The organism is Rhodococcus sp. NPDC057135 (genome assembly GCF_042670865.1).
Taxonomy (GTDB): Bacteria; Actinomycetota; Actinomycetes; order Mycobacteriales; family Mycobacteriaceae; genus Rhodococcus_F.
The window spans coordinates 57,672-113,266 of record NZ_JBHUUU010000003.1 but is presented as its reverse complement, the minus strand read 5'-3'; the positions used below and the strand labels follow the sequence as shown (position 1 = coordinate 113,266).

Annotated in this window: 59 protein-coding genes and 1 riboswitch (2 of these 60 cut by a window edge); of the genes, 36 read left to right on the top strand and 23 right to left on the bottom strand. The window is 62.3% G+C overall.

Annotated features, from left to right (window positions below):
* Positions 1–184 carry the 3' end of an acyl-CoA dehydrogenase family protein gene (locus tag ACFT1A_RS05965; protein WP_378446535.1) on the top strand. It extends 944 nt beyond the left edge of the window, so only the last 184 of its 1,128 coding nucleotides appear in the window; its start codon lies beyond the left edge, outside the window; it ends in the stop codon at positions 182–184.
* A 4-nt stretch (positions 185–188) separates the two neighbouring features.
* On the opposite strand, the gene ACFT1A_RS05960 is transcribed toward ACFT1A_RS05965, so the two are convergent.
* Both ACFT1A_RS05960 and ACFT1A_RS05955 read right to left on the bottom strand, forming a co-directional pair.
* Positions 189–815, bottom strand: a complete 627-nt coding sequence (locus tag ACFT1A_RS05960) for a TetR/AcrR family transcriptional regulator (RefSeq protein WP_378446219.1) — start codon at positions 813–815, stop codon at positions 189–191.
* Positions 812–1,468 carry a TetR/AcrR family transcriptional regulator gene (locus ACFT1A_RS05955; protein ID WP_378446218.1) on the bottom strand — a complete coding sequence of 219 codons (657 nt, stop codon included), beginning with the start codon at positions 1,466–1,468 and terminating at the stop codon, positions 812–814. Before ACFT1A_RS05955 ends, ACFT1A_RS05960 begins: the two co-directional genes overlap by 4 nt.
* Positions 1,469–1,651: 183 nt before the next feature.
* Between ACFT1A_RS05955 and ACFT1A_RS05950 the strand changes: the two genes are divergently transcribed.
* From ACFT1A_RS05950 to fadD11, 7 genes are read left to right on the top strand one after another with little or no spacing between them, the layout of a single operon-like run.
* Positions 1,652–3,208 carry a flavin-containing monooxygenase gene (locus tag ACFT1A_RS05950; protein WP_378446217.1) on the top strand — a complete coding sequence of 519 codons (1,557 nt, stop codon included), beginning with the start codon at positions 1,652–1,654 and terminating at the stop codon, positions 3,206–3,208.
* Positions 3,208–4,140, top strand: coding sequence for a metal-dependent hydrolase (locus ACFT1A_RS05945; protein WP_378446216.1), 933 nt, complete (start codon positions 3,208–3,210; stop codon positions 4,138–4,140). Before ACFT1A_RS05950 ends, ACFT1A_RS05945 begins: the two co-directional genes overlap by 1 nt.
* Positions 4,137–5,228, top strand: a complete 1,092-nt coding sequence (locus tag ACFT1A_RS05940; protein ID WP_378446215.1) for a PDR/VanB family oxidoreductase — start codon at positions 4,137–4,139, stop codon at positions 5,226–5,228. Before ACFT1A_RS05945 ends, ACFT1A_RS05940 begins: the two co-directional genes overlap by 4 nt.
* Complete coding sequence (locus ACFT1A_RS05935) at positions 5,225–5,725, top strand: SRPBCC family protein (RefSeq protein WP_378446214.1); 501 nt, start codon at positions 5,225–5,227, stop codon at positions 5,723–5,725. The genes ACFT1A_RS05940 and ACFT1A_RS05935 overlap by 4 nt, the downstream gene beginning before the upstream one ends.
* Positions 5,722–7,155 (top strand): aldehyde dehydrogenase family protein, encoded by a 1,434-nt coding sequence (locus tag ACFT1A_RS05930; RefSeq protein WP_378446213.1) that lies wholly within the window; start codon positions 5,722–5,724, stop codon positions 7,153–7,155. The genes ACFT1A_RS05935 and ACFT1A_RS05930 overlap by 4 nt, the downstream gene beginning before the upstream one ends.
* A 4-nt stretch (positions 7,156–7,159) precedes the next feature.
* A complete protein-coding gene (locus ACFT1A_RS05925; protein WP_378446212.1) occupies positions 7,160–8,140 on the top strand; it encodes an SDR family oxidoreductase in 981 nt (326 codons plus the stop codon).
* Positions 8,137–9,933: a fatty acid--CoA ligase FadD11 gene (gene fadD11 / locus ACFT1A_RS05920; RefSeq protein WP_378446211.1), complete on the top strand. Its 1,797-nt coding sequence runs from the start codon at positions 8,137–8,139 to the stop codon at positions 9,931–9,933. Before ACFT1A_RS05925 ends, fadD11 begins: the two co-directional genes overlap by 4 nt.
* On the opposite strand, the gene ACFT1A_RS05915 is transcribed toward fadD11, so the two are convergent.
* From ACFT1A_RS05915 to ACFT1A_RS05895, 5 genes are all read right to left on the bottom strand, one after another.
* The gene (locus ACFT1A_RS05915; RefSeq protein WP_378446210.1) at positions 9,915–11,000 is read right to left on the bottom strand and encodes a sulfate/molybdate ABC transporter ATP-binding protein; all 1,086 of its coding nucleotides are present in this window, start codon (positions 10,998–11,000) and stop codon (positions 9,915–9,917) included. The genes fadD11 and ACFT1A_RS05915 overlap by 19 nt on opposite strands.
* Complete coding sequence (locus tag ACFT1A_RS05910) at positions 10,997–11,806, bottom strand: ABC transporter permease (protein ID WP_378446209.1); 810 nt, start codon at positions 11,804–11,806, stop codon at positions 10,997–10,999. Before ACFT1A_RS05910 ends, ACFT1A_RS05915 begins: the two co-directional genes overlap by 4 nt.
* Entirely contained in the window at positions 11,803–12,612 is an 810-nt protein-coding gene (gene modA, locus ACFT1A_RS05905; RefSeq protein WP_378446208.1) for a molybdate ABC transporter substrate-binding protein, read from the bottom strand. Before modA ends, ACFT1A_RS05910 begins: the two co-directional genes overlap by 4 nt.
* 41 nt (positions 12,613–12,653) lie before the next feature.
* Positions 12,654–13,049: a molybdopterin-binding protein gene (locus ACFT1A_RS05900; protein ID WP_378446207.1), complete on the bottom strand. Its 396-nt coding sequence runs from the start codon at positions 13,047–13,049 to the stop codon at positions 12,654–12,656.
* 125 nt (positions 13,050–13,174) lie between these two features.
* Complete coding sequence (locus tag ACFT1A_RS05895; protein WP_317556229.1) at positions 13,175–13,753, bottom strand: carboxymuconolactone decarboxylase family protein; 579 nt, start codon at positions 13,751–13,753, stop codon at positions 13,175–13,177.
* A gap of 135 nt (positions 13,754–13,888) precedes the next feature.
* Between ACFT1A_RS05895 and ACFT1A_RS05890 the strand changes: the two genes are divergently transcribed.
* Together ACFT1A_RS05890 and ACFT1A_RS05885 are read left to right on the top strand one after the other, a co-directional pair.
* Positions 13,889–15,079 carry a pyridoxal phosphate-dependent aminotransferase gene (locus tag ACFT1A_RS05890; RefSeq protein ID WP_378446206.1) on the top strand — a complete coding sequence of 397 codons (1,191 nt, stop codon included), beginning with the start codon at positions 13,889–13,891 and terminating at the stop codon, positions 15,077–15,079.
* On the top strand, positions 15,076–16,086 hold the full coding sequence (locus ACFT1A_RS05885) for an AraC family transcriptional regulator (protein ID WP_378446205.1): 1,011 nt from the start codon (positions 15,076–15,078) through the stop codon (positions 16,084–16,086). The genes ACFT1A_RS05890 and ACFT1A_RS05885 overlap by 4 nt, the downstream gene beginning before the upstream one ends.
* On the opposite strand, the gene ACFT1A_RS05880 is transcribed toward ACFT1A_RS05885, so the two are convergent.
* Together ACFT1A_RS05880 and ACFT1A_RS05875 are read right to left on the bottom strand one after the other, a co-directional pair.
* Positions 16,083–16,508: a VOC family protein gene (locus ACFT1A_RS05880; protein WP_095968800.1), complete on the bottom strand. Its 426-nt coding sequence runs from the start codon at positions 16,506–16,508 to the stop codon at positions 16,083–16,085. The genes ACFT1A_RS05885 and ACFT1A_RS05880 overlap by 4 nt on opposite strands.
* Before the next feature lie 59 nt (positions 16,509–16,567).
* Positions 16,568–17,008, bottom strand: a complete 441-nt coding sequence (locus tag ACFT1A_RS05875) for an Lrp/AsnC family transcriptional regulator (RefSeq protein ID WP_020970517.1) — start codon at positions 17,006–17,008, stop codon at positions 16,568–16,570.
* A 79-nt stretch (positions 17,009–17,087) separates the two neighbouring features.
* Between ACFT1A_RS05875 and ACFT1A_RS05870 the strand changes: the two genes are divergently transcribed.
* The 3 genes from ACFT1A_RS05870 (at position 17,088) to ACFT1A_RS05860 (ending at position 19,436) form a co-directional block, all read left to right on the top strand.
* Positions 17,088–17,825, top strand: coding sequence for an AzlC family ABC transporter permease (locus tag ACFT1A_RS05870; RefSeq protein WP_378446204.1), 738 nt, complete (start codon positions 17,088–17,090; stop codon positions 17,823–17,825).
* Positions 17,818–18,147, top strand: coding sequence for a branched-chain amino acid transporter permease (locus tag ACFT1A_RS05865; protein ID WP_378446203.1), 330 nt, complete (start codon positions 17,818–17,820; stop codon positions 18,145–18,147). Before ACFT1A_RS05870 ends, ACFT1A_RS05865 begins: the two co-directional genes overlap by 8 nt.
* 140 nt (positions 18,148–18,287) lie before the next feature.
* Complete coding sequence (locus tag ACFT1A_RS05860; RefSeq protein WP_378446202.1) at positions 18,288–19,436, top strand: HoxN/HupN/NixA family nickel/cobalt transporter; 1,149 nt, start codon at positions 18,288–18,290, stop codon at positions 19,434–19,436.
* Between the two features lie 22 nt (positions 19,437–19,458).
* On the opposite strand, the gene ACFT1A_RS05855 is transcribed toward ACFT1A_RS05860, so the two are convergent.
* The 4 genes from ACFT1A_RS05855 to ACFT1A_RS05840 all read right to left on the bottom strand — a co-directional run bounded on the left by ACFT1A_RS05855 (position 19,459) and on the right by ACFT1A_RS05840 (position 22,822).
* Positions 19,459–19,827 (bottom strand): hypothetical protein, encoded by a 369-nt coding sequence (locus ACFT1A_RS05855; RefSeq protein WP_378446201.1) that lies wholly within the window; start codon positions 19,825–19,827, stop codon positions 19,459–19,461.
* A 255-nt stretch (positions 19,828–20,082) separates the two neighbouring features.
* Entirely contained in the window at positions 20,083–20,925 is an 843-nt protein-coding gene (locus ACFT1A_RS05850; RefSeq protein WP_378446200.1) for an MBL fold metallo-hydrolase, read from the bottom strand.
* A gap of 300 nt (positions 20,926–21,225) precedes the next feature.
* The gene (gene gap / locus ACFT1A_RS05845; protein WP_378446199.1) at positions 21,226–22,221 is read right to left on the bottom strand and encodes a type I glyceraldehyde-3-phosphate dehydrogenase; all 996 of its coding nucleotides are present in this window, start codon (positions 22,219–22,221) and stop codon (positions 21,226–21,228) included.
* Positions 22,222–22,243: 22 nt separating this feature from the next.
* Complete coding sequence (locus tag ACFT1A_RS05840; protein ID WP_378446198.1) at positions 22,244–22,822, bottom strand: TetR/AcrR family transcriptional regulator; 579 nt, start codon at positions 22,820–22,822, stop codon at positions 22,244–22,246.
* 129 nt (positions 22,823–22,951) lie between these two features.
* On the opposite strand from ACFT1A_RS05840, the gene ACFT1A_RS05835 reads away from it, so the two are divergent.
* Both ACFT1A_RS05835 and ACFT1A_RS05830 read left to right on the top strand, forming a co-directional pair.
* Positions 22,952–23,536 (top strand): hypothetical protein, encoded by a 585-nt coding sequence (locus ACFT1A_RS05835; protein WP_378446197.1) that lies wholly within the window; start codon positions 22,952–22,954, stop codon positions 23,534–23,536.
* Between the two features lie 191 nt (positions 23,537–23,727).
* On the top strand, positions 23,728–23,955 hold the full coding sequence (locus tag ACFT1A_RS05830; RefSeq protein WP_378446196.1) for a hypothetical protein: 228 nt from the start codon (positions 23,728–23,730) through the stop codon (positions 23,953–23,955).
* 94 nt (positions 23,956–24,049) lie between these two features.
* Here the strand turns inward: ACFT1A_RS05830 and ACFT1A_RS05825 are convergent, their stop codons facing one another.
* Entirely contained in the window at positions 24,050–24,466 is a 417-nt protein-coding gene (locus tag ACFT1A_RS05825; RefSeq protein WP_317556243.1) for a hypothetical protein, read from the bottom strand.
* A 147-nt stretch (positions 24,467–24,613) separates the two neighbouring features.
* On the opposite strand from ACFT1A_RS05825, the gene ACFT1A_RS05820 reads away from it, so the two are divergent.
* On the top strand, positions 24,614–25,246 hold the full coding sequence (locus ACFT1A_RS05820) for an alpha-ketoglutarate-dependent dioxygenase AlkB (RefSeq protein WP_378446195.1): 633 nt from the start codon (positions 24,614–24,616) through the stop codon (positions 25,244–25,246).
* On the opposite strand, the gene ACFT1A_RS05815 is transcribed toward ACFT1A_RS05820, so the two are convergent.
* Positions 25,239–26,777, bottom strand: coding sequence for an AMP-binding protein (locus ACFT1A_RS05815; RefSeq protein ID WP_378446194.1), 1,539 nt, complete (start codon positions 26,775–26,777; stop codon positions 25,239–25,241). The two genes, ACFT1A_RS05820 and ACFT1A_RS05815, sit on opposite strands and share 8 nt — an antisense overlap.
* Positions 26,774–27,598: a crotonase/enoyl-CoA hydratase family protein gene (locus ACFT1A_RS05810; protein WP_378446193.1), complete on the bottom strand. Its 825-nt coding sequence runs from the start codon at positions 27,596–27,598 to the stop codon at positions 26,774–26,776. Before ACFT1A_RS05810 ends, ACFT1A_RS05815 begins: the two co-directional genes overlap by 4 nt.
* 105 nt (positions 27,599–27,703) lie before the next feature.
* Between ACFT1A_RS05810 and ACFT1A_RS05805 the strand changes: the two genes are divergently transcribed.
* On the top strand, positions 27,704–28,477 hold the full coding sequence (locus ACFT1A_RS05805) for a hypothetical protein (RefSeq protein ID WP_378446192.1): 774 nt from the start codon (positions 27,704–27,706) through the stop codon (positions 28,475–28,477).
* Positions 28,478–28,499: 22 nt separating this feature from the next.
* On the opposite strand, the gene ACFT1A_RS05800 is transcribed toward ACFT1A_RS05805, so the two are convergent.
* Positions 28,500–29,192, bottom strand: coding sequence for an SDR family NAD(P)-dependent oxidoreductase (locus ACFT1A_RS05800; RefSeq protein ID WP_378446191.1), 693 nt, complete (start codon positions 29,190–29,192; stop codon positions 28,500–28,502).
* Positions 29,193–29,326: 134 nt separating this feature from the next.
* On the opposite strand from ACFT1A_RS05800, the gene ACFT1A_RS05795 reads away from it, so the two are divergent.
* From ACFT1A_RS05795 to ACFT1A_RS05760, 8 genes are all read left to right on the top strand, one after another.
* Positions 29,327–30,244, top strand: coding sequence for a LysR substrate-binding domain-containing protein (locus tag ACFT1A_RS05795; RefSeq protein ID WP_378446534.1), 918 nt, complete (start codon positions 29,327–29,329; stop codon positions 30,242–30,244).
* Between the two features lie 139 nt (positions 30,245–30,383).
* Positions 30,384–31,760, top strand: a complete 1,377-nt coding sequence (locus ACFT1A_RS05790) for an MFS transporter (protein WP_378446190.1) — start codon at positions 30,384–30,386, stop codon at positions 31,758–31,760.
* 63 nt (positions 31,761–31,823) lie between these two features.
* Positions 31,824–32,705 (top strand): shikimate dehydrogenase, encoded by an 882-nt coding sequence (locus ACFT1A_RS05785; RefSeq protein WP_378446189.1) that lies wholly within the window; start codon positions 31,824–31,826, stop codon positions 32,703–32,705.
* Between the two features lie 44 nt (positions 32,706–32,749).
* Complete coding sequence (locus ACFT1A_RS05780; protein ID WP_378446533.1) at positions 32,750–34,702, top strand: FAD-dependent oxidoreductase; 1,953 nt, start codon at positions 32,750–32,752, stop codon at positions 34,700–34,702.
* Positions 34,699–35,523 carry an aldo/keto reductase gene (locus tag ACFT1A_RS05775; RefSeq protein WP_378446188.1) on the top strand — a complete coding sequence of 275 codons (825 nt, stop codon included), beginning with the start codon at positions 34,699–34,701 and terminating at the stop codon, positions 35,521–35,523. Before ACFT1A_RS05780 ends, ACFT1A_RS05775 begins: the two co-directional genes overlap by 4 nt.
* On the top strand, positions 35,523–36,617 hold the full coding sequence (locus ACFT1A_RS05770) for a Gfo/Idh/MocA family protein (RefSeq protein WP_378446187.1): 1,095 nt from the start codon (positions 35,523–35,525) through the stop codon (positions 36,615–36,617). Before ACFT1A_RS05775 ends, ACFT1A_RS05770 begins: the two co-directional genes overlap by 1 nt.
* Positions 36,614–38,341, top strand: a complete 1,728-nt coding sequence (locus ACFT1A_RS05765) for an FAD-dependent oxidoreductase (RefSeq protein WP_378446186.1) — start codon at positions 36,614–36,616, stop codon at positions 38,339–38,341. Before ACFT1A_RS05770 ends, ACFT1A_RS05765 begins: the two co-directional genes overlap by 4 nt.
* Positions 38,338–39,141, top strand: coding sequence for a sugar phosphate isomerase/epimerase family protein (locus ACFT1A_RS05760; protein ID WP_378446185.1), 804 nt, complete (start codon positions 38,338–38,340; stop codon positions 39,139–39,141). The genes ACFT1A_RS05765 and ACFT1A_RS05760 overlap by 4 nt, the downstream gene beginning before the upstream one ends.
* A gap of 54 nt (positions 39,142–39,195) precedes the next feature.
* Here the strand turns inward: ACFT1A_RS05760 and ACFT1A_RS05755 are convergent, their stop codons facing one another.
* Positions 39,196–40,284 carry a 3-deoxy-7-phosphoheptulonate synthase gene (locus ACFT1A_RS05755; RefSeq protein ID WP_378446184.1) on the bottom strand — a complete coding sequence of 363 codons (1,089 nt, stop codon included), beginning with the start codon at positions 40,282–40,284 and terminating at the stop codon, positions 39,196–39,198.
* A gap of 587 nt (positions 40,285–40,871) precedes the next feature.
* On the opposite strand from ACFT1A_RS05755, the gene ACFT1A_RS05750 reads away from it, so the two are divergent.
* A complete protein-coding gene (locus ACFT1A_RS05750) occupies positions 40,872–41,162 on the top strand; it encodes a CD225/dispanin family protein (RefSeq protein WP_378446183.1) in 291 nt (96 codons plus the stop codon).
* 50 nt (positions 41,163–41,212) lie between these two features.
* Complete coding sequence (locus ACFT1A_RS05745; protein WP_378446532.1) at positions 41,213–41,659, top strand: DUF2752 domain-containing protein; 447 nt, start codon at positions 41,213–41,215, stop codon at positions 41,657–41,659.
* A gap of 11 nt (positions 41,660–41,670) precedes the next feature.
* Here the strand turns inward: ACFT1A_RS05745 and ACFT1A_RS05740 are convergent, their stop codons facing one another.
* From ACFT1A_RS05740 to ACFT1A_RS05730, 3 genes are read right to left on the bottom strand one after another with little or no spacing between them, the layout of a single operon-like run.
* On the bottom strand, positions 41,671–42,771 hold the full coding sequence (locus ACFT1A_RS05740; protein ID WP_378446182.1) for a DNA alkylation repair protein: 1,101 nt from the start codon (positions 42,769–42,771) through the stop codon (positions 41,671–41,673).
* Positions 42,771–43,088, bottom strand: coding sequence for a nuclear transport factor 2 family protein (locus ACFT1A_RS05735; RefSeq protein ID WP_378446181.1), 318 nt, complete (start codon positions 43,086–43,088; stop codon positions 42,771–42,773). The genes ACFT1A_RS05740 and ACFT1A_RS05735 overlap by 1 nt, the downstream gene beginning before the upstream one ends.
* Complete coding sequence (locus ACFT1A_RS05730; protein WP_378446180.1) at positions 43,085–44,755, bottom strand: PucR family transcriptional regulator; 1,671 nt, start codon at positions 44,753–44,755, stop codon at positions 43,085–43,087. Before ACFT1A_RS05730 ends, ACFT1A_RS05735 begins: the two co-directional genes overlap by 4 nt.
* A gap of 195 nt (positions 44,756–44,950) precedes the next feature.
* On the opposite strand from ACFT1A_RS05730, the gene pruA reads away from it, so the two are divergent.
* Both pruA and ACFT1A_RS05720 read left to right on the top strand, forming a co-directional pair.
* Complete coding sequence (pruA, locus tag ACFT1A_RS05725) at positions 44,951–46,612, top strand: L-glutamate gamma-semialdehyde dehydrogenase (RefSeq protein WP_378446179.1); 1,662 nt, start codon at positions 44,951–44,953, stop codon at positions 46,610–46,612.
* Positions 46,612–47,577: a proline dehydrogenase family protein gene (locus ACFT1A_RS05720; RefSeq protein ID WP_378446178.1), complete on the top strand. Its 966-nt coding sequence runs from the start codon at positions 46,612–46,614 to the stop codon at positions 47,575–47,577. The genes pruA and ACFT1A_RS05720 overlap by 1 nt, the downstream gene beginning before the upstream one ends.
* Here the strand turns inward: ACFT1A_RS05720 and ACFT1A_RS05715 are convergent.
* Positions 47,574–48,872 (bottom strand): NtaA/DmoA family FMN-dependent monooxygenase, encoded by a 1,299-nt coding sequence (locus ACFT1A_RS05715; protein WP_378446177.1) that lies wholly within the window; start codon positions 48,870–48,872, stop codon positions 47,574–47,576. The genes ACFT1A_RS05720 and ACFT1A_RS05715 overlap by 4 nt on opposite strands.
* A gap of 109 nt (positions 48,873–48,981) precedes the next feature.
* Positions 48,982–49,527 (bottom strand): CGNR zinc finger domain-containing protein, encoded by a 546-nt coding sequence (locus tag ACFT1A_RS05710; protein WP_378446176.1) that lies wholly within the window; start codon positions 49,525–49,527, stop codon positions 48,982–48,984.
* 68 nt (positions 49,528–49,595) lie between these two features.
* On the opposite strand from ACFT1A_RS05710, the gene ACFT1A_RS05705 reads away from it, so the two are divergent.
* The 7 genes from ACFT1A_RS05705 to metE all read left to right on the top strand — a co-directional run.
* Complete coding sequence (locus ACFT1A_RS05705) at positions 49,596–50,543, top strand: DMT family transporter (protein WP_378446175.1); 948 nt, start codon at positions 49,596–49,598, stop codon at positions 50,541–50,543.
* Between the two features lie 45 nt (positions 50,544–50,588).
* Positions 50,589–51,527: an ABC transporter ATP-binding protein gene (locus ACFT1A_RS05700; protein ID WP_378446174.1), complete on the top strand. Its 939-nt coding sequence runs from the start codon at positions 50,589–50,591 to the stop codon at positions 51,525–51,527.
* Positions 51,527–52,321, top strand: a complete 795-nt coding sequence (locus tag ACFT1A_RS05695; RefSeq protein WP_378446173.1) for an ABC transporter permease — start codon at positions 51,527–51,529, stop codon at positions 52,319–52,321. The genes ACFT1A_RS05700 and ACFT1A_RS05695 overlap by 1 nt, the downstream gene beginning before the upstream one ends.
* Positions 52,322–53,446, top strand: coding sequence for a sensor histidine kinase (locus tag ACFT1A_RS05690; RefSeq protein WP_378446172.1), 1,125 nt, complete (start codon positions 52,322–52,324; stop codon positions 53,444–53,446).
* Positions 53,443–54,072 carry a response regulator gene (locus tag ACFT1A_RS05685; RefSeq protein ID WP_378446171.1) on the top strand — a complete coding sequence of 210 codons (630 nt, stop codon included), beginning with the start codon at positions 53,443–53,445 and terminating at the stop codon, positions 54,070–54,072. Before ACFT1A_RS05690 ends, ACFT1A_RS05685 begins: the two co-directional genes overlap by 4 nt.
* A 218-nt stretch (positions 54,073–54,290) precedes the next feature.
* The gene (locus tag ACFT1A_RS05680) at positions 54,291–54,728 is read left to right on the top strand and encodes a helix-turn-helix domain-containing protein (RefSeq protein ID WP_030535308.1); all 438 of its coding nucleotides are present in this window, start codon (positions 54,291–54,293) and stop codon (positions 54,726–54,728) included.
* 103 nt (positions 54,729–54,831) lie between these two features.
* Positions 54,832–55,033, top strand: a riboswitch (cobalamin riboswitch).
* 158 nt (positions 55,034–55,191) lie between these two features.
* Positions 55,192–55,595, top strand: partial view of a 5-methyltetrahydropteroyltriglutamate--homocysteine S-methyltransferase gene (gene metE / locus ACFT1A_RS05675; protein ID WP_378446170.1) — the 5' portion only. 1,861 nt of this gene lie beyond the right edge of the window; the window shows 404 of its 2,265 coding nt (coding positions 1–404); its start codon is at positions 55,192–55,194; the stop codon falls past the right edge of the window.

Here is a 55,595-nt window from a genome sequence, read left to right as displayed (position 1 = left end):
GATGGCCAAGTACTGGCTCACCGATCAGCAGTGCGCCGTGATCGACCGTTGCGTACAACTGCACGGCGGTTACGGCTACATCCTCGAATATCCCATCGCCCAGATGTACGCCGACGCTCGTATTCAGCGAATCTACGCCGGTTCGAACGAAGTCATGAAAGACCTCGTGGCGAGATCACTCTGAGCAATCAGGAGCCCGCCTCGCAAGCCGGCAACACTTCACGCACGATTGCCAGCAAGCTGCGGACCAGCAGAAGGTGCACCTGTTCGCGGTCGAGCGAACCGGTCACCAACCACTGCTTACTGGCAGCCTTCGCCAATCCTCCGTACGCCACGATCATCGAATGAACAGCAGTCTCGCTGCCTTCGCTCGGTCGAATCTCGAGCGCATCCATCATGCGTCGCGCGGCAACGTCGTCCGCGTCCTGCAGGATCCGATCCATCTCGGGATCACGGCGGAGGTCGTCGGACATGACTGTCGAGATCCACATGTCGCGATGACGCCAGGCGACGTCGAGCCACCGATCGATCACGGCGTCGATTCGCTTCTCCTGGCTCGCCGATCGCGGAATGCGGTCCACCGCCACTTCGGGGATGAAGACGAATCGCCGCACGACGTCGAGATACAACTCCCGCTTGGAGCCGAAGTAATGATTGAGCAGCGGACGACCGACGCCTGCAGCCTTGGCCAACTCGGTCATCGAGACGTCGGCATAAGACCTCTCCTCGAAAACTTTTGCCGCGCTGACAATGATCTGTTCACGTCGGTCCTCGGGTCCGAGGCGTTTTCCGCCCGTGGCAGGAGCCGACGTCATTCTTTCCTCGCGGGCGTGCTGTTGACCGTCGCCTGCGCCTCGACCATGAGCGAAATGTGCTCCACCAAGCGCTTTCGAGAGATTTTGGAGGACGGGGTGTGCGCCTGATAGATGAACGCGAGTGCACCGAACAGCCCCACCGAGTTGAGTTCGGAGTTGGTGGAGTCGGCCGCCTCGCCGCCGTACATCAGCTCGAGCGACGCGGAGATCGGATTGGTGAACTCCGCCATCAGTTCTCGTCCTCGGTCCCACAGTGCAGGTTCCGCCTGGGATTCGACGAACATGATGCGTCCACGTCGGGGATCCTTGAAGACATAGCTGGTGAAGGCCTTCACCACGTGGCGAATCAGAGCCGACGGTTCGGAAGGTGCGGCCTCGAGAGCGTCCAGAATGGTGTCACGCGCACCGAGAACGACCTCGTCGAGAACGGCGACCAACAGTTCGTCACGAATGGCGAAGCTCTCGTAGAAGTACCGTTCGGTCAGCCCAGCCTCGCGGCACGTCGCCCGCATGGTCGCGGCCGCCGCACCCTCGGTGCCCATGATCTGCAGCCCGGCTTCGATCAACTGTGCCCGGCGCGCGGCGCGGCGATCTTCCGGTTCCTGTCCACGCCACCTGCGCGGGCCGGTGCGCCGAGCCTCGGTATCCGTCATGTCCCCATCGTCTCACTGGCCGGCAGTGCTCTCGACCTCAGGTTATCGCGAAGACCTTCGAGGGTGAACTGACATCGCCCGATATCAGTCAAGCCAATTCTGACATCAACCGCTGTTGACATCACCTGATGTCAGACTTACTCTTCGTTCAGTTGTTCACGCACCAATCAGGAGGCGTCACACATGGTCGACATCGACCCAATCTCGGGGCCATCGGCCGGTGAAGAGGAAACTCGAACCCGCCGAACACGAGTCGTCGTCATCGGAGCCGGCTTCGGCGGCATCGGAACTGCTGTCCGCTTGAAGCAATCCGGGATCGACGACTTCGTCGTTCTCGAACGCGCCGCGGAGCCCGGGGGTACCTGGCAGGTCAACACCTACCCCGGTGCACAGTGCGACATCCCGTCGATTCTGTATTCGTTCTCATTTGCGCCCAATCCGAACTGGACGCGGCTGTACCCGTTGCAGCCGGAGATCTACGACTATCTCCGGGACTGTGTCCACCGCTTCGGACTCGCCGGTCATTTCCACTGCAACCAGGACGTGACAGAAGCGTCGTGGGACGAGCAGGCCCAGATCTGGCGGGTACACACCGCGGAAACCGTGTGGGAGGCACAGTTTCTGGTCGCGGCCACCGGCCCGTTCAGTGCCCCCGCCACCCCCGACCTCCCCGGACTCGAATCGTTTCGTGGTCAGATGTTCCACACCGCGGATTGGAACCACGACCACGACCTTCGCGGCGAACGCATAGCCGTGGTCGGCACCGGCGCCTCCGCAGTGCAGATCATCCCCAGACTGCAACCGCTCGCGAACTCGCTGACCGTATTCCAGCGGACACCGACGTGGATCCTGCCGCACCCGGATCAGCCGATGACGGGCTGGCCCAGCGCGCTGTTCGAGCGGGTACCGCTCACCCAGCGACTCGCACGCAAGGGACTCGACCTACTTCAAGAAGCCCTGGTACCCGGATTCGTGTACAAGCCGTCACTGCTCGCAGGGTTGGCCGCACTCGGCCGGGCGCATCTTCGTCGGCAGGTGCGCGACCGGGAGCTTCGCGCAAAGCTACTCCCTCACTACGCATTCGGATGCAAGCGTCCGACGTTCTCGAATACCTACTATCCCGCGCTGGCGTCACCCAACGTGGAGGTGGTGACGGACGGAATCGTCGAGGTACAGGAGCGCGGCGTACTCACCGCGGACGGCACTTTCCGCGAAGTCGACACCATCGTCATGGGTACCGGTTTTCGCATGGGAGACAACCCGTCCTTCGACATCATCCGAGGTACGGACGGCCGCAGCCTCGCGCAGGCGTGGAACGGCAGTGCCGAAGCCTTCCTCGGCACCACCATCAGCGGGTTTCCGAACTTCTTCATGATCCTCGGCCCCAACTCGGTGGTCTACACCTCGCAGGTCGTCACGATCGAAGCGCAGGTCGAGTACATCGTGAGCTGCATTCTTCAGATGGACGAGCGCGGCATCGGCAGCATCGACGTCCGCGCCGACGTGCAGCGCGAATTCGTGCGTGCGACCGACCGCCGACTCGCCACCAGCGTGTGGAACGCGGGCGGGTGCAGTAGCTACTACCTCGTCGACGGCGGCCGCAATTACACCTTCTATCCCGGATTCAACCGATCCTTCCGCGCCAGGACCAAACAGGCCGACCTCACTCACTACACGCAGGTACAACCCGTCTCGTCCACACCACTCACCACTGCTCGAGAAACCGTGAGGAGCCGATAATGCTCGGCATCAACGCCTTCCGAGGCACGCCCGTCATCGCACCGTCCGGCGCTCGCCGCTACACCGACGAAGCACATGCGATCGCCGCCCGTGACGTCGAATTCGACTGGGACGGTGTACCACTGCACTACGTGCCGAACGAACCGATGGTCACCCACGTCATCAACTTCATGCATCTCGTGTTACCCGAGGGAGAGCGAGCCATGTCTGCGACGCTCGCTGAAGCGCTCCCTCTCATCGAGGACACCCGACTGCACGAAGAGGTGGTGGGATTCGTCGGCCAGGAAGCAACACACGCGTCGTCGCACAAAGGTGCACGCGAACATCTTGCGGACCTCGGCATGGACATGAAACCGATGGCACGCCGCATGGACTGGCTCGTGGACAAGATATTGGGCGACAAAGGATTGACCGGAAAAGCCAAGCACGCCTGGCTCTGTGAACGTCTCGGCTTGTTTGCTGCCATGGAGCACTACACGGCAGTGGTCGGGGAATGGCTGCTCACCGATCCCGCTCTCGAAGATGCCGGCATGCACCCGATGATGCTCGACATGGTCAAGTGGCACGGCGCCGAGGAAGTCGAGCACCGCAACGTCGCTTTCGACGCCTACATGTACGTCGACGGTAGCTACGCCCGACGCGTTCGCACCGCGCTGCTCGCCAGCTTCACGTTGTTCGTACTGTTCATCGCCTCGATGAATTACCTTTTCCGGCAGGACCCGTCGAAGGCGAAGGGTCGACTGTGGCCTCTGCAACTGATCAGTGCCACTCGTCGTGGACTGGTACCGAACATGAAATTCCTGATCACCGAGATTCCTCCGTATCTGCGGCCGAGTTTCCACCCTTCCCAGATCGGGGACATGGACGTCGCGATGCGCTACCTCGCTCGCTCGCCTGCCGCCAATCGTTCCTCCGAAGTGAGTGAAAGATGAGCAAGACGACTGCCGACAGCCCCCACGACGCACCCGCCTTCACGCCGACTCGGTCGTTGAGGTTTGCCGCGCAGGCCACGGGCGCATACCGTCGGATCTTTGCAACCAGTCCTGCAGCGCAGATACTTTCGCGTCCCAACCCGGTCCGCTACAGCGGGTTCGACATGACACTGGACGTGAAGTCCGTCCGGTTGGAGTGTGACGACGTCCTGAGTGTCACCTTGACTCCGAGGGAAGGCATCGCCCTCCCGTCGTGGATTCCCGGCGCCCACCTCGACGTCTTTCTCCCCTCGGGAAGGCAACGACTGTATTCGCTGTGCGGCGACCCCGAGGATTTGACCTCGTATCGGATCGCCGTCCGAAGGATAGACGAGGGCGGTGGCGGCTCACGCGAGATCCATGAGTCGCTGAAACCTGGAATGGTCGTGGACGTCAGAGGACCGCGGAATGCGTTTCCGTTTGTCGCGGCTCCGTCGTATCTCTTTGTTGCGGGCGGAATCGGAATCACTCCGCTCCTTCCCATGGTGCAGCGTTGTCACCGTCGGGGAATCCCCTGGCGATTGGACTATCTCGGACGAACTCGCGCAACCATGCCATTTCTGAACGAGATCGAGGAGTATTCCAGCGGGCAGGTAACCATCCGACCGGACGACGAGTTGGGCTCGCCGGATGTCGAAAAACTGCTCTCCGCTGCGGATCCCGGCGCCGCGGTGTACACGTGCGGACCGGCGCCGCTGATGAACATGGTGCGCGCAGCAGCCTTCACGAGCAACCCGACCGGATCGGTGCACAGTGAGCGCTTCTCGCCGCTACCGGTAGTCGACGGCAACGAATTCACTGTGCACCTGGCGCGCACCGGCCTCACCGTCGATGTCGGCGAGTCCGAAAGTGCCTTGGCGGCAATACGACGCGCACTTCCCGGCGTCGCGTATTCCTGCCAACAGGGCTTCTGCGGTACGTGCAAGGTCCGGGTGCTCGCCGGGACCGTCGATCATCGGGACACCCTTCTCACCGAATCGGAACGCACCGATTCGATGTTGACCTGTCGATCACGTTCCACGGGTAAATCTTTGGTGGTGGACCTGTGAAGCGAAAATTCCCGCTCGCGGCGGCCGACGCAGACTTCATCCGATCCGCGCCGCTGGTGATCACTCACCGGATCGAGTCCGAAGCGACGTGCGAAAGCTTGTGGCGGACGTTGACCTCGGACGGTGCGCTCGCGTCGTGGGCGCGCGGCATCACCGGATCCGACTGGACCTCGGCCAGACCATTCGGCATCGGGACGACGCGAACTGTGCGGGCCGGCGCCTTCGCCGCACTGGACGAGAGGTTCTTTCGCTGGGACGAGGGCAACCGGATGTCGTTCTACGTGGAGTCGGCGTCACTTCCGGGATTCAAGCGTTTCGCCGAAGATCTGGTGCTGGAACCGACTTCGACTGGAAGCCTTCTCACCTGGACGTTCGCTGTGCAGGCGCAGCCGTGGTTCGCCCCGATTCTGTCTCCGGCCAGACCGATCCTCGACCGCGTGACCCGCAACTGGGCCGACGGCGCCGTCCACCACACACTTCAGGGGACTCCGCGATGACAACAACCGAGATCGACACGACCGCGCAGGCGACCGACGTCACGGTGACGCAGGCAGTGCGCGAAGCTCGAGTCGCCGCCGCGTGGTGGGCGGAACTGACATTCGAGCAACGCGCCCGCCGACTGGATCGGTGGCGAGGAATCATCGCTCGTCGAGCATCCGAACTCGCCGACGTCGTTCACCGGGACATGGGCAAGCCTCACCCCGACGCAATGCTCGAAATTGCCATGGCGCTCGAACACCTCGCGTGGGCGTCGAAGAATGCTCGAAAGGTGTTGGGCAGGCGCACCGTCGGTTCCAGTCTGTTGACGATCAATCAGGCCGCCTCGGTGGAGTATCGGCCTCTCGGAGTGGTCGGCGTGATCGGTCCGTGGAACTATCCGGTCTTCACCCCACTCGGTTCGCTCTCGTTTGCCCTGGCTGCCGGCAACGCTGTTGTCTACAAGCCGAGTGAGTTCGCACCAGGTGTCGGTGAATGGTTGGGCCGAGCATTTGCCGAGGTCGTCCCTGAACATCCTGTGCTGCAAGTTGTCACAGGTGACGGTGCGGTCGGCGCGGCGCTGTGCCTGGCCGGCGTCGACAAGATCGGGTTCACCGGGTCCACTGCTACTGGCAAGAAGGTCATGGCAGCCTGCGCCGAGACCCTCACACCGGTGTTGATGGAATGCGGCGGCAAGGACGCACTCGTCCTCGATGCCGACGGAGATGTCGGCGCCGCCGCGGATGCTGCGGTGTGGGGAGCGTTGTCCAACTCCGGTCAGACCTGTCTGGGCGTCGAGCGTGTGTACGTGCACGAACACGTCTACGACGAGTTCCTCGACAAGACAACCACTCTGGCCGCTCGAATTCATGCAGGTTCTGATGCCGACGCCAAGATCGGTCCGATCACCATGCCCTCGCAAGTCGCCATCATCCGGCGTCACATAGACGACGCGGTATCGCGGGGTGGATGTGTCGTTCTCGGCGGGCTCGGCACGATCTCCGGTCAGTACGTGCAACCGACCATCATGGTCGACGTGCCCGAAGACAGCCTCGCCGTCACGGAGGAGACCTTCGGCCCGACGATGACCATCACCAAAGTCAGCTCGATGGACGAGGCGGTGGAGTTGGTCAATGCGTCGCCATACGCCTTGGGAGCAAGCGTGTTCGGCAAGGACGGAGTATCAATTGCAGGTCGACTCCGATCGGGAGGAGCGTCGGTGAACTCCTACGTGATGTATGCCGCAGTTCCCAACCTGCCGCTGGGTGGGGTCGGAGCATCCGGTTTCGGACGCGTTCACGGCCCCGACGGACTGAAAGAGTTCACCTATGCCCGTTCGATGACCAGGCAACGGTTCCGTTCGCCATTACCGCTGACGACGTTTCGACGGACCGCCCGAATCGACTGGCTGGTCAAAGTTCTCATACGCGCTCTACACGGAAGGCACTGAAGCCATGACGGGACGCTTGTCCGCGCTTGCAGGAACAGTCCGCGATCTGGGCATTCCACTGCCCGGACGCCGGATCGACTTCGACGTCGCCGGTAAGGTCGTACTGATCACCGGCGGAGGCGACGGTATCGGTGCGGCGTTGGCGCGCACTCTCCACCGACGTGGGGCGACGGTGGCGCTGGTCGATGTCAACCAGAGTTCGCTGGCAGCAGCCGAGCGCGCATTCGAGTCACGGCGAGTCGTGACGGTGACGGCCGACGTCCGCGATCGGGACGGTATGAAAGCAGCCGCGCGCACGATTGTCGATCAGCTGGGCAGAATCGACGTCGTGGTGGCCAACGCCGGAATCACCCCTCCCCCGGCGACATTGCGCCAAATCGATCCCGAAGCCTTCGATCGAGTTGTCGACGTCAATCTCACCGGTGTCTTCAACACCGTGCATCCGACCATCGACGAGGTGATCCGCAACAGTGGGCACATCGTCGTCGTGTCCTCGGCCGCGTCGTTCGCCCCCGGTTTGGGCGGAGCGTCGTACATGATCAGCAAGGCCGGCGTCGAAGCGCTCGGGCGGGCATTGCGTTTGGAGGTTGCCGGCTACGGCGCCACTGCCGGAGTCGCGTACTTCGGGATGGTGGACACACAACTTGCGCGCGCAACTCTCGACGACGACGAGATCGGGCGCAAACTCGACGCTAGACTGCCTGGACCCCTCCGCCATCGAATCTCCCCTGACCGTGCCGCGGCAGTGATCGCCGACGCGATCGCGCGCCGCGCCGGCCGGACCCTTGCCCCCGCGGCCTGGGAGCCTTGGGCGTGGGGACGCGGTTTCGTCAACGTCCTGGCCGACGGCTACCTGGCCAGGGACAAGCAGGCACACGACCTGATCCGCGAACTCGAAGCCAGAACCACAGCAGCAGTATCGAAAAACACAGCAGTACCGAAAAACACAGCAGCCCCGACGAATGCATCCAGGAGAACGTCATGACCACGTTGTGTGCAGCCTTCCAACGAGTGTCGGCAGTGGCGCCCGACGCGGTGGCCCTACGAGATATCGCCGATGCGCGAACACTGACGTGGCGCGAGTACGGCGAACAGGTCCGCGAGGTTGCCGCAGGATTGGCCGGAATCGGCGTGGGACATGGCGATACGGTTGCCTTGATGATGAGTAACCGCATCGAGTTCTACCCGATCGACGTCGGCGCCCAACACCTCGGCGCGACGTCCTTCTCCATCTACAACACGTCGGCGCCCGAAGCCATCCGTTACATCCTCGCCAATTCCGGTGCGCGAGTTCTCGTCTGCGAGGCCCAGTACGTGCACACCGTTCGCCGATCCGGTGCCGCACTCGACACGATCGTGGTCGTCGATGCGCAGCCGCACGCCCAGCAGTCCGGCACCCTGACGTTGGAGCAGATGAAGTCCTCTGCTGCCGCCGATTTCGATTTCGAGAGCACCTGGCGTGCGGTGAAGCCGAACGATGTCGCCACGCTGATCTACACCTCCGGCACGACCGGCAACCCCAAAGGCGTCGAGACGACCCATGCGTGCCTGTTGTTCGAGACCAACGCCGTCAGCGCGGTACTACCAGTCGAATTCGGTGACCGCATCACGTCGTACATGCCGTCGGCGCACATCGCCGATCGGCTCACGTGCCTGTATATGCAAATGGTGTTCGGCACCCAGATCACCGTCGTACCGGATCCCGGCCAGGTAGCGGCTGCGCTTCCCGACTGTCGCCCGACGATCTGGGGCAGCGTTCCCCGTGTGTGGGAAAAGCTGAAGGTTGCCGTCGAATCAGCCGTTGCCAACGAACCGGACGACGCGCGTCGGGGGGCGTTGCAGTGGGCACTCGACGTCGGTCGAACTCGTCTCGCACATTTACGGGCCGGTCAATCCGTCCCCGCTGAGTTGGAGGCGGAGTACGCCCGAGCCGATGCGATGGTCCTCTCCGCTCTGCGTGCGAAACTGGGCTTTGCCGAATTGAAGTGGGCCATCTCCGGCGCAGCGCCCATTCCGCCGGACACCTTGGCATTCTTTGCGGCCCTCGGAGTTCCGATCTCGGAGATCTGGGGAATGTCGGAACTGACATGCATTGCGAGTACAGCGCCGGCCGAGCCGACCAAGCTCGGAACGGTCGGAAAGTTGCTCCCGGGCATGGAAATGCGCATCGAGGCCGATGGCGAGCTACTGGTTCGAGGACCGCTGGTCATGAAGGGGTATCGCGGCGAACCCGCGAAGACGGCAGAGGCGATCAGCGCAGACGGTTGGCTCTCGACCGGAGACATCGTCACCGCCGACGCGGACGGGTACCTCACGGTGATCGATCGCAAGAAGGAGCTGATCATCAATGCGTCGGGAAAGAACATGTCACCCGCAGCCATCGAGACGGCGGTGAAGACGTCGTCGTCGTTGATCGGTGAAGTAGTGACGATCGGTGACGGCCGGAAGTTCAACACAGCATTGATCACTCTGAGCGCCGACGCCGCGGTCGGAGCGGCACGCTCACTGGGACTTGCGGTCGACGCCGCGGTGCTCGCCAAGGACGCTCGGATCGTCGACATCGTTGCAGCTGCTGTCGCCGAGGGAAACTCGCGTCTTTCGAGGGCCGAGCAGATCAAGCGGTTTCACGTGCTCACCACGTTCTGGGAGCCTGGCGGCGAGGAGCTGACACCGACGATGAAACTCAGGCGCAAGCCGATAGCCGAGAAGTATGTTTCCGAAATCGTTGCTCTCTATGCGGATTCGATCGCAGAGGACGTCTATGAGCCGGCGCCCTGAGCGTAGATCAGTGTTTCGGTGGCCTTGACCACAAACGTAGCGGCCGTTCCCGGAACCAGATCGAGTTCGGCCGCTGCACTGGCCGTGATGTCGGCAGACAAACCAGGCTGGCCGGCGTCGTCCTCGGCTCGGACTCTGACGACATCGCCTCGGTTTTCGATCTCGGCGACCGTGACTGCAAACGCGTTTCGTGGGCTGCCGTGTGGCGGTTCCAGGTAGACCGACACCGCTCGCGGTTCGAAGACCGCCACGGCGGCACTGCCGGCGAGTAATTCGGACTCGGTCTGACCTGCGATGTCCACTCCGGTCGGGCTCCTGAGAACACCGTCGCCGGCCATCGTGCCACTGCGCAAGTTGATCCCGGCGATGCGTGCGGCGAACGCACTTCGCGGGCGAGTCAGAACTGTTCGCACGTCACCACGTTCGACAACCCGGCCACCGTCCACAACGACAACGGTGTCGGCAAGGGCCAGCGCATCCAGAGCGTCGTGCGTCACGAGTACGGCTGTGCGATCCCCGGTCCGGAGCACCCTGCGCAGTAACGACCGCAGCGCCGGGGCCGACGCGACGTCGAGCGCGGACATCGGTTCGTCGAGCAGCAGCAGTTCGGGTTCTGCCGCCAATGCCCTCGCCACTGCGATGCGTTGTGCTTGGCCGCCGGAGAGCTGTGAAGGCTTGCGGTCAGCCAATTCGCCGGCGTCGACTGCGTCGAGCCAATGGCGCGCAGACTCGGCGGAATCGCGACGCGACCGTCCTGCGCTGCGCGGCGCGAACGCCACGTTCGCAGCCGCGCTGAGATGTGGAAAGAGCAGTGCCTCTTGCGCGAGTAGGGCGGTGCCGCGCCGATGCGGCGCCAATGCGACTCCCCTGCTGGTATCGGTGAGAACGCGGGAATTGAGTTCGATCAACCCGCGCCGCGGATGATGCAGTCCGGCAACTGCCGCCAGAACCGTCGACTTGCCTGCGCCGTTGGGTCCGAGGATGGCGGTCACCTCACCGGCCGCGACGTCGAACGCCGCGACGACGTCGCGCTCAGGAATCTCGATGTCGACGTGGAGGCCATTCACAACGAACCCGCCGATCCGCGTCCACGCACCGCAACCACAATGACGACCGCGACGACTACCAGCACCAGCGAAAGCGCCACCGCGGCATCCGGATCGGTCTCACGCTGGAGATAGATTTCCAGCGGCAGGGTGCGCGTCACCCCTTGCAGACTTCCCGCGAACGTCAGCGTCGCACCGAATTCTCCCAGCGCACGAGCGAAAGCCAGAACTGCCCCTGACACCAGACCGGGAAGAACCAACGGCAGCGTCACCCGGCGAAGCACGGTGGTAGGGCGAGCACCGAGCGTCGAGGCCACTGCCTCGTATCGCGTGCCTGCAGTGCGTAGCGCACCTTCGAGACTGACGACAAGGAACGGCAGGGCAACAAACGTCTGCGCCAGGACGACCGCAGTTGTCGAGAAGGCTATCTGGATGCCGAGCACTTCCAACTGCTCACCGATCAACCCCTTGCGGCCGAAGGTGTACAGCAACGCGATGCCGCCCACGACCGGCGGCAGAACGAGCGGGAGCAGAATCAGGGACCGGAGAACGGACAGTCCCCGAAAGTGACTGCGCGCCAACACCGCGGCCATCGGTACCCCGAACAGGATGCACAGCACCGTGCTCATCGCCGCAGTCTTCAAACTCAGTTTCAGTGCAGCGACCGATGATTCGGAGGTCACGAGTTGCCAGAACTGCGACCACTGCACGGTGGCCAGCATCGCGGCCAAGGGAGCTATGACAAACGCCCCGCCGATCAGCGCGGGAAGGTAAATCCACACCGGCAACCCGAGCGGCGCGCGGGTTGCCGGTCGTAGGCGTGTCACGGAGCAGCGAATCCCGCGTCACTCAGAACTGCCAGGCCCTTCGGCCCCTTCACGAGTTCGACGAACTTGGTTGCCGTTTCCGAATTCTTCGAATCCTTCAGCACCGCAATCTGGTACAGGTTGACCACCGTGGTTGCTTCCGGGAACGCGACGGTCTGCACCTTGTCACCGGCGGACTTCGCGTCGGTGACGTAGACGATGCCGGCATCGGCCTGGCCGGATGTCACCTTGTTGAGAACGTCGGTCACCGACGATTCCTCACTGACGGGCGTGAGGGTCTCACCGGTGGCTGTCTCGACCTTCTTCGTGGCCGCGCCACACGGAACCTGTGGAGCGCAGATCACCAATTGCGTCCCCTCCTTCGCCAGGTCGGCGAACGACGCGATGCCCTTCGGATTGCCCGGAGGCACAACAATCGTCAAGGTATTGCTCGCAAAGTCCGAGGCTGACCCTGCGACGACACCGGCATCGGTGGCCTTGGTCATGTTGGCGGCGTCAGCCGAAGCGAACACATCTGCGGGCGCACCTTGGGTGATCTGGGCGACGAGGTCCGAAGATCCCGCAAAGCTGAAAGTGACTTCGGAGCCGGGGTTCTCGGACTCGAACTCCTTGCCGAGTTCGGTGAAGGTGTTCTTGAGTGACGCCGCAGCGAAGACGGTGATGCTTCCCGTGGCACTCTCGCTCGAAGTGGTTGTGGTCGGAGCAGCCGACGACGTCTCCGACGAAGAGTTGTCGGAGGAACTACAACCTGACACCAGAGCAAGCGAAAATGCGCCTGCTGCAACAAGTCCGAGTACGCGTTTCACGAATATCCTCCAATATGTTCAGAACTACGGCGTTTTCAGAGTTACGGGGTTTCCACTATGACCGTGGTGGCCTTCACTATCGCGACGGCGATGCTTCCGACTTCGAGTCCGAGTTCCCTAACCGCGTCGGTGCTCATCAAAGAGACGACGGTGAAGGGCCCACACTGCATTTCGACCTGTGCCATCACCTTGTCGGTGACGACCTTGGTGACGAGGCCGGCGAACCGGTTGCGGGCCGAACTTGCACCGGTGAGCGGATCGGCCGGTGCGGGTCCGGCATTGGACCTGGCGAAGCCTGCCAACTCGGCGCCGTCGATGACCTTGCGGCCGGAGTCGTCCGTCGTCGCTTCGAGAAGCCCACCGTCGACCCACCGCCGAACAGTGTCGTCACTGACACCGAGCAGACCGGCAGCTTCGCGGATTCGAATGTTGGGCACGAGGTGATCGTAGGTCGCAAGTGCGGACCTAACAAGCCGAAATGCTCCGCAGATGCGTGAACTAGTCAATCCTGATCACGTATCTGCGGAGCATTGTCGATAGTTGCCGTAGACGCGCTACCGCATCATTCTTCCGCCCAGGGCACGCGGCACGAGTCGGTACTGAACCCTTGCTCGGTGATCCCCAACGCCGAGTACATCCGGGCGCGCATGTTTTCGAGCCCGATCTGATAGGTCAGTTCCACGACGCCCGCGCGTCCGAACCTGCGCTCGAGGTCTGCGACCTGCTCGTCCGTCACGCCATGCTCGCCGTGTGGGTCGCCGGTCATCGCGTCGGCGTAGGCGATCGCGGCCCGCTCGTCTTCGCTGTACTTCGGTGAATCCCGGTAGTTCGCGATCTCTTTCAGCTTGTCGATGTCCAAACCGTCCAGGCGTGACAGCATCGTCCCGAAGTCGACACACCACGAGCAGCCGACCGTCCAGGCGACGCGATAGACGGCCAATTCACGAATGTTCGACGGCAGCACCTTCGACGCCTTCTGCACGGCCATCTCGTGACGGGCAGCGGCGACGAACAATTTCCGATGATTGGCCAGGACGGCAAAAGGCTCGGGAACTTCGTCGTACTGCCTGGCTGCGAATTTGTATGCCACCTTGATCAACGGACTGGCTTCTGACGGTGTCACTGCGGGAATGCGAGTCATGGCAAGCCTCCGTATGTTCTGCGGCACCGGATTCGATGCTCTCTACAGAGTAGGACGAGGGCGGCGATCCAAACGTGACAAGCACCGCGCCCGAGCAGATGTGAGGATGCGGTCTCAGCCGACTAAGCTGCAAAGATGCCTTCGACGCCCCGCAACCGCACCGTCTCGCGTCTGCAGCCGTTCGCATCCACGATCTTCGCCGAGATGACAGCGTTGGCCACACTTCACGACGCGGTCAACCTCGGTCAGGGCTTTCCGGATACCGACGGTCCTGCGGCCATGCTCGAAGTAGCGCGTCGGGCCATCGCCGAAGGCGTCAACCAATACCCACCCGGGCCGGGCATGCCCGTCTTGCGTCAGGCCATCGCGGAGGATCGGCGCATCCGCTACGGGCTCGACAGTGATCCCGACTCCGAAGTTCTGGTCACCGTCGGCGCCACCGAGGCGATCAGTGCTGCGATCCTCGGGCTGGTCGAACCCGGCGAAGAAGTAGTGCTGATCGAACCGTATTACGACTCCTACGCAGCATCCGTCGCATTGGCCGGCGCGGTGCGTCGCACTGTTCCTCTGGTCGCCTCGGGAGACGGATTCGCGGTCGATCTCGATGCATTGCGCAGTGCGATCACCGCCAAGACGAAGATGCTGATCGTCAACAGTCCTCACAACCCCACCGGCACCGTGTTCACCGATCACGAACTTCGAGCGATCGCCGAACTCGCGTCCGAACGCGACCTGATCGTGTTGAGTGACGAGGTCTACGAGCACTTGGTGTTCGACGGTCTCACACACACCCCGATGGCGTCTCTTCCGGGTATGCGTGAGCGCACCGTCACGGTGTCCAGTGCCGCAAAGACTTTCAACGTCACCGGCTGGAAAACCGGATGGGCGATCGGCCCTCGCGAACTCATCGACGGCGTTCGTGCTGCCAAACAGTTCATGTCATTTGTCGCCGGCGCACCATTCCAACCTGCCGTTGCGTATGCGCTGACCAACGAACAGCCGTGGGTGGTCGAACTTCGAGAGAGCTTGCAAGGCAAACGGGACGTGCTCGGCAAAGCACTGACCGAAGCCGGTTTCACTGTGTATTCCGGCGGCGGCACGTACTTCCTCCTTGCCGACATCAGACCGTTGGGTGAGACCGACGCGGGAGAGTTCTGCCGCGCGCTGCCCGAGCGTATCGGCGTCGCGGCCGTACCGGTCGACGTGTTCGCGGACAACCGCGACGACTGGAAGCACTTGGTGCGCTTCGCCTTCTGCAAGCAGGACCACATTCTGTCCGAAGCGGCACGCCGTCTCCACCTGCTCCAAGGAGAAGCGCACCCATGACAGCGCGGACCATCCCGACCGCCTTCGTCCACCGTTACCTCGCGTTCTCACCGGACAACAACGTCGATTTGTCCGGCGCACTGCGCGCTGCTGGGATCGACCTCGAGACATTGTCCGACCCTCGCGCCCGGCTGACTCCGACTCAGGTCACCACGTTCATCCAATCCACCTGGCAGATCACCGAAGACGAATTGTTCGGCCTCGGATCCGCCCCGGTGCCCCGTGGCACTTTCCGATTGATCTGCCTGACGTTGATCCATTGCCCTGACCTCGGATCGGCCTTTGTCCGAATGTCCGACGTGATCCGTGCACTACCGGCCCTGGCCCCACTGTCGATCGAGAAGGGCGAAGAAAGCACTCGGGTGAGTTTCGCTGTCCGAGCACGCGAAGGTGTCGCCGAACGTGATGTCGCAGAACGTGTCACGACCGATTTTGTCCTGATCTTGCTGCACCGCTTTTCCGCGTGGTTGATCGGAAAGCGCGTCCGGCTACGGGCCGTCGAATTTCCGTACTCTGCACCGGATGCGCGGTTGGCCCAGGACTACGACTACATCTTCGGAGCGCCCGTCACCTTCGGCGCGCAGCGAGCGGCTCTGGAGTTCGACAACTCGGCAATGCGTGCACCGATCATCCAGACCGAAGAGACACTGGAGGAATACCTCCGAGAATCTCCGATTCAGCTCATGTCCGAACGCGACTACGACAGCACTGCGTCGGCGCAGGTGCGACGGGTACTCGAACTCGGAGTGAAGGGACGAACCTCCACGGCCGAGGAGATCGCCGAGATGCTCTCGATCAGCGTTCCCCATCTGCGTCGACTACTGCGGCGTGACGGCACCTCACTGAATCAACTACGCGAGGAAGTGCTCCGCGACGTAGCCATCGCCGGTTTGCGACGCGGAGAATCCGTCGAAGTGCTCTCGGCGCGATTGGGATTCTCCGAGCCCAGCGCCTTCCGTCGTGCCTTCAAACGATGGACCGGCGATACGCCGAGTTCCTACCGCTAGCTGACGCAGAACTCGTTACCTTCGGGATCGGTCATCGTGATCCACACGCTCGGCCCCTGTGCTCCTCGGTGCAGGATCGTCGCTCCCACCTTCTCGAGTTGCGCTGCAACATCCTCGCGCTTGTCGCCCACTCGTATGTCGAAGTGGAGACGGTTCTTCACCGTTTTCGATTCCGGAACCAGTTGGAACAGAACGCGGGGGCGTTCGGGATGCTCCGGATCGCTGATGGCCGCACCTTCACGCCAGACGAGAACTCCTTCGAAGGTCGTGGTGTCGGATTCCTTGGCGTGACCAGCAGCGACGAGGCCTCTGATGAAGTCTTCGTCGCTAGGCTCCGCTGCCCACCCGAGTGCCGCGGCCCACCACTTCGCCTGTTCGTGCGGGTGCGCCGAATCTACTGTGACTTGAAATTCGTATCCCATGTTCCGACGTTAACGCCGACCACCGACACGAAAGAGCAGATTCAGACCGGGGCTGGGAGTCAGTCGACGCTCTTGATCGTCTTCATGGTGATCAGCGATGTCACCCGCGAGACGGCTGGAAGCCCACTGAGCTTGGTGACCATGAAGTTCTCGTACGTCGCGAGGTCTTTCACCGCGACACGGATGAAGTAGTCGGGAATTCCGAACAGTCGCCGGCATTCGATCACTTCGTCGAAGGCGGCTACCTGAGATTCGAAGTCCTCGATGGTCGCCTGGTCGTTGACTCCGATCTCGGCAGTGACAATCACCTGAAATCCTCGACCGAGCGCTTCCTGACTGACGATCGCGCGGTACCCGGTGATGATCCCGTCGGCCTCGAGCTTCTTCACCCGACGCAGGCAAGGAGAGGGCGTCAGCCCCACCAGATCCGCCAACTCGGTGTTGGTCAAACTCGAGTCTTGGCGAAGGTGAAACAAAATTGCGTCATCCATGGCATCCATCGCACTATTATTGCGCACTGTTCAATATGTGGGCATTCTGAGCAATCGATCACCTCGATCTTTGTTATAGATTTGCGTCGTGATCGAACCAGCATCGTCGACGGCCGCACCCGCCGTCGAATCCCCGCCGCGAACCCCGGCGTGGCGGCACGCCTTCCAGCTGTCGCTGCCGGTCGGGTTCGGCCTGCTCCCACTCGGGATAGCTCTCGGAGTTCTCGTGGTCCAACAGGGGCTCAATCCTTGGTGGGCAGTTGTTTTCACGTCGCTGATCTACGCAGGATCCCTGGAGTTCCTCGCCGTCGGAATGGTCGCGGCCATGACGCCACTGCCGTACGTCGCACTGACCGCACTGTTGGTCAACTTTCGACATGTGTTCTACGCCTTGAGCTTTCCGCTGGAAAAGATTCGAAATCCCTTCGCTCGCTTCTACAGCATGTTCGCGCTGACCGACGAGGCGTACGCGATGTCGGTGACTGCCGATCCCAAGGCACTCACCGGCCGCACCATCGTCTACTCGCAGCTGTACCTGCACGCCTACTGGATCGGTGGCGCAATCCTGGGCGCGACAGCAGGACAGTGGATTCCGGACTCGATCGTCGGTCTCGACTTCGCCCTGACCGCGCTGTTCGTCGTGCTCTCGATCGAAGCTATTCGTGCACAGAACGGATTCGCGGTGCCGGTCGCCGCGGTTACCTGTGCTCTGGTCGCCCGGCTCGCAGCGCCGGACCACATGCTGCCAATTGCGATGGGCGCCTTCGTACTCTTCCTGATCGGCCGCTTTGCCTACGACTCACGGAAGGCGAAGATCGATGCCTGACACCTCGTACATTTTTGCGGCGGTCGCCGTCATGGCCGTGGTGACATTCGCGTTGCGGGCGATCCCGTTTGCCGCGCTCATGCCGCTGCGCTCCTCCACTCTGGTCGGCTACCTGGGCATCTACATGCCGGCCGGCGTCATGCTGATCCTCGTGATGTATTCGCTCAAAGGCGTGTCGATCACCGCGCCGTCGCACGGCATACCCGAACTGATCGCAGTGTGCGCCACGGTTGCCGCGCATCTGTGGCGAAAGAATGCCGTCCTGAGCATCGTCGTCGGAACGACGATCTACGTCGCCCTGGTCAATACCGTGTTCGCCTGAGGATTTCTCATCCGGGAGCAAAGCATCTTTACTCCTGGATGGGTGATTTGTAACCTCCAGGCGCTTATCTGAACAGTTGAACACTTATACGATTTCAGTAGTGTGGCCGCCGGCCGCGACTGAAAGATCGGTGAGGTTCGATGTCCACGACGACGAGTACGACGACGGGCACCCGAATCGCCGGAGCCTGGCACAGTCTGGATCGAGGCCAGCGTCGGAGCATCATCGGAATGACCGTCACCGTCGTTGCACTCAACGTCGTCGGTTGGGCGGTTCTGCTCGGTCTGGTCGTGCCCGGCCACTACACGATCGAAGGCAGTGTCTTCGGTATCGGACTCGGCGTCACGGCGTACACGCTCGGCATGCGCCATGCTTTCGACGCCGATCATATCGCCGCCATCGACAACACCACTCGGAAGTTGGTGGCGGACGGCAAGAAACCGATGTCCGTCGGGTTCTGGTTTTCACTCGGACACTCCACGATCGTCTTCGTTCTCGTCGCACTTCTGGCGTTGGGTGTGCGGCAACTGGCCACCAGCCTTTCCGACGACAATTCCGATCTGGAGAAATGGACCGGCTTGTTCGGCACCACCATTTCCGGCACGTTCCTGATTTTGATCGGAATCCTGAACCTTTTCTCTCTCATCGGGATTCATCGGGTGTACACGAAGTACAAGGCCGGGACCTTCGACGAGGAACAACTCGAAAAGGAACTCGACAATCGCGGCGCCCTGAACAAGATCCTGGGACCGGTGATGAAGATGGTCCGAAAGCCCTGGCACATGTACCCGGTCGGTCTCCTGTTCGGACTGGGGTTCGACACCGTCACCGAGGTAGGACTGTTGGTGATCGCCGGCGGCGCGGCGGCGACAGGGCTCCCGTGGTATTCGATCCTCGTCCTACCGATCCTCTTCTGCGCCGGGATGTCGCTGTTCGACTCGATCGACGGATCGTTCATGAACTTCGCGTACGGCTGGGCGTTTGCCCAACCGGTACGAAAGATCTACTACAACATGGTGATCACGGGACTCTCGGTGGCAGTGGCCCTACTGATCGGGACCCAGGAAATCATCTCGATCTTCACCGACAAACTCGACATCCACGACGGAATTCTCGGCGCAATCGGGAACCTGGATCTCGGCGCGATGGGCTTCATCATCGTCGGACTCTTCGTCGTCACCTGGATGATCGCCCTCCTCGTGTGGCGGTACGGCCGCATCGAAGAACGGTGGCAGGCGCAGTCCGGTGCAGCAGTCGCACGACGAGCGACAGCAGACGACGCGATGTGAGTTCGGCTCGGCCTTCGCGGCATCATGGGCCGCCCGAAAGCGAATAGCTGATGTACGTGTCTCCCCACTTCAGATACGCACTCGACGTCGCCTGGCCGCGGATCTGGTCGTTCTGCCACTGGTAGACAGCACGCCACGGAAGTACGGAACTCACTTGTTCAAAGGTGTAGTGCTCACGATGTTCCTGCGTGTATCGCTGTTCGAGATCCTCGCGACTGCGCGGCGGGAAATTGCTGATCAGATATGTTCGGCCGAGAGACTCGATGCGTTCTGGCGGCGAAAAAACATCAGCACTGCGATAGGTGAATGCCAGATACAGGTAGGCCACCGCCACGACGGTAGCCAGCGCCACCACGCTGATCTTGAACGCACGACGAAGTTGTTTCGACACGGCTCACGGTACAACGACTGCGTCCCGATCTGATCCGGGTCGGCAGCATCCGGCGCCTCCGATTCAGGAGTGCGACCACCTCGCAATACCCAGCAATTGTCGACGGCCACCCCGGCGCTCAACCAGGTCGCACTTTCGAAGTCGAGGGGAAGGCATCACGCAGCTTCTCATTTGGGTATCAATTGGTTTCGACGAATGACAAGGCGCGGGTGCGAGTCACCGCGGTACAGGCGTTCCGGTATTAGGCAGCGACCGCTACCGACTGCCGATGTGGTGGAAGTACCGCTGCGCCGAAGCGATGACGCGATTGTGCGCATCGTCGGAAATTACCCGGTCCCACCAGCCTCCATAGAGAGACTCGAAGTGGTATGGCTCGATCAGTTCGAGTGCTCGACGAATGGTGTCGGGATGTTCGGGGATCATGTTCGGATAGCTGTGCATGAACCCAACCCATCTCCGGTCGGAAACGACGTGGAAGATATCGCCGGCACACAGCGCTCCCCTTCCATCCGTGCCGTCCCAGTGCATCACGGTTCCACCGGCGAAATGCACTCCCACGTTGATCAATGTGCGTCCCGGCAGAATCTCGGTCGTCTCACCCGACCAGAGGACGACATTCTCGTCCCTGCACAGCCACGGCGCATCGCGCTCATGCACGTAGATAGGCACATCGCCGAACGCACGAGACCATTCGACCACCGAACCCAAGAAGTGAGGGTGTGAGAGAGCGATCGCCGAAATGCCACCCAGTTCGGCGACTCGAGTGACCGAGGCTTCGTCGATGACGCTGATCGAATCCCACATGACGGTACCGCCGTTACCCGGTACCAATAGCGCACGTTGCCCGATCCCCATCACGGGCGATGTCGCGAGCCCCCACAGACCAGGTGCTTCCTCGCGGAAGTCGACAGTGCGACCCTGCCGCCGCAAAACTGCCAAAGAAGTCCACTGCTGGCCTTCGTAGCCGACATACTGCCGCTCGTCTTCGCAGATTTTGCAATGTACCGGAGGAACACCAGCGGCAACCGGTCCGTACTGGATTCCACAGGTGACACAGATCGGAAGATCGTCACCCGAATTGATTCCGCCCATAGCCATTTCGTCATCGTACGTCGCAGGCGGATGCGCGGAATCGAACTACATGATCTGCGTCGAGGAAGGTCGCAAAGCCCATGAAAGGCCGGGCCGCACCCCCGATTTCCTCGAACCCAGCCCTCCTTCCGTCGAGAACGGTGAGATCGCCGGCGACCGGTCTCGACAACTCCGCGCCCCGCTTTCACAGGTGAGGGCACATCGCCGCTCATCATTGCGGGCGCCACGCACTAGTGCGGTCCATGCCAGGGTTTTCCCATGGGACATCAGTTCCCATCGCACAGCCTCCACCCCTGCGTCTGGTCTCTATGAGCCAACCCGCTGTGAGAGCTCGACGAGCCGGTTCGAGAATCCCCATTCGTTGTCGTACCAGGCGAAGACCTTCACTTGTTCGCCGACGACCTGAGTGAGGGGCGCATCGAAGATAGCCGAATGAGGATTGCCGACGATGTCGGCAGAGACAAGTGGCGCCTCCGAGTAAGCAAGGTAGGACGAGAGTTCGGGAGTCTGTGCTGCTGCGCGGAACGCTTCGTTAATTTCCTCGACGGTCGCCGGTCGCAAGAGATGGGCGGTGAGGTCCGTGATAGACCCGACTGGCACAGGGACGCGCAGCGAGAGACCGGTCAGTTTTCCGTCCAACTCTGGGATGATCCGCCCGATGGTGGCGGCGGCGCCGGAGGAAGTCGGGATCGTGGACAATGCGGCGGCGCGGGCGCGCCGGAGATCGCTGTGAGGAGCATCGTGGAGGCGCTGGTCGCTGGTGTAGGCGTGGATCGTCGTCATAAGTCCGGACTCGACGCCGAACGCCTCGTGCAGCACCTTCGCCATTGGGGCGAGGCAGTTGGTCGTGCAGGATCCGTTCGAGAATACGTCCTCCGCCATGTCGAGGACGTCGTCGTTTACCCCGAGTACAACTGCAGGGACATCACTGTCGGCGGGAGCCGAGATGATCACCTTTCGCGCTCCCGCGGTCAGGTGTTTACGAGCGTTGACCGAGTCCGCGAATCGGCCCGTCGACTCTATGACGACATCGACGCGTTCGGCGCTCCAAGGAATGAGGGACGGCTCGCGCTCCGAGGTAACGCGAATGCGTTTTCCTGCAACGAGAATCGTGTCCCCGTCGACCTGGACACCATCCAAATGCCCGGACAGCGAGTCCCACTCCAGGAGCGACGCGAGTGTGGCGGCGTCGGCGATATCGTTGATCGCGACGATCTCGACATCCGCATCACTGCTTAGCGCGGCCCGCAGGTAGCTGCGACCGATGCGACCGAAGCCGTTGATTCCGATTCGAACGGACATTGGTTTCTCTTTCTCGAGTTGGTCAGTGATCGGTGCAGACAGCGGACCGGGCGGCGTCGAGCAAGGAAACGGCTCCCCTAACCGCCGCGTCCATCGGCCCCTGTTCACCCTTCGCGCGGGCAAGTACATAGCCGCCCTGCAGGACAGCCGCCAGCGTTCGTGCGAGATCGGCCGGGACAACGCTCGTAGGAAGCTCTCCTGCGGCAATCGCGGCAGTGATCGCCCGCTCCCAGCGGACCAGCGTCGTGTCGAAGGCATTCGCAACGACTGCGATGAGTTCCACGTCTGTGACAACCTGCGGGTCCTGGGTCATCCGACCCACCCGACATCCCCGCGTGCCCGGCCGCGGTAACAAGAGATAGCGCTTGATCTGCTCGAGCGGAGAGCCCTCTCCGTCCAAGAGAGATGACTCGCCTGTCATTTCTCCGGTAACTGCAGACAGCGCTTCGACCGCGAGCTCGTGCTTCCCACTGAAATGGTGATACATGCTGCCCTGACCAACCCCGGCACGTGCCATGACGTCACGTGGGCTCGTCGCTGCATAGCCGCGCTCCCACAACAACTCTGCCATCGCGCCTGTCAGCTGGTCCTTTGAGTTCACGAAATGACTGTAACAACTAGTATGTACAACATCAATGGAGGTTCGACCAACAGATCAGCCGGGCAATTGTGCGGTGATCGACCAGAGCATCGTTGCCGTTCTGGACGCAGCATCTGCAAGACTCCTGAAATGACGCACGTCGGGCACGAAGCAGCGGCACTGCTCCACGGAGCCGGGATAGAACTCGGCGAGGGCTTGACCGACGCTGAATTCGATTCCGTCCACGAACGCTTTGGATTTCACTTCAACCCGGACCACCGGAGCCTTCTCGCTACTGCGCTGCCACTTGGCGACCGTTGGCCGAACTGGCGTAGCGCCGACGACCTCGAGTTGAGAACTTGGCTGGATACAGTCACTGAAGGTTTCATTTGGGATGCACTGCATCAACAACCACCGTTCTGGCCGGCATCGTGGGGCACAATGCCCGCCTCACCCGAGGACGTCGCCACAATCGTGCGTCAACAGATCGGAGCGTGGCCGCGCCTTGTCCCGGTCTTCGGACACCGCTTCACGCCCGCCGCACCCTCCCCCTCGGGATCGCCGGTGATCTCCGCGTGGCAGACCGACATCGTCTACTACGGGGCAAACCTCCTCGAATATCTCGCCAATGAGTTCCCCCTCGGACAGGGCCGAAAGACACTCACTCCCAGTAGCATCCGCGTACCGTTCTGGTCCCGATTCATCGAGGCGGCCAACCGCGCGGAATCGATCTGACCGGCCAAAGGTCCTGTTCTTCGTGCGAGGAGTTTCGCAGACGAATGTGGCGGGTATTGATCACTTGCGGCGGCGATTTCCAGAGCGAGGGGTCAGCCGCGCAAGGTCTGCCCCCGGCTGTCACTCGCCGGGTGGCGGGCCGCCAAAACAAGTGGGCCGCCGAAAACAATCTGCGCCAGGCGATGATTTCGATGCAAACGACACGAATCGACACCATCCTGATTCTGATCGTCGGGACGGCAATCGGACTGAGCGTGTGGCTGGCCACACAGGAACCATTCGCGTCGATCGGACTCGGAGTAGTAACGGTCGTGATCTGCTGGATTTCTTGCTCGATGATCCACGGCTTCCCACACCGATCGACAAAGGACATGCGTCCGCGCGAGGACCAGGATCGCGAATCACCGAGGCGCCGTTGACGCCGTGCAGTGATGTGGCCAACCGTGGAGGCCCGGACACAGCGGAGTGAGTGGTTCGCCTGTCGCAGGTGAACCACTCACTCCGGTCAGTTGATCAGACTTCGTCGGGTCGCCATGTCGCGACGGCCCAGATCACAGCGACGTCGAGAGCGATGATCACGATCGACCACAGCGGGTAGTACGGCAACCACAAGAAATTGGCCACGATCGAGAGAGCTGCGATCACGAAGGCCATCCCGCGAGCCCACGTCATTCCCACGAACAATCCCAGCGACACCGCGATGCCGATGATTCCGAGCACGATGTGAATCCAACCCCACGTCGTGACGTCGAATTCGAAGGTGTAATTGACTCCGACGATCAGAAGATCGTTGTCTGCGAGAGCGGCAATGCCTTGCAGCAGCGCGACAATTCCCGCTACGAAGAGCAGGCAGGCTGCCGCCACCGTGGTCCCGATGGCAAAGCCTTGTCGGACAGGATGGTTCGCATGAGATTGGTGCGGAGCAGTCATGACATCCCCTTCATCGGCGAAATAGCGTGAGAACAGTATTCAAAGGTTCGCGCCGACGAACATCACCCAGCAAGGATGAACAGCCGTCCAGCACCGCAATTGAAATTCATGGGAACATATGTTCGATTTCGGTGTACTGTGGTCCCTATGACCGCCACGATGCAACCGTCTCTCTTCGACAACGGTGACCTCGGCGTTTCTTTGGCCGATCTCGACGGCACGGTGCAGCGACGCATTCTCACCGCCGGCGCATGGGTCGACCATCGCCCAGCCTGGCTGACGGGATCGGAAGCCGTGTTCGACAACCTGGAAGCTACGGTTCCGTGGCGATCAGAACGGCGCCAGATGTATGACCGCGTTGTCGACGTACCTCGTCTGGTGTGTTTCTACGCGGAGAATCAGCCGCTGCCGGACGCGCTTCTCACCGAAGCCAAAGACGTACTGAGCAGCCACTACTTCGACGAACTCGGCGAGCCCTTCGCGACGTCGGGGCTGTGTTTCTATCGTGACGGTTCCGACAGCGTTGCCTGGCACGGGGACGACACAGGACGAAGTCGCACCGAGGACACAATGGTTGCCATTCTGTCTCTCGGTGCCGCTCGCCCGCTCCTACTGCGCCCCCGCGGGGGTGGCGAATCGATCCGGTTCAATCTCGGTCACGGCGATCTACTCGTGATGGGCGGATCCTGCCAACGCACCTGGGAACACTGCGTCCCCAAGAGTGCGAGGGCACTCGGGCCGAGAATCAGCGTTCAATTCCGTACTCGCGGAGTCAGATAGCGTCGCGAAGTTCATCTCGCAGCGCCTTCCGATTGAGCTTGCCGACGGCCGTCTTCGGAACCGATTCGGCAAAAACCACCCGGCGCGGCTTCTTGTACGACGCCAGTCGCTCGCCGACATGAGCGACCAATGATGCTTGCAGTGCGTCGTTTTCGACGGTTCCTTCCGCGAGGACAACGACGGCGGTGACCGCCTCCACCCACTTGACGTCGGCGGTGCCGACCACGGCAACCTCACGAACAGCCGGATGCGTCAGGAGCGCATCTTCGACTTCACGGGGGTAGACGTTGTATCCGCCGCTGATGATCATGTCCGAAGCCCGGTCCTTCAGGAACAGGAATCCGTCGGCGTCGAACTGGCCGATGTCGCGCGTGTGGACCCAACCGTCTTCGGTGAAGGTGTCCGCATTCAGTTCCGGTGCGTTGAAGTATCCGGCGATCGCAGATGGCGAACGGATCACGATTTCGCCCGGTTCCCCCTGCGGCACTTCGTGTCCCTCGCCGTCGAGCAGCCTGATCTCGACGTCGATGGCGGGCTGACCACAGGACAGTAGTCGATCCTCTGTGTGGTCTTCGGGCCGAAGGACTGCGATACACAGAGGCTCCTCGGTCTGCCCGTAGTACTGCAGAAAGCGGTGTTTCCCCCATGCCTGCATTGCCCGCTCGATGGTGTCCAGCGGCATCGGCGAGGCACCGTAGATCACGGATTTCAGACTCGAGATGTCTGCGCTCGCGAAATCAGGGCGTTCGAGGAGCATCTGAATCATCGTCGGCACCAAATTGATTGCGGTGGCACGATGCTCGGTTATCGAGTTCAGGAACGTCGACGGGTCGAATCCGGGAAGGACGACGGTCTTTCCGCCGCGGAGCCAGAACGGAAGCACGAACACACCGCTGGCATGGATCAGCGATGCCGCATGCAGCATCGTGTCGTCCTGAGTCGCCGGAAGCAAATTGAGCAGCACATTGCGGCAGATGGCGGCGTAGCTGCGCTGGGTGTGCTGCGCGGCCTTCAACGTTCCCGTAGTGCCGGACGTGAACAGAGTCAGGATCACATCGTCGGGAGCCACCTCGATGTCAGGCATGTCCGAAGGCATGCTCTGTGCTTGGTCGAGCAGAGAACTCTGTCCCTCCGAGTTCGTTTCCAGCCCGATGAATGTCCGCTCGGGAAACCTGGCTGAGAGTTCAGCGGCTCGGTCCGCGAGGTCATGACCGAAGACGACGTGGGAACTGTCGGTGTCCTCGAGCATCCTCGCGTGCTCGTCGACCGAGAGTCGCGAGTTGAGCGGAACCCGATTGATTCCGGCTTTGACGCAGGCAAAATCGACGGGCACGCTGACAAGAGAGTTGTTGACCAGCAACGCAACCCGTGCGCCATGCCCGATACCGAGCGCGATGAACGCGTGTGCCAATCGGCTGCTGAGTTCGTCCACTTCCGCGAACGTCATCGATCGATCGCCGAAGACGACGGCCGTTCGCGCCCCGTGCTGTCGCGCGCCACGGACGATCAGGTCTCTGGTTATGGGCATCATGGTTCAGTTTCCTCGTTCGAATTCCGGTTGTTCTCGAATCGGCCGTGCCGGCCGGCGCCCGCGGCGAACGCAGCAGCGCCGCGTACACCTTCAGCGATGACAATGGGATTTCCTGCAACGCCCTCGGCGCGCAGCGCTTCGGCAAGTGGTAGATCAAACGATCGGTAGGCCGACGCGCGATCCGCGAGCATGCAAAGTTGCGGAAACGCGGTCAACTGGTGTGCAAGTTCCTTGGCTGCCTGGAGTGATTGCCCCACTGGAACAACACGATTGGCCAGACCGAAGGACAGCGCCTCCGGAGCGTCGACCGGACGACCGGTCAAGATCATGTCGAGTGCTCGCCCCTGCCCGACAATTCGAGGCAGTCGCACGGTCCCTCCGTCGATGAGAGGAACTCCCCAGCGTCGGCAGAAGACTCCGAACACGGAATCTTCCTCGCAGATCCTCAGGTCCGCGAGCAACGAAAGTTCGAGCCCTCCGGCCACCGCGTATCCGCTGACCGCGGCGATCAGCGGTTTGGACAACACCAACCGACTCGGCCCCATCGGACCGGTGCCGCCTTCCGGGTGCAACTCGTGCACGCGGGCGGGGTCGGAGACTGCGGTCAAATCCGCACCGGCACAAAATGTGCCGCCCGCACCCCACAGAATCGCCACCTTCTGGCTCTCGTCCGACTCGAACTCCAGGAAGGCATCACGCAACTGCGCCGCCATCGGTCCGTCAACCGCGTTCTTGCGATCGGGGCGATTCATCACGACGACGGTGACGCCACCGTCACGCTCCACATAGACATCGCCACCTGGTCGATCGGAGTCGGTCACGATATTTCCTCACTGCTCGCGGATAAGGTTTCCCGGTACCCACCATGCCACTTGTAACAGAATTTGTCAGGAGTTGTTCAAAAGTTGTTACAAACTGATCGAGGAATGTCCGCAACCCGAGTTGTGCTGGACCTCGCAACGGCAAGCCCGGACACCGAGTTCAGCACCGCTGTGCTGACCCGGGCCGGCGAGATTGTCGGCGTCAGCGCATCGAGCATTCGCGTGGCAGCGGGCCGTCTGTGCCGCGAGGACAAACTGCGTCGCACCGCCCGGGGAACGTACGTCCTCAACCCGGACGGCATCCCCACCTACAGTGAGGTCGAGGGGTGGCGAACTCGTACCGATCGCATACGCCCCTGGGACGGCACCTGGATCGCCGTCGAGCACTCAGGGCTCAAACGAAGCGACCGCACCGCCGCCCGCCGGCACGATCAAGCGTTGCGCCTGGCGGGCTACGAGGACTGGAAGCCCACACTCGCCGTCCGTCCGAACAATCTCGACGGCGGAATCGACAGCGCTCGCCGCACTCTCCGCCGACTCGGCGCCGCTCCCGAATCGTCGCTGATGGAGGTTGATCACCTTACCCCCGAGGATGATTCGACAATCCGTACGCTCTGGAACTCGGAGGCGCTGTTGGCCGACATCGCCGAGGCTCGCGAAGCACTCACACAGGCGCAAACCCGCCTGGCGGCAATCAGCCGCGAGGAAGCCGCCCGCGAATCACTTGCCCTGGGCAGCGCGATCATCGCGGTCATCGTCCGCAATCCACTACTTCCGGAAGAGCTCGAACCAACGCAGCCACTGCGAGACCTGATCTCGCACATGCTCGAGTACCAGGATGCATCTCGTGAACTGTGGCAGTCACTGCTCCAATTCTGATCGGCTTCCTCCAGAAGGTATTTCAATACGTTGCGCGGCCACCGCTGGCGTCGTACACGGCACCGGTCGAGTAACTCACCGCAGACGACGACAGCCAGGAGATCAGTTCGGCGATCTCGTCCGCCTTCCCCATCCGCGCCATCGGCGTCAAAGATTGCGAACGGGCGAGAATGGCAGGATCGGTGCCGGCATTCATGGGGCTTTCCACCGCCGCCGGCGCTATCGCATTGACCAGCACTCCGGTGGTGGCGACCTCTTTGCCGAGTGATTTCGTCAGCGCGACAACGGCCGCTTTGGACGCCGAATACGCACTCTGATTCGGGTTTCCGTCCTTGGCAGCAATACTCGCGAGATTGACGACCCGTCCCCACCCCGACGCGACCATCCCCGGTACGAATGCCCGGCACATGAGGAATGTTCCCTCGACGTTGATGCGGAACGTACGCTGCCAGGCCGCAAGATCAACCTCGACCAGCGGCGCTGACGGCCCGACAATTCCCGCGCTGTTGATCAAGATGTCGACACTGCCGACTCGGGCACGAAGCGCGTCGACGGCGACCGGGTCACTCACGTCGAGTTGTTCGTGCGCACCCTCGGCAAGATCTGCCGTTATCACCCGAACTCCCCTCTCCGTCAGCAACTTTGCGCTGGCGGCGCCGATTCCGCTCGCACCGCCGGTGATGAGCGCGGTGACACCTTCCGGATAACTCTGCATCCTCTTCACTCCTGAGTTTCTGTGCGTTACGCACTCAATTTATGTTGCAAATAGGCATAATTGCCGTCACACTGTGTAGAAATTCTGAATATATGGCGTTTGTCCTCGACGTCAAATACCTGGAGGCGTTGTCGATGGAAACCCGCTGGTTGCACGCGTTCGTCGCGGTTGCGGAAGAACTTCACTTCGGACGGGCCGCGTCTCGGCTCCAGATGGCGCAGTCGCCGCTCAGCCAGATGATCCGAAAGCTCGAAAAAGATATCGGCGTCAAGTTGTTCGAACGGAGCACCCGCAGCGTCGCACTCACGTCCGGCGGTCATGCCTTTCTCCCCCACGCCTATCGCGTCATCGAGAACATGGAGACCGCACGGCACGCTACGCGTGCGTCGTCGGGAGGCGTCTACGGGCGAGTCACGATCGGATTCACCGGAGTGCTCAATTATCAAGCACTTCCGCCACTCACCCGCGCGTTGCGTCAGCGCTATCCCGAAGTCGAACTGACACTCCTCGGCCGGATCATGACGCGCGACGCGGTCATTCAACTCGAGAGCGGCGCCCTCGATCTCGCCTTCGTCGGACTACCCGTGGAATCCGCATCGCTCTCTACCCGACTTATTCGACGGGAGGCGTTCGGCGCCGTGCTTCCGATCGACCATCCCCTTGCCGAGAGGGACGCGATCGATCTCCGCGAATTGGCCGGCGACGGATTCGTGACCACCCCGCTCTCGGCCGGCTCGGCACTGCAGGAGACCGCGATGCGGGCTTGCATGAACGCCGACTTCAGACCTCGCGTAGTTCAGGAGATCACCGATCCGTACATGATCCTGATGCTTGTTGCTGCCGGCGTCGGCGTAGCCCTGATGACGTCGGGCATGGCTGCGATCACGCCCCCTGGCAGTGTGTTCGTCCCGCTCACCGGCGAGCCGACGTACATGAATCACGGAATTGCCTGGTCACCACGGCACATGACCGATGCGCTCGCCGTCGCGCTGGAGACGTCGGAGGAGATTCTGCCTACCCCAGACATTGAGACCAATAACGTCATTATCTGAGACTCATTTAGTGTTGGACGCGCCATAGTCCTTCGTGGCACTGTCGTCTCAGCCGCCGAAAGGTGAGGGACGTCACCGATGCGTGGTGCATCTCCACACGTGCCACCACGGCCGGCCCATCGGGACGAAAGGACTTCACATGGCACCTCCGATTACCTCCACCGGTTCCACGAACTCGACCGAGGAACATCCGAATGCGAACGCGCGCCGCGCCGCCGTTTCGGGCTTCCTCGGCAGCACCCTCGAGTACTACGACTTCTTCATCTACGGCTCCGCGGCCGCGCTGGTGTTCCCCAAGATCTTCTTCCCCGGCGGCGGATCAACGGCAACCCTGCTCTCGATCAGCACCCTGGGTGTTGCCTACGTCGCCCGCCCGCTCGGCGCGGTGCTGTGGGGTCACCTCGGCGATCGGTACGGACGTAAGAACGCACTTCTCGCGTGTCTTCTCCTCATGGGAGTCGCGACCGTCATCGTCGGTTGCCTGCCGACCTACGACCAGATCGGCATAGCCGCACCGATCATCCTCGTCTTGCTCCGTCTCCTTCAAGGGCTCTCCGCCGGCGGTGAATCCCCCGGCTCGTCGGCGCTGACACTCGAACACGCACCTGATCACCGTCGCTCGTTCTTCACCTCGTTCACCATGAGCGGGATCATGTTCGGCATCGTCATCTCCAGCCTGGTATTCATCCCGGTGGCAAGCCTGCCCGACGAAGACCTCTACTCATGGGGTTGGCGAGTTCCCTTCTGGCTCAGCATCATCGTGACCGTGGTCGCGCTCTGGTTGCGTCGCACCCTCGACGAGCCCGAAGTGTTCGAAGAACTCAAAGAGCAGGACGAGACAGCGGGAATCCCCGTCGTCGAGATGTTCCGCTCGCACTGGCGCACCGTGATCCGTATCAGCATGAGCTCGACCTTCGCGATGATCAACACCATCGTCAACGTCTTCGCGCTGGCGTACGCCGTCGAATCCGGATTCGAACGCTCCACGATGCTGTGGGCCATCGCGACCGCCAATTTTGTTGCCGTACTGACGCAGCCACTGTTCGGCATTCTCTCCGATCGCTACGGACGCAAGCCGATCTTCGTCATCGGTGCGATCGGAGCGGGGCTGATGATCTTCGTGTTCTTCCATTCCATCGGAACCCAGAGCGTCCCCATGGTCTTCGCTTCGGGAATCGTCATGATCGGCATCTTCTACGCGATGCCCAATGGTACCTACCCGGCGTACTTCCCGGAGCAGTTCCCCGCGAAGGTCCGATACACCGGTATGGCTGTGAGCCTCATGCTCGGTCTACTCGTCGCCGGCTTCACACCCGCTATCGCCCAGGCGATTTCGGCTGGAGACAAGAGCAACTGGACGCCGGTTGCCTGGATGTGCCTCGGTTTTGCAGTCGTGTCAGCCATCGCCGCCATGACCGGGCCGGAGACATACCGGACGCCCACAGCTGAACTGGGCCAACCGAAGCCGAGCCTGCCGACCAAGCAGGACTCAGAGCTCACCAGCAACAACGCTTGACCGGACCGGCCCCTCGCGTTGAATTTCCGCGAGGGGCCGTCCCCACTTATGCAGGAGAATGTCATGACTACCGAATTCACACGTCACCGAATCGGCCTTGTCGGAGCGGGGATCTCGACCTCCCTCTCGCCGGCGCTGCACTCGCACGAAGCATCAGCACTCGCACTCGTCGACTACAGCTACGAACTGATCGATCTCGAGAACCTGACGGTCTCGGTCGAGAAGACCGGCGAGGTGGTGCGGAGCGCCGTCGCAGGCGGTTTCACCGGGCTGAACATCACCCACCCGTGCAAGCAGGTTGTCGTGGACGCACTCGACGAACTGTCCGACAATGCCCGATTGCTCGGTGCCGTCAACACGGTTGTCGTCGACAACGGCCGTCTGATCGGCCACAACACCGATCACAGCGGATTCCTCACCGCACTGCAACGCGGTTTACCCGACGCCACCTTGGACCGAGTGGTACTCGCCGGCGCAGGCGGCGCGGGTTCCGCGGTGGCGTACGCACTCGCCGCGGCCGGTACGACGGACCTCCGCATCGCCGACGTCGATCCCGAACGTGCTGCCGATGTGTGCTCGCGCGTGTCCTCGGCCTTCCCCACAACGCGCACAACGGCTTTGACGATCGATCAGATCGGCGACAATCTGGCTACGTGCGACGGAGTCGTCAATGCGTCGCCGATCGGCATGGTCGGTCATCCCGGAACCCCCTTCGACCCCGCGGCACTGCACTCCGAGTTGTGGGTCGCGGACATCGTTTATCGGCCGATGCGCACCGAATTACTCGACGCTGCACTCACTCTCGGATGCTCGGTTCTCGACGGTGGTCAGATGCTGGTGGCACAAGCCTCGGACACCTTCACTCTCCTGACCGGTGTCGAAGCCGATACGGACCGCATGCGCAGTCATCTGCGCGATCTGCTCTCCGAGGCGGCACACGCATGAGCACAACCGAGCACCTACTTTCTCGCGAAGTACCAGGAGCGCTGATGAACGTGACTGCGCCGTTCGCCGAACCTCTCGACATGGGCACCGTCCGCCTCCGAAACCGATTCGTGTCGGCTCCGATGGAGCGCAATTACTGCGAGGTCGACGGAACCATGACGGACGAGTACATCGCGTACCTCGCACGCCGCGCCGAAGGTGGTGCAGCACTGATCTTCACCGAGGCGAGCTACGTGCGCGCCGACGGCAAGGGGCGCATCCGGCAGATGGGTGTCGACGTCGACGAGCGGATCCCCGGCATCAAGAAGATGGTCGACGCGATCCATGCTAACGGTGCACTCGTCGGAGTCGAACTCAACCACGGTGGTCGCACAGCGCAGGGTTCGGTCAGCGGTTTCGTTCCCGTTGCCCCGACTCCGATTCCGTGCTTGGTGGTCGGCGGCGAGATGCCCGAACAACTCGACGGCGACGACATCGAGCACATCATCGAATGCTTCGGTGAGGCTGCTGCACGATGCCAGAAGGCCGGCGTCGACGTCATCTCCCTGCACGGCGGGCACGGGTACCTGATCCACCAGTTCCTCTCCCCCGCTTACAACCATCGTGACGACGAGTGGGCGGACCCGACTCTCTTCGTCAACAAGGTCATCGCCGCCGTACACGAGCATGCTCCGGGAATCACTCTGGGACTTCGATTCTCAGCCTTCGAGGGAATCGACGGCGGGCTCGACGCCGAGACGACCCGTGCCCGCATCGACGCCATCGACACGGACCGCCTCGATTTCCTCGACGTCTCGGCGGGCAACTACGAAGCGGGACAGTGGATCATCCAGCCCGGCGAATGGTCGCGTGGCCTCCTCGCGCCGTACTCCGAGCAGTACCAGCGCGACTTCGACATCCCGGTGGGTGTGGCCGGGCGCATCACATCACCCGAAATCGCCGCGCAGATCATCGAATCCGGGCAAGCGAACTTCGTCAGCATGGCACGGACTCTGCACGCTGATCCCGACTTCCCCAAGCGCGCGATCGACGGCGGCCGCTACCGCCCGTGCATCGCCTGTAACTATTGCATCGACAGCCTGGCCGCTGGGCCGATCCCGTGTTCCGTCAACCCATGGGTCGGCCGTGAATTGGACCAGCCCACGACGCCGGCTGATGCCTCCGCGCGGGTCGCCGTCATCGGCGCCGGACCCTCCGGAATGGCTGCTGCCCGCGACCTCGCACTCGCCGGCCACCGCGTCGACCTGTACGACGAACGCCCCCGTCTCGGTGGCGACTTCGCCTTGGCGTCAAAGTTGCACGAGTATCCCGAGTACGGGCGGATCGTGGAGTGGTATCTCGACGAGCTGGCTGATCTCGGAGTGCAGTGCCACACGTCGACCAGGGCAGATGCCGCTTCACTCGCCGGCCGTGACTTCGACGCGATAGTCCTGGCCGCCGGCGGCGTAGGCCCCACGGTCGATCTCCCCCGAGCAGCAACGCGCACCGTTCGTGACATCCGCGAATTCCTCGTCTCCGAAGATCCTGCCCCCGATGCGATCACGATCTTCGGTGCAGATCGCGAGGCTGCGGCTGTCGCCGACGATCTCCTCCAGAAGGGCACCCGAGTCGTGATGATCGGCCCACAGGAAACCATCGCGCACGACGTCGGACGTCGCGGCAAGATCGTGCTGCTGCCGCGCCTGGCCGCAAGTGAGAACCTCACGACCTACCTGAGCTCGATCATCACCAAGGTCGACACCGACTCGGTCACGATCTCGACGGCCGGTGTGCTGAGCGAGGTCGACGCTCCCGGTGAACTGCTGATCTCACAGGGCGTCGAGCCACGCTCGGAGCTTCTGACCGAACTACGTTCACTGGCGCCGCGCCTCGGTGTCCATACCGTCGGCGATGCGAGCGGAGACGGCGGGTCCATTCACGCTGCACTCGTCACCGCAGCCGAAGTCGCCGTCACGATCACGGCCGCCGCTGCGGCCCGTCAGGAGATTCACGCATGACTACACAGGCAGCCGCACCGGTCGCAACTGCATTGCCGCCCATCGGACTCGGAACCTGGCCCCTCGTCGGCGCGGACGCCACGACGTCCGTTCTCTCCGGTATCGAGGCTGGATACCGCCTCATCGACACCGCCGCGATCTACGGCAACGAGGATGCTGTCGGAGTGGCGCTGGCAGAATCTGGTCTGCAGCGAGAAGAACTGTTTGTCACCACCAAACTTCGTGGCAACGACCAGGTTTCCGGTGACATCCGGGGCGCCCTCGAGCAGAGCCTGGAACGACTGGGGCTCGACCGGCTGGATCTTTTCCTGATCCACTGGCCGCTCCCGCGAATCGATCGCTACGTTGCGTCGTTCGAGGCGATGCTGGCCTGCCGCGATGCCGGACTGGTCAGGTACGTCGGTGTGTCGAACTTCCTGGAGCACCACTTGCGCCGACTCGTCACCGAAACCGGTGAGGCACCGGCAGTCAACCAGATTCAGATGGACCCGTCGCTCGCTCGCATTCCGGTGCGCCGGGCAAACGACGAGCTCGGCGTTTTCACCCAGTCGTGGAGCCCCCTCGGCCGGGGTGACGTGCTCGACAACGCCGTCGTCGGGGAGATTGCCGGTCGAATCGGTTGCACCCCAGCGCAGGTGGTCCTCGCGTGGCATTCGTCGCAGGGCGTGGTCCCGGTCGCGAGGTCAGCTAACCCGACCCGCCAGGCCGAGAATCTGGCGGCCCTCGACGTGACACTTACCGCCGAAGACGTCACCGCCCTGAACAGTCTCGACCGCGGCGAGTCCGCGGCGCGGGACGTCGAAGCAGAGGAGCATTTCTGATGACGTTGAAAGTCGGAATCGTCGGCTGCGGCAAGATCGCCGGCAACCATGCCCGTGCTCTGCAACAAGTACCCGGCGTCGAGGTGATCGGTTGCTGCGATCCCGATCTTGGGCGCGCCCAGGAGTTCGCGGCACTTCACGGCATTCCCGCAGCCGTAAGTTCCGTTGACGAACTGCTTGCTCTCGGTCTCGATGCCTGCACCGTCTGCACGCCTCACCCGGTACACGAAGAGGTAGTCGTTGCCGCGGCCGAGGCCGGTGTACATGTGTTGTGCGAGAAGCCCATCGCGGTGGATGTTGCTGCAGCCGACCGCATGATCGAGGCCGCCGACCGAGCCGGTATCACCTTCGGCGTCCTCTTCCAACGACGCTTCTGGCCGGCAGCGCGTCGTATCCGGGACGCGATCGACGACGGCCGGATCGGGCTTCCCACGCTCGGTGAAGCGTCGGTGATCCTGCATCGCCCATCGAGTTACTACTCGGCCGACGCGTGGCGCGGGCGCTGGGACACCGACGGCGGCGGCGTGCTCATGACGCAGGCCGTGCACCAGATCGACATGCTGGCCTGGTTCATGGGCGAGGCCGTCTCGGTCAGTGGCTTCATCCGCACCCATACTCACGGTGAGCACATCGAGACCGAGGACAGCGCGTCGGCGGTGATTTCCTTTGCCTCCGGCGGCACCGCCACCGTCACCGCGACCACGGGTGCCAATCACAATTTGGGCAACCGCGTCACGGTGATCGGGCGCACCGGCGCAATCGCCAGTGTCCTCGAGTTCCCCGAAGGGCACGAGGGTGTCAACGAAATCTGGACCGTGCCGGGCGAAGTGGAGTTCCGGTCGCCGTACTCGGCGGACATTGATGCGAATCTTGATGTGGGCGCGGTCAATGCGGCACTGACGGACTTCCACACCCTGCAGGTGCAAGACTTCGCCGACGCCGTCCTGAGCGGGCGCGAACCCGCTGTCACCGGACGCGACGCCCGCGCCTCGCTGGCCATCATCGCCGCAGTCTACGAATCGTCACGAACCGGGAAGGTCGTCGAACTGACGCCGACGCCGACCCTCGCAACAACTGCCAAGGAGCAGCAATGAGTAGCAGTACCCCCCTCCCCTACGACGTGGTTGTCGTGGGCTCCGGTGCAGGCGGGCTTTCGACAGCAATTGCCGCAGCGCATGGTGGCGCGTCCGTACTCGTTGTGGAGAAGGCCGACACCTGCGGCGGCGCAACGGCATGGTCGGGCGGGTGGATGTGGACCCCGCGCAACATGTTTGCCATCGCCGACGGTGTTGTCGAGGATCGCTCGGCACCCCGTACCTATCTCGAGAACCGACTCGGAGACAACTTCGACGCCGCCAAAGTCGATGCACTCCTCGACGGCGCACCGGAGATGGTCGAGTTCTTCGAACGCAAGACTGCTCTGAAGTTCGTTCCCGGAGCCAAGATCGCCGATATTCACGGCGACACACCGGGTGCCGGCACAGGTCACCGGTCCGTCGGGCCGAAACCGGTGAGTCTGCGAAAGCTCGGACCAGATGTTGCGGCGCTACTGCGTCGGCAGTTGTACGAGACGTCGTTCCTCGGAATGGGCATCATGGCCGGCCCCGATCTGCAGGCGTTCCTGCACTCGACGCGGTCACCGAAAGCGCTCGTGCACTGCGGTGTACGTGTCACCAAGCACATGTTCGACCTCGCCACCAAGCGTCGCGGTCAGCAACTCGTCAACGGTACTGCCCTGGTCGGCATGATGCTGCGTTCAGCGCTCGATCTGGGCGTCGAGTTTCGGGTCAAGACGTCCGCGACCGCATTGCAGACCGATGACGACGGCCGCGTTGTCGGCGTCCGTCTCGAAGGTCCGGACGGTGCGTACTCGGTAACAGCCACGCGTGGCGTCGTACTCGCCACCGGCGGCTTTGCACAGGACATCGACCGACGACGCGAATTGTTCCCGCGCACCCCAACCGGACACGAGCACTGGTCGCTCACCCCGAAGACAACCACCGGCGACGGCATCACCCTCGGCGAATCCGTGGGCGGACGACTCGACCGCACGCTCGCCTCCCCCGTCGCGTACTGCCCCGTCTCCATCGTTCGGTACCGCAACGGCAAGGAAGGTGTGTTCCCCCACATCCTCGACCGCGGAAAGCCGGGCGTCATCGGGGTTCTCGCGAACGGCAAGCGGTTTGTCAACGAAGCACTCGGCTACCACGACTACACGCTTGCGATGGTCGAGCAGGTTCCCGAGGGCGATGAGGTGTGCTCGTGGCTGATCGCCGATCAGCAGTACGTGCGCTACCTCCCGCTCGGCATGGCCAAGCCACTACCGATCCCGATCCAGCCGTATCTGCGCTCGGGATACCTCACGCGGGGGCGCACTGTTCGGGACTTGGCCGAGAAGATCGGTGTTGATCCGGCGCAGTTGGAAAAGACCGTCTCGGCGTTCAACGCCGGAGCTCGCAGTGGCGACGACCCCGAGTTCGGTCGCGGCACAACACCGTTCAACCGGGGATCCGGTGATACCGCCAATCCCTGGCCGAACCCGTCACTCGCACCCTTGCAGAAGGGTCCGTACTACGCGGTGAAAGTTGTACCGGGTAGCTTCGGTACCTTCGCCGGGCTTGTCACCGACTCGTCGTCGCAAGTGCTCGACGACAACGACCGCCCCATCGAGGGATTGCTTGCAGTGGGTGTCGATCAGGCCAGCGTGATGGGTGGGCATTACCCGTCCGGCGGTATCAACCTCGGTCCGGCCATGACGTTCGGTTACCTGGCCGGGCGGGAACTGGCCGGCGCCAAAACAGTTGGAGCGCACGCATGACACTCTCACTCGGGCTGGCGGCCCTCACCGTGCTCGATACCGCACCGATGGAGCATGTCGACTTGGCCGAAAAGCACGGCTTCGACACCATCGGTATCCGTCTGATGCCCGCGGCACCGGGTACGACGGCTTACCCCTTGCACGAGGACAAGCAAGGGTTGAACGAACTGGTGCGTCGACTGAAGGATTCACCGGTGGAGGTATTCGATCTCGAAATCATCCGCCTTGCAGCTGACTTCGACCCCGCCGACTACATTCCGCTTCTCGAAGCGGGAGCGCAGCTCGGCGCCAAGGCCGTTCTGGTCGGTGGCGACGACCGTGACCGTGCTCGACTCACGGACTCCTATGCCCGGCTCGCTGACCTGTGCGCAAACTACGGCATCGTCGCCTCCCTCGAGTTCATGCCGTGGACCGCGGTGCCCGATGCGCGTGCAGCCATCGAGATCGTCTCGGCGGCAGACGGTCCGGCTCGCAGTGTTCTCGTCGACGCATTGCACACCGACCGCTCGGCAACAACGCTCGAGGATCTCGAGTCGATCCCGCGTGAGTGGCTGCACTACGCCCAGATGTGCGACGGTTCGACCCCTGCTCCCACCGATGAAGCAGAACTGATCCGCCACGCCCGCGAAGAGCGTCTGGTGCCCGGCACCGGCGGCATCGCCCTGGCCGACATCTGGTCGACGTTGCCCGCCGGGTTGCCGGTCAGCATCGAATTGCCCAACGAACCGCTGCGCCGCGCCGTCGGCACGGACGCTTGGCTGGAACGCCTGGTCACGGCCACGCGAGCGGTGTTGGCCTAGCGGCCCTGTGCGCGTTTAGCGAGTCCAGGCACTCCCTAAACGCGCACGGGGGCGTCAGCCCCTCCGAGCCGCAACGGCCTGCGCCAAACGATCCAACTGCGCTGCCGTGGTGGACCAGTCGATGCACGCGTCGGTGATCGACTGACCGTAAGTGAGCTCGTCCGCCTTGCCCAAGATCAGGTCCTGACGTCCGGCCTCGATGAAGCTCTCCAACATGACGCCGGCAATTCCCTGCTCACCCTCGGTCAGACGACGGGCAATGTCGTCCAGGACGATGACCTGACGCTCGTGGTCCTTGCTGCTGTTGCCGTGGCTCGCGTCGATGACCACGCGCTCGGGCAGGTTCGACTTGCGCAGGCGGGCAAGAGTGTCTGCGACCGTCTCGGCATCGTAATTCGGTCCGTCGCTGCCGCCGCGAAGAATGACATGGCAGTCGGGGTTGCCGGCGGTGCGAATCAAGGCTGCCTGACCGTCCAGGTCGGTTCCGGGGAACACATGGCTCGCGGCGGCAGCGCGGGTACCGTCGACTGCTACCTGCACGTCGCCCTCGGTGGAGTTCTTGATGCCGACGGGCATGGACAGTGCGCTGCACAGCTGGCGATGCACCTGGCTCGCAGCGGTCCGAGCACCGATCGCACCGTAGCTGACCAGGTCCGCAATGTACTGAGGCATGATCGGGTCGAGGAATTCACAACCGACAGGCAGACCCAGACTCGACACGTCGAGAAGCAGTTTGCGACCGATACCGAGCCCGGTGTTGATGTCGAAAGTTCCGTCGAGGTGCGGATCGTTGAGCAGTCCCTTCCACCCGAGCGTGGTGCGCGGCTTCTCGAAGTAAACGCGCATGACGATGTGCAGATCGTCCCGCAACTCCTCTGCCTTGGCGGCCAACCGGCGGGCGTAGTCCATCGCGGCTTCCGGATCGTGCACGGAGCACGGACCGACAACGACGATCAAACGGTCGTCGTCACCGTTGAGGATGTTGATGGTGTCTGCACGACCGGTGCGCACGGTTGCAGCCGCGACCTCGTCCGGAGCGTGCTGAGCACGGACAGTTGCCGGTGACACGAGCGGACTGATACTCACAGTGCGCTGATCGTCGAGGCTGTCCGAAGCTGCGGTGGTGTCGATGGTGACAGTCATGGGGTTTTCGGTTTCCTGTTCTCAGGCCGACCCCAGAGATGAAGAGAAACTCCAGCGAGCCGGTCTGTAGTCCGGCTCTTGGGTGGAGGTTGTCAGCGCGTGGTTACGCCGGCAGGCCCACCCGGGGCCGGCCTGCTAAACCAGAAATAGACGCGCTGCATGTCGGTCACGATACCTCGAGTTCGGATGGGATGGGCGTGCCCCTCCACTCCGAGCCGGATTCGGTGACCTTAATCCGCGACGCTCACCATCGAGGCCTGGCCGAACCGGGTGAGCGGTTGGCATTTTCGAGTAAGGCGTCAACTGTCACAGCCGAATAGGTTGATGAGGCCCTGCCGATTTAACGGTCTCCCCTTCCGTCCGTGCCACACCCCCGCAGTCGCCGAAGGCCGTCGACGCTGAACGCGCTGTCACTCGTTCTGGCGCCTGACAAGAGCCCTTCCATCGACATGGAGCGCCTTCTCTTGTCATACGAACAATCGATACTGCGTCCACCGAAACCACATTAGGTTGTCAGCTGCCCGTGCACTTCGCACGTCAGAAGCTGTTTCTCCGAACACCCTGTCTCTCCGAACGCTAGGTGACCAATGACGCAGAACCCGTACTACGGCCAGCAACAACCGGTCGGCCCTCCGCCGGACAACAATCTGGTCTGGGCGATTCTCGTGACAGTGTTCTGCTGCCTCCCGCTCGGCATCGTCTCGATCGTCAAATCAAGCCAGGTCAACACTTTGTGGGCGCAAGGTCAGTACGACGCTGCGCGAAAATCAGCTGACGATGCCAAGAAGTTCGCCCTGTGGTCGGTCGGCGCTGGTGTTGCCGTCGCTGTTCTGTACTTCCTTTTTGTCGTCGTCCTTGCCGGATCAAGTTCCCTGTGACCACCGACGCTGACCGGCGACGCTGATTGACGGACAAACGCCGAACTGTGATGACACCGATCTGCAATGACACCGTGAACGATGACAAATCACGACTCGCCGCACTGAAGGCGCCAGCGGCAGTTGCGGTCACGGCAATTGCGCTGTGCGCCTTCATCTCTTGGAGTGACCCCACCACACCCGGTGGGGTCATTCCCGTCTGTCCGACCAAAGCGCTGTTCAACGTCAATTGCCCCGGTTGCGGTAGCACTCGGATGGTGTACAGCCTCATTCACGGCGATATCGGTGCGGCGATGCGTTTCAATGCCTTCGGCCTCGTGATACTGCTTGCACTAGCGTTCACGTACGTCTCGTGGACGACGGCCCGCACCCGTGGAAGACCGGTCGTGCTTTGGCATCAGTTGCGCTGGTCACCAGCTGTGATCTTGTCCCTCGTGTTGATCTGGACGGCGGTCCGCATAGCCCCGATCCCGATATTTGCCGGTCTCCGCGTCTAGGCCAGATCTCCTCACGCCTCCAAGCGGAATACGCCTCGCACCTGGCGTACGCCGTTGATCTGTACCTCGACGGCGTGGTCGCCTGCGTAGTACTTCCGGGTACTGATCGGTTTGAAGGAATGCCTCTTCGCGATGCGGGCGGGCACCCCGGGCTCCAGCGTTCGTGTTGTCAGTTTGAAGACCTTGGGCGTGGTCTGCCCGTTGGCCTTCACGTGGTGGACGATGTAATCGATCACGACGGTGACGGACTCGCTGCCGTTGTTCGTGACGGCGAAGTCGAAGGTGAGTTCTCCACCCGCATCAACTGTTTCGCGGTCGATGACGAACCCCTCGACCACGACGTCGGTGGGCGGTGTGAACCCCAAGAGAGACAGAGCATCTGGGTCGCCGGCCTTGATCAACGTCCGCAATGCATGTTTGACGATTTTCAGTGTGTTGGGATCCGGTGTCTGCAACCAACGCTTCGCGGTCGACACTGCGAGCGCCGCGTCGGCACGACTGAGATCGTTGAGATGGTTTGCGACCGAACGGCGTACATATTCGGAATCATCCCGGTACAGCTCGTCGAGAATGGAGATTGTCGACTCGGGACGCGCCGTCAACTCTTTCACTCGCCTACCCCAAGGCAAGCGTGCACGAGTGCCTTCGGTAGCCAAGCGCCGGACGTGTTCGTCTTCGTGCTTGGTCCAGGCGAGTGCAATCGCCAGAGAACGGTGAAGGTCCGTTTCAAGGAAGGTTCGAATCGCGAATTCACCAGTCAGACGCGAAGTCAGCTCAGCGAGGAGTGCCATTCCACCGTCGAAATCCGACTCGGAGCCACTCCGTGTTGCCGTGACGGCAACTGCTTCGGTGACCGGCCAGATCATCCACCCCGTGAAGGTCTCCTCTTCGAGCGCACGACGGATGATCTCCGCGAAAACCGGAAAGTCCTCGGGCAGTTCGGCAATCATCGCATCCCGTACGACGCGTGTGCGCTCACCGAGACTCATTCCGTCGAATTCGGATGAACTACCTCGAACGAGGGAAAGGCGCGTATCACCAGTCGCACGCTCGAGGCAGCCTGCCAGATCGGCCACGACGGATACCCCGAGAAGTTCGTCAGCTGTGGGCATCAGGGGCACACCGTGAGAGCGGAAACCCGATCACCGTCGAGAGTGAAATGGTGATGTAACTGGACCGGGCTTCCCGGAAAATCGCCCTCGACCTTCACAGACACGACAACGGCCGAGCCAGGCGTGTGCACCGACTCGATCTTCTGGGTGAAGGTGAACGCAGTCGACACGGCGGACTTCCATGCCGCGATTTCTTCGATGCCGAGATACGTCCGGCCGTCGTCACGCACCACCGCGTCTTCGGTGAACACGTTGCGGACGTCGCCGCCGTCGAAGTACGCACGCGCTGCGCCGGGCACATTCGCTGAGTCGATCATTCGCGAAGAGTACTGCTGGGGTCCGACAGGTTCGGCGACCTCACTGCGCGAGCGGAGGCCGCCAGCTGAATCTCCATCAACAGCCTCGCCGACGGCTCGGAGAGGTCGGTATCTGTGATCTCCTCGACCCTCTTGATCCGATACCGAAGTGTGTTCGGGTGAATGCGAAGCTGCTCGGATGCGCGTCGGACGTCTCCCGAGAGCGCAAGATAGATGCTGACGCTTTCCCGCATGTTCGACCCGTTACGTTTGTCGTAGACGTCCAGGGCGTCGATTCTCGGATCGTGCAGTTCCTCGTCGGCCGCGATCGTGTTCATGATTTCGCGCAGCAGCACCGGGGTGCGCGAGTCAGCGAGAGTGGTCACACGAACATCCCCCGACGTTCCGTCCAGTACCCGATCCACTTCGGCCCGAGCCTGCGCCACGTCGGCGAGCGTCGAAACCGGAGACGACACCGCGGCGCGTAAACCCGAGGGCGACACCTTGTCCAAACGCGCGATAACGTCGCGGGTCCACGAGACTGTGGATTTCACGGAATAGGTTCGCGGAAACAGCACATAGATCCGGGTGCCGACGGCGCACACCAGCGATTCACGCTGAAAGGCGCTGGCGTGCAGGCGCAAAGAAGAAACGAGTTCACCCGAAGACGGCAGCCCACCGCCACCGACACTCGCCACGCCGATCACCATCGCCGGTCCGGACATCGGAATGGACAACGAGGCCGCCAGGGAAGGAACGTCGACACCCCCGCCCCGAACCCCGAGCAACCGCTGAATCTGTATCGCCTCGTTACTCGGCGCATCCCGAATACGCGAAATCAGCCGAGCAGCAACGGCAGCGGCGCCGCGGAGGACGCTGTCGGCATCGCCGGCAATGGGGAGCGGGCCTTCCTGAACCCAGATGGTGCCGAGCAGGCCAGAACTGAAACCACTCTCCCCCTTGATGTTCTCGGAGATCCTGCGTATCGGAACCACCAACCGTCGCCTGATCGCGAGGTCTTCGTGGGCAGGCACCTCGACCACGTCGTCGCTGCGCCGCAGGCTTTCGAAGACGCCCCACTCCTGCAGCTTTCGGAGGTATTCGTGAGGTCCTTCGCGCCCGAGAATGGACTGTTTGCGTAGCTCGTCCGCAGCATCCCCCGATGCCGAGTAGGCCAAGACATGAGAACGCTCGTCCTCGATACTGACCATTCCCCGCGTAAGTGCTGCGACGTTCTGCGCCAACTCGAACAAGTCTGTGTCACTGCCGAATACGATGTCGTCCGAATCCTGTCGGGATACCGAATGATCGAGCACGCCGCGGATCGTGGTGAACAATCGGTCCCACCGAGCGTCCGGATGGACCGCTATCAAAGCGATCCCGGCGCGCTTTGCCGCCTCCTGCACCGACGTGTCCGAGGCCTCCTTCGACATGACAGCCCGAGGCGCTGAGCCCCTCTGATCGAGGCGGTTCAACCAGGCCACCAGTTCGGCTGCACCGACACCGACAGTGAGCCAGAGCTCAGAGGATTCGACGTCTGCAGTTCTGGGGCGTACGAGGTCCCCGACCTCCACGAACACCACGGAGTCGACGAAGAAGTCGTCGCCTGGCGGCGCGAGGACGAGCTCGACAAAGGCTCCACCCAGCGCCCCAAGGACCGCGTCGAGCCTGACCCCACGGATAGACACGTACCACCAACTTTCCGGACCGTTCCTACGCCTTGATTTCGAGAATAGTGCATTTTCCTGCGAAAACAGTTCAGCCGATCGGACAAACACGGCCGCCGATGTTTGGCCGGTCAGCGGATTACTCACCGAGATCTTTCGACTTGACTGGTGAACAACACGACAACTGCCCACTCCTGAGTCTGCCGAAGGATCGTCATGGACGCCGTCACCAATGTTCCCCATCCCTCCAACGAACCGGTCAACAATTACGCGCCGGGAAGCCCGGAACGATCTCGACTGCGCACGAAGCTGACCGAACTGGCCGAAACACCGACCGACATCAGACAGGTCATCGGTGGTGTCCACCGAACCGCGGAAGGTAAGCGGGAGAACGTGGTTCAACCACACCGTCACAGTTCCGTGATCGGATCATTTGCGAGCGCAACGCACTCGGACGTTCGAGACGCAATCGACGCCGCCACCCTCGCTGCCCCCGCCTGGCGCGACCTCTCGTTCGACGACCGGGCTGCAGTCTTCCTGAGAGCTGCCGACCTGCTCTCCGGACCATGGCGTGAAACCATCGCCGCCGCAACAATGCTCGGGCAGTCCAAGACCGCATATCAGGCCGAGATCGACGCACCGTGCGAACTGATCGACTTCTGGCGATTCAACGTCGCGTTCGCTCGTCAGATACTCGCCGACCAGCCCGTTTCCGCTCCGGGAGTGTGGAATCGCGTCGAATATCGGCCGCTCGAAGGCTTTGTCTACGCGATCACGCCCTTCAATTTCACCGCCATCGCCGGAAATCTACCCACCGCACCGGCCCTGATGGGCAACACCGTGATCTGGAAGCCGTCACCGACGCAGGCCGTCGCGGCATACCTGACGATGCAACTACTCGAAGCCGCGGGCCTACCACCCGGAGTGATCAATCTTGTTCTCGGTGACGGCCCCATGGTGTCCGAGGTCGCGCTTGCGGACCCCCGACTGGCCGGCATCCACTTCACCGGATCGACTGCAACGTTTCAGCGTTTGTGGCGGGAAGTCGGTGCCAACATCTCGAACTACCGGACGTATCCGCGTCTCGTTGGCGAGACCGGCGGCAAAGACTTCGTGCTCGCACACAGTTCCGCGGACCCGGACGTACTCACGACGGCGTTGATCCGCGGGGCCTTCGACTACCAGGGACAGAAATGCTCGGCCGCATCACGCGCATTCGTCCCGAAGTCGGTGTGGGCCAAGATGGGCGACACGTTCATCGACACGGTGTCGTCACTGAAGTACGGCGACGTCACCGACCTGACGAACTTCGGCGGCGCCGTCATCGACCAACGGTCCTTCGACCGCAACGCCGCCGCGATCGTCCGCGCCAAGTCGACCAGCAGCCTCACCATCGCAGCAGGCGGCGACTACGACGACCGCGAAGGGTTTTTCATCTCGCCGACCGTCCTGCTCGGCGACGATCCTAGTGACGAGGCATTCAGCACCGAATACTTCGGTCCCATACTCTCGTTGCACGTCTACGACGACTCTTCACCGAATGCCTACGCCGACACCCTCGCTCGTATCGACAGCGGGTCCGCCTACGCTCTGACCGGCGCCGTGATCGCCACCGACCGTGCCGCCGTCGATCAGGCTCATCATGGTCTGCGGTTCGCCGCCGGAAACTTCTACGTCAACGACAAGCCCACGGGAGCGGTTGTCGGACAGCAACCCTTCGGAGGTGCGCGGGCTTCGGGCACCAACGACAAGGCCGGTTCGCCGCAGAATCTGCTTCGTTGGGCGTCGACGCGAACCGTGAAGGAAACCTTCGTTCCTCCCACCGATCATCGTTACCCCCACCAGGACGTCGATCCAGCCGAGAGCGAGAACCGTTGATGAGCGCCGTGTCCCTGAGCAACCCGCTGCGCCCGGTACTTCTGGCGGCGGCGCGCTCGCCTCGACTGGAGAAGACGGTCTCCGGGATGACCGTGACTCGCAAGCTGGTAGACAGGTTTGTCGCCGGCGACGCGGAACCCGCAGCGGTCTCTGCCGTACGCGACATCCTCGCCAGTGGCCGGTTCGCGACGGTGGACTACCTCGGCGAGGACACCACCGATCCAGCTCAGGCAACCGCAACCGTCGACGCCTATCTCTCTCTTCTCCGTTCATATGCAACGCTTTCCGAAGCTGCCGGGGCGCAACACCCCTTCGAGGTTTCACTCAAACTCTCCGCGTTGGGGCACTCACTCCCCGGTGACGGCGAGAAGATCGCACTGGCGAACGCACACCGAATTGTCACAGCGGCAGACGAAGTGGGTGCGTGGGTCACCGTCGACGCCGAGGATCACACCACCACCGACTCGACACTGTCCATAGTCGAGGAGTTGCGCCGCGACTTCCCGACGCTCGGCACGGTCCTGCAGGCATATCTGCATCGCACCGAGGCCGACTGCCGCCACTTCTCCGGACCAGGTTCGCGAATTCGCCTGTGCAAGGGCGCATACAAGGAACCAGCCGGAGTCGCCTTTCAAAAGGCCGCCGACGTCGACGCGTCGTACCTGCGTTGCCTGAAGGTCTTGATGGAGGGTGACGGATACCCGATGGTCGCCTCCCACGATCCCACGATGATCGACGCCGCACTCGAACTCGCCGCACTCACCGAGCGGACACCCGAGCATTTCGAGTTCCAGATGCTCTACGGCATCCGCGACGGCGAACAACGCAGATTGGTGGCCGAAGGCAATCACCTACGGGTCTACGTTCCGTACGGCAGCCAGTGGTACGGCTACTTCATGCGTCGCCTCGCGGAACGACCGGCCAACCTGATGTTCTTCATGCGCTCACTCGCCTCCAACAACTAGGGCGCCGGAAACTGTGGCAGCGGCGGCAACTCGAGGTTCTCGCGGAAAGTACCGCCGACGTAGTCCGTTCCCACGATTCCGCGCTTACGTAGTTCCGGCAACAGGCCGTTCGTGACGAAATCGCGTGTGCGCGGATCAGCAAGGTCACCGAGCGTGATGACGTCGAGAACTCCCGCGTCGTAACGCTCCGCGATCGCGTCCGAGAGCTGTTCCGGGGTACCTGCCGCTGCCCAGTGGCCGGTGTCCTTGGAGGCGATGATCAACTCACGCAGCGTCTTTCCTTGCGCGGCGAGCTTGCCGAAGATCTCGACCCGACCCCGTCGTCGATTCACCGACGACGGGTCCGGAATCAACGACTCCGGGATCGGCCGGTCCAACGGTAATTCCGAGAAATCCACGTCGCCGCCGAACATGTCGGCAAGCCGCGTGCGTCCGGCGTCGAAGTCCGTCGATTCCTCGGCCTCTCTGACCAATCGGTCGACTTCGGCTTCGGTGGCGCCGTACGTTGCGTGGAACGAGCTGAAAATCAGTGGCAGTTGGTCCCCACGCCCCAACTCTGCCGCCCTTGCGCGAATGGTCTTCGTGTAGGTGACCGCGTCCTCGAAGGTTGGGAGAGAGGTGAATACGACCTCTGCGAAGCGAGCACCAAGTTCGATACCTCCGGCAGACTGTCCTGCCTGGAATTGAACCGGACGACGCTGCGGCAGTGAGGGAATGTTCAACGGCCCCTGCACGGTGAAATACTTGCCTCGGTGCTCGATGGGGACCACCCGCGACGGATCCAGCACCGCAGACCCCTCTCCCGGTACCAGGGCACCGGGCTTCCAGCTGTCGAACAGTGCGTTGACGACCTCGAGCGACTCTGCCGCTCGGGCGTACCGCTCTTCCGGACTCGGCAGCGTCAGGTCACTGTAGTTCTCTTCTCCGAGTGAGGAAGTAACCGCATTCCACGCAGCCCTACCATTGCTGACATGGTCGAGGGTGCCGAACAACCGCGCCAGGTTGAAGGGGTGATGAAACGTCGTCGTGACGGTCGCGATGAGGCCCACGTGGGTGGTGACCGCACTCAGCGCGGCAAGAAAGATCAGCGGTTCCTGCGCGCCGATCGCGCCCTGCGCACCGAAGCTCAACAGGTCGGCAGCAAACAGTCCGTCGATCTTGTTCGCCTCGGCCGTCTTCGCGATTTCGATCGCGGACGCGAGCGTCGAAGTCGTCGGATCGATCGCGGCGTCGTAGATACTCGCCGCCCCGCTGACACCGGTCACCGTTTTGAGCGGACGCCTACGATCGGCCACCGAATATCCTCCTGGCTTCGCGAAATCTGTTCCGAATTCACAACGCTAGACCGATCCTGGCTCCCGACAAGGTATTCACTCAGCCTGGTCTTAACCCTCCACCACTCGGTTACGCCCCGGATCTGCGGGCACGATAGGCGGCGACGTGCGCCCTGTTCCCACAGTTTCCGGTGTCGCAGTATCGTTTCGAACGATTGCGCGACAGATCCACGAAGACCGCTTCGCAATCCGGGGCCTCACACCATCGCAGTCTCGAGAATTCGTCGGTTCGGATCAGATCGAGCACACCCATCGCCGCTTCTGCGGCCATCCGGTCCGCCAGGGGCGAATCGTCGGCGGTGACGTGCAGATGCCAACCGAGGTCGTCGTGCCTGGTGAGCCGCGGCCGCGCACCCGATTCGACCAACAGTGTGTTCACCAACTCGACGGCGTCGTCCACTCCCGCAACTTCCCAGAACTGTCGCAGCCTGGGACGCAGTGCACGAACCGCCGCCAATTCCTTCAGCGTGCCGTCCCGCCTGCCGGTCCAGTGATCTGCGTCGAGAAACCGTGTCAGTTCCTCTTGATCCGGAAGCAGTTCGGCCCCGCCGCGGGCCGTGTTGACCAACGAGGCAGCGAAGACGAGCGCCGATTCCGTGTCACCAGCAAAATGCACTTTGACTCCTGAGCCGTATCAACCTAGTGTCAGCATCATAATCGCTTTTACTCCTGACGGGTGACGACGTGAACTCTCGCAACGGCTTGATCTTCGCTCTGCTGTCCGCGGCAACGTTCGGCGTATCGGGCCCGTTCGCGAAATCTCTCATCGAATCAGGGTGGTCCCCCGGCGGCGCAGTGTTCGCGCGCGTTGCCGGCGGCGCACTGGTGATGATGGTGATCGCAGTAGCCACCCAGTGGAATCGCCTACGACAGGTGAGCACCCACATGCGAACGGTACTGCTGTACGGGGTGTTCGCGATCTCGGGCGTTCAACTGTGCTTCTTCAATGCCGTGCAACATCTTTCGGTCGGAGTCGCACTGCTTCTCGAATACCTTGCACCGATCATCGTCATCGGGTGGGTGTGGATCACCAAAGGCACACGCCCGAGTGTGCAGACACTTCTCGGTGCAGCGGTTGCCCTGATCGGCGCCGCCGTGGTGATCGACGTCTTCGGATCGGCGGAGATCAGTGCCGCCGGCGTCGCCTGGGGATTGGCGGCAGCGGCTTGTCTTGCAGTCTATTTCGTCATTTCCGAGCGCGCGGACGGCGACCTCCATCCCGTTGTACTCGCGGCGTCCGGGCTCACCGTCAGCGCACTGGTCATCGGCACCCTCGGACTCGTCGGCATCCTCCCCTTCCAGTTTTCGGCCTCGAACACCGTCGTGGCAGAACACTCGGTGGGTGTGTGGCTGCCGGTGACGGTTCTCGTCCTGGTCAGCACCGTCATCGCCTATCTCACCGGCATCGCCGCGATCACGCTCCTGGGACCAACCATCGGATCCCTGGTAGCGCTGACCGAAGTGCTGTGTGCGGTTGTCGCCGCCTGGATCCTGGTCGGGGAGTCCGTCACCGCACTGCAAGCTGCGGGCGGTGCAGCGATCATCGCCGGTTTGGTCCTCGCCCGACTCGGCCAGGTTGCACCGAAACAGATACCGGCCGACCCGATGACAAATGTCATGGCAGAAGAATGACGGACGGACGAGGGCTCGCGTCCTCGAAGCGAGCAGATTCTATGTATGACCTCAGCACAGGCACTGCATCCACTCAGTGAAGGATCGACACACGACGCCGTCCGGTTGACCGGACTTCGCAAGAGCTTCGGCTCCGTCGACGCAGTCAAGGGAATCGACCTGAGCATCCGCCCCGGCGAGATTGTCGCGTTCCTCGGCCCGAACGGCGCAGGCAAGACCACGACCATCGACATGATTCTCGGCCTGTCCCGGCCGACGTCGGGCGAGGTGAGCGTCTTCGGAATGTCACCTCGATCTGCGATCGCGCGCGGACTCGTGTCCGCAGTCATGCAGACCGGCGGGCTGCTCAAAGAACTGACAGTGACCGAGACCGTACAGCTGACCGCCAGTCTGTACGCCCACTCCCGTCCGGTCGACGAGGTGCTGCGGCGAGCCGGGATACTCGACATCTCCGATCGCCTCGTCAGCAAATGCTCGGGCGGACAACAACAACGCCTGCGATTTGCGATGGCGTTGCTGTCGGACCCGCAATTGCTCATTCTCGACGAGCCGACCACCGGCATGGACGTCGAAGGGCGACGGGACTTTTGGTCCGCCATCCGCAACGACGCAGATCACGGTCGCACTGTGCTCTTCGCGACGCATTACCTCGAAGAGGCCGATGTCTACGCCGACCGCATCATCCTGGTCCGGCAAGGCACCGTGGTCGCAGACGGAACCACAGCCGAGGTCAAGTCCATGGCGTCCGGACGGACCCTGCGCGCGACAGTCCCCGGCATCACCGACGAACTCCTGCGCGCGCTACCGAACTCGGACGCCGTCGAGGTGCGTGGCGAATCACTGCTCGTGCACTCGGGCGACACCGACGCCGTTGCACGGTTCCTGTTGACCAACACGCAGGCTCGCGATCTCGAAATCGTCTCGCGCGGTCTCGAAGACGCATTCATCGCACTCACGTCGAACAACTCCGAAGGACAGAAGTGATGACCACTGCAACCGAACCGAACACCTACGGAGCCGAGCGAACCGTCGTACCGCTCGGCGGATTCAACACAACCCTTCTGCGACTGGAATTTCGTCGCCTGACACGCAATCGGCGCACGATGATCTTCACGCTCGTCATGCCGGTTGTCTTCTTCCTCGTCTTCGGGCTCGGTCAAGGCGACGACGATCACGGGATCGGGCACGGCAATGTCGCCGCGTACATCATGATCAGCATGGCGCTGTACGGTGCGATGCTGGCTACTACCAGTGGCGGAGCGATGGTCTCGATCGAACGGGCGTCGGGATGGAGCCGGCAACTTCGGCTGACTCCCCTGACGCCGGTGGCCTACATCGCCGTCAAACTGATCATGGCGATGCTGCTCGGTCTCGTCTCGATTCTCGTGGTCTACGCCGTCGGCTCGTTCACCTCCGCGCAGATGGACGGATCACTGTGGTTCACAACGGCATTGATCGCCTGGCTGGGATCGTCGATCTTCGCGGCGTTCGGCCTGTTCATGGGGTATCTGCTGCCCAGCGAGAACGTCATGCAGTTGCTCGGACCAGGACTGGCCCTGCTCGCCTTCGGCGGCGGACTCTTCGTGCCACTCGAAGACGGTTCGGTATGGGCGAGCATCGCGCAGTTCACACCGATGTTCGGCATCAATGCCCTCGCCCACGCGCCGCTGACGGGCAATAGCATTCACTGGACCTGGATCGTCAATATCCTGGTGTGGTTCGCCATCTTCGCCGGCGGAGCGATCTGGCGGTTCCAACGAGATACGGAGCGTGTGTAGTTGTCGGAAACGACTGACCGAACCGATTCCGTCGCATTGCCGCGACGGAATCGTTTCGGCGTTCTCTTCGCGGCGGTCTGGATGGTATTTCTCGGCGGGCCGCTGATCGAGGGATGGAATCTGCGCGACGAACTGCGCGGCTGGACAGGGATTCTCGCGACGATCGCCTTCAGTGCCCTCTACCTCTACACCTTCGCCACAACGCAGCAGCGGCGACGAATGACGATGACTCGGCCGACGATTCGCGAAGCTGCACTGGCTCTGGCCGCCTTGACCGCATTGGCCGCTGTGATGATCGTCAGCGTGGGGCCGACGGGATTGGCAGCGGCACCGTATCTCGCGGTGACAGCGGTGACGCTGCTGCCGACCGTCGCGGGCGGCATTCTCGCCTTGGTGTTCGCGGCCTCCGTGGAGATAGTGAGCCTTTCGTCGGGGTGGGGGAATTACTCCGGACTCTCACTCGGTGTCTGCGCGGCCGCATTTGCGACATGGGGCATCATGTCGCTGATCAGCCGTAACTTCGCCATGCTCCATGAGCGCGAAGAGCAGGAGCAGCGAGCGATCATGGAGGAGCGAACGAGGATGGCGCGCGATCTGCACGACATACTCGGGCACTCCCTGACCGTCATCACGATCAAAGCCGAATTGGCCAACCGCCTACTGGACGTGGACATCGAACGCGCGCGCAGCGAACTCGACGACCTCGAAAGACTCTCTCGTGACGCGTTGGCAGACGTGCGCTCGGCAGTCGAAGGATTTCGTGGGATTTCGCTACCCGTCGAGATAGCCCGTGCGCGAGAGGCATTGCGTGCTGCAGGGATCGAAGACGAGGTGCCGAGCAGTACCGACATGGTTCCTACTCGCCTTCGTGAACTCTTTGCATGGACGATCCGTGAGGGCGTGACCAACGTGGTTCGACACAGCGGGGCAACACACTGCCGGATCACGGTCGACGAGAAAAGCGCGACTGTCGTCGACGACGGACACGGGGCCGGGTCGGTGTCTTCCGGCAACGGTCTGATCGGATTGCGAGAGCGAGCCGGTGCGTCGGGCGCACGCGTGATCATCACTCATCACCAGCCGCAGGGGTTTGCACTTCAGGTAGTCGAACAGGAGAAAGTGTGAGCAACCAGGGCGAGCGGGCATCCATACGGCTGCTCTTGGCGGACGACCAGGCACTCGTGCGAGGAGCGCTGGCCGCGCTGCTCGATCTGGAATCCGACCTGTCCGTGGTGGCCGAGGTCGGCCGCGGTGACGAGGTAGTGGCCGCCGTTCTCGAGCACCGCCCGGATGTCGCGCTTCTCGATGTCGAGATGCCTGGCATGGACGGGATCGCCGCGACAGCAGCTCTTCGCGAGGCAGCACCCGACACCCGAGTCCTGATCGTCACCACGTTCGGACGTCCCGGATTTCTTCGCAAAGCCCTGCACGCCGGGGCCGGCGGGTTCGTCGTCAAGGACACACCCGCCAGGCAACTTGCCGATGCCGTCAGACGTGTCCACGCCGGACTGCGCGTCGTCGATCCCACCCTTGCGGCCGACAGCCTTGTCAGCGGCGAGTCACCCCTCACGGAACGTGAGACCCAAGTCCTCCGGGCTGCACACGACGGCGCGCCCGTGGCGGCCATCGCGGCGGAACTCTTCCTCTCCCCGGGGACCGTTCGAAATCACCTGTCGGCCGCGATGGGTAAAACCGGTGCCACGACACGTGCCGAAGCCGTCAGGATTGCCGAGTCGAACGGCTGGCTCTGATCAGCGCAGACCGGAACCCGCATCCGCGGCAAATAGTTCACCGCACGCTAAATAGTGGCAATTTGTCCAGATCGCTCAAAGTAAGGACCTTCTACCCTAGGGATTTGCCCGGAAAACTACCCGGTCATGCAAACCCAAAACAGCTAATCGTTCGATAACTGGCTATGCTGCAGTTAATTGAATTGACTGAGCCTGCGTAACGGGGGAAGGGGCGTCTCATGTCGAACCAGTTCAACGATCGATTGAACTCGCTGTTCGAGACTGCCGACTTTCACGTCACCAATGCGATGGTCGTTCGCGGCATGACGGAGTTCGGATGCCGCATTTCGACTCCGTATCTGTCACAACTGCGCACCGGCGTCCGAACCAACCCGTCACCCGAAGTGGTTGCCGCCCTCGCGCACTTCTTCAACGTCCATCCGGACTACTTCTACGCCCCGTCCGACCACACTCCGCCCGCCATCTCCGGTGGCGAAGCAGACCTGTCGCTACTCGAACAGTTGCACAACGTGCGGCTGCGAAACCTCACCTCCCGAGTCGTCGACCTCTCACCGTCTTCACAGGATCTGCTCGTGGAAATGGCGGAAAATCTGCGGTCCTCGGAGAATCTTCCGCGCGTACCACCCGACTCGAATTCCTACATGTCACGCGCCTAGTGCTTCGTCGACTCTCCTTGACTGCTCAGGGAGGGTTGGCCTTATGCTGGTCGATGCAGCTGGTTCGCCCGGCACGGTCATGAGGAGCCCCGAAGACCGTTCCCGGCGTCGAAGCCCCGTCAGCGCAAGCTGACGGAGTGAGAGGGAACCCGGTGAAAATCCGGGACTGTCCCGCAGCGGTAAGCAGGAACGACCGCCGTTTATGTGCACTGGGCATCCGCCTGGGAAGCGACGGCCAGTAGGTTCGATCCAACTCGATCGAGTGCCCGCGAGTCCGAAGACCTGCCGACTGTGTCGGGCACGCCGTGCCCGACGGTCCACCGCCTCGTGGAATGGGCGTGTAGATCTCCATCGGACCTCGTGTGCGGTGCGGGCAGTGCTGCCCGCAGAAACTCGAGGTCTCGTGAGGTGTACCCGTCTGCCGGCAGTGGCCATCAATGCATTGGCAATCTGGAGAAACTCCGTGACAACAACATTCACTTCGACCGTGCTGGGCTCACCGCGCATCGGTCCTCATCGAGAACTCAAGCGGGCAACCGAAAGCTACTGGGCGGGGCGCATCGACGCCGACGCCTTGCAGAGCGTGGCCCGTGACCTCCGTCGGCAGGGCTTGGCCGACCTCCATGACCTGGGCCTCGACTCCATCCCGGTCAACACCTTCTCCTTCTACGATCAGATGCTCGACACCGCAGTCCTTCTCGGCGCACTGCCCGATCGCGTCGCGTCGGTCACCGATCCGTTGGACCGCTACTTTGCAGCTGCCCGTGGGACGGACACCATTGCGCCGCTGGAAATGACGAAGTGGTTCGACACCAACTACCACTACCTGGTGCCGGAGATCTCACCGTCCACCACTTTCGAACTCGA

What these genes read in the sequence shown, in the direction of transcription:
- gap (WP_378446199.1), bottom strand. Translation starts at nt 22,221, where the DNA reads ATGTCCGTTCGAATCGGAATCAACGGCTTCGGTCGCATCGGTCGCAGC.
- ACFT1A_RS05735 (WP_378446181.1), bottom strand. Translation starts at nt 43,088, where the DNA reads ATGATCGACTCAGCGAATGTGCCCGGCGCAGCGCGTGCGTACTTCGAC.
- ACFT1A_RS05880 (WP_095968800.1), bottom strand. Translation starts at nt 16,508, where the DNA reads ATGGGATACGAATTTCAAGTCACAGTAGATTCGGCGCACCCGCACGAA.
- ACFT1A_RS05850 (WP_378446200.1), bottom strand. Translation starts at nt 20,925, where the DNA reads ATGGCTATGGGCGGAATCAATTCGGGTGACGATCTTCCGATCTGTGTC.
- pruA (WP_378446179.1), top strand. Translation starts at nt 44,951, where the DNA reads ATGGACGCCGTCACCAATGTTCCCCATCCCTCCAACGAACCGGTCAAC.
- ACFT1A_RS05875 (WP_020970517.1), bottom strand. Translation starts at nt 17,008, where the DNA reads ATGGATGCCATGGATGACGCAATTTTGTTTCACCTTCGCCAAGACTCG.
- ACFT1A_RS05800 (WP_378446191.1), bottom strand. Translation starts at nt 29,192, where the DNA reads ATGCAGAGTTATCCGGAAGGTGTCACCGCGCTCATCACCGGCGGTGCG.
- ACFT1A_RS05795 (WP_378446534.1), top strand. Translation starts at nt 29,327, where the DNA reads ATGGAAACCCGCTGGTTGCACGCGTTCGTCGCGGTTGCGGAAGAACTT.
- ACFT1A_RS05830 (WP_378446196.1), top strand. Translation starts at nt 23,728, where the DNA reads ATGCAAACGACACGAATCGACACCATCCTGATTCTGATCGTCGGGACG.
- ACFT1A_RS05740 (WP_378446182.1), bottom strand. Translation starts at nt 42,771, where the DNA reads ATGCCCACAGCTGACGAACTTCTCGGGGTATCCGTCGTGGCCGATCTG.
- ACFT1A_RS05860 (WP_378446202.1), top strand. Translation starts at nt 18,288, where the DNA reads ATGTCCACGACGACGAGTACGACGACGGGCACCCGAATCGCCGGAGCC.
- ACFT1A_RS05785 (WP_378446189.1), top strand. Translation starts at nt 31,824, where the DNA reads ATGACTACCGAATTCACACGTCACCGAATCGGCCTTGTCGGAGCGGGG.
- ACFT1A_RS05805 (WP_378446192.1), top strand. Translation starts at nt 27,704, where the DNA reads ATGTCCGCAACCCGAGTTGTGCTGGACCTCGCAACGGCAAGCCCGGAC.
- ACFT1A_RS05955 (WP_378446218.1), bottom strand. Translation starts at nt 1,468, where the DNA reads ATGACGGATACCGAGGCTCGGCGCACCGGCCCGCGCAGGTGGCGTGGA.
- ACFT1A_RS05945 (WP_378446216.1), top strand. Translation starts at nt 3,208, where the DNA reads ATGCTCGGCATCAACGCCTTCCGAGGCACGCCCGTCATCGCACCGTCC.
- ACFT1A_RS05890 (WP_378446206.1), top strand. Translation starts at nt 13,889, where the DNA reads ATGCCTTCGACGCCCCGCAACCGCACCGTCTCGCGTCTGCAGCCGTTC.
- fadD11 (WP_378446211.1), top strand. Translation starts at nt 8,137, where the DNA reads ATGACCACGTTGTGTGCAGCCTTCCAACGAGTGTCGGCAGTGGCGCCC.
- ACFT1A_RS05700 (WP_378446174.1), top strand. Translation starts at nt 50,589, where the DNA reads ATGACCTCAGCACAGGCACTGCATCCACTCAGTGAAGGATCGACACAC.
- ACFT1A_RS05760 (WP_378446185.1), top strand. Translation starts at nt 38,338, where the DNA reads ATGACACTCTCACTCGGGCTGGCGGCCCTCACCGTGCTCGATACCGCA.
- ACFT1A_RS05680 (WP_030535308.1), top strand. Translation starts at nt 54,291, where the DNA reads ATGTCGAACCAGTTCAACGATCGATTGAACTCGCTGTTCGAGACTGCC.
- ACFT1A_RS05815 (WP_378446194.1), bottom strand. Translation starts at nt 26,777, where the DNA reads ATGATGCCCATAACCAGAGACCTGATCGTCCGTGGCGCGCGACAGCAC.
- ACFT1A_RS05775 (WP_378446188.1), top strand. Translation starts at nt 34,699, where the DNA reads ATGACTACACAGGCAGCCGCACCGGTCGCAACTGCATTGCCGCCCATC.
- ACFT1A_RS05925 (WP_378446212.1), top strand. Translation starts at nt 7,160, where the DNA reads ATGACGGGACGCTTGTCCGCGCTTGCAGGAACAGTCCGCGATCTGGGC.
- ACFT1A_RS05820 (WP_378446195.1), top strand. Translation starts at nt 24,614, where the DNA reads ATGACCGCCACGATGCAACCGTCTCTCTTCGACAACGGTGACCTCGGC.
- ACFT1A_RS05940 (WP_378446215.1), top strand. Translation starts at nt 4,137, where the DNA reads ATGAGCAAGACGACTGCCGACAGCCCCCACGACGCACCCGCCTTCACG.
- ACFT1A_RS05755 (WP_378446184.1), bottom strand. Translation starts at nt 40,284, where the DNA reads ATGACTGTCACCATCGACACCACCGCAGCTTCGGACAGCCTCGACGAT.
- ACFT1A_RS05885 (WP_378446205.1), top strand. Translation starts at nt 15,076, where the DNA reads ATGACAGCGCGGACCATCCCGACCGCCTTCGTCCACCGTTACCTCGCG.
- ACFT1A_RS05950 (WP_378446217.1), top strand. Translation starts at nt 1,652, where the DNA reads ATGGTCGACATCGACCCAATCTCGGGGCCATCGGCCGGTGAAGAGGAA.
- ACFT1A_RS05930 (WP_378446213.1), top strand. Translation starts at nt 5,722, where the DNA reads ATGACAACAACCGAGATCGACACGACCGCGCAGGCGACCGACGTCACG.
- ACFT1A_RS05695 (WP_378446173.1), top strand. Translation starts at nt 51,527, where the DNA reads ATGACCACTGCAACCGAACCGAACACCTACGGAGCCGAGCGAACCGTC.
- ACFT1A_RS05835 (WP_378446197.1), top strand. Translation starts at nt 22,952, where the DNA reads ATGACGCACGTCGGGCACGAAGCAGCGGCACTGCTCCACGGAGCCGGG.
- ACFT1A_RS05720 (WP_378446178.1), top strand. Translation starts at nt 46,612, where the DNA reads ATGAGCGCCGTGTCCCTGAGCAACCCGCTGCGCCCGGTACTTCTGGCG.
- ACFT1A_RS05825 (WP_317556243.1), bottom strand. Translation starts at nt 24,466, where the DNA reads ATGACTGCTCCGCACCAATCTCATGCGAACCATCCTGTCCGACAAGGC.
- ACFT1A_RS05865 (WP_378446203.1), top strand. Translation starts at nt 17,818, where the DNA reads ATGCCTGACACCTCGTACATTTTTGCGGCGGTCGCCGTCATGGCCGTG.
- ACFT1A_RS05745 (WP_378446532.1), top strand. Translation starts at nt 41,213, where the DNA reads ATGACACCGATCTGCAATGACACCGTGAACGATGACAAATCACGACTC.
- ACFT1A_RS05765 (WP_378446186.1), top strand. Translation starts at nt 36,614, where the DNA reads ATGAGTAGCAGTACCCCCCTCCCCTACGACGTGGTTGTCGTGGGCTCC.
- ACFT1A_RS05790 (WP_378446190.1), top strand. Translation starts at nt 30,384, where the DNA reads ATGGCACCTCCGATTACCTCCACCGGTTCCACGAACTCGACCGAGGAA.
- ACFT1A_RS05780 (WP_378446533.1), top strand. Translation starts at nt 32,750, where the DNA reads ATGAACGTGACTGCGCCGTTCGCCGAACCTCTCGACATGGGCACCGTC.
- ACFT1A_RS05895 (WP_317556229.1), bottom strand. Translation starts at nt 13,753, where the DNA reads ATGACTCGCATTCCCGCAGTGACACCGTCAGAAGCCAGTCCGTTGATC.
- ACFT1A_RS05750 (WP_378446183.1), top strand. Translation starts at nt 40,872, where the DNA reads ATGACGCAGAACCCGTACTACGGCCAGCAACAACCGGTCGGCCCTCCG.
- ACFT1A_RS05770 (WP_378446187.1), top strand. Translation starts at nt 35,523, where the DNA reads ATGACGTTGAAAGTCGGAATCGTCGGCTGCGGCAAGATCGCCGGCAAC.
- ACFT1A_RS05960 (WP_378446219.1), bottom strand. Translation starts at nt 815, where the DNA reads ATGACGTCGGCTCCTGCCACGGGCGGAAAACGCCTCGGACCCGAGGAC.